The following is a 55,808-nucleotide window of genomic DNA, read 5'->3' as shown; positions in this document are numbered from 1 at the left end:
CTTCCTGCGGACGTCGGTGCGCGAGCTCGACCAGACGATCGTGATGGTCACCCACGACCCGGTGGCGGCCTCGTACGCCGACCGCGTGGTCTTCCTCCGCGACGGCCTGCTGGTGAGCGAGCTGACAGGGCCGACGCCGCAGTCGGTGCTGGACACGCTGATGAAGCTGGAGGCGTGAGGTGCTGAGGACGACGCTGGCCGGGTTGCTCGCGCACCGGCTGCGCCTGATGCTGACGTCCCTCGCGATCGCGCTGGGGGTCGGCTTCATCGCGGGGACGTTCGTGCTGACCGACACCATCGACGCGGGTTTCACCGAGAAGTTCTCCGCGGCGGCCGACAAAATCGACGTCGCCGTGCTCCCGGTGTCCGGCGGGAACGGCGACGAGCCTCCGGTCGTCTCCGAGGCCACCCTGGAGAAGGTGCGCGCCGTGGACGGGGTGGCCGACGCACAGGGGCTGGTACGGGGTACGTCCGCCCTGATCGGCAAGGACGGCAAGGCCGCCGGTGACTTCCCCACCGCGGGGATCTCCCTGCCCGAGGGCGACCTGAACCGGATGCCGATCGTGAGCGGCACGGCCCCCAAGACCGCGACGCAGGCCGTGCTCGACGAGGGCACCGCGAGGACCAGGGGCTTCAAGGTCGGCGACACCGTCGCGGTGCTCGACGCGAGCAACGCCAAGCACGAGTTCACCCTGGTGGGCCTGTTCGACGTCGGCCTGGACCAGGAGCTCGGATACTTCGGCGCGGTCGGCTACACCACGGACACGGCCAGGAAGATGACCGGGCAGCAGGGGTATCGGGAGATCGACGTCACCGCCGCCGAGGGGGTCACCCAGGAGGCGCTGCGCGGCTCGGTCGCCGCGGCCGTGGGCGCGGGCCACGAGGTCAAGACCGGTGAGCGCTACGCGGCGGACCTCGCCAGGAACAACGGCGCCAACGGCGACTTCCTGAAGGTGGGCCTGCTGCTGTTCGGCGTGGTGGCGATGTTCGTGGCCGCGCTGGTCATCTACAACACCTTCAACATCCTGGTGGCCCAGCGGACCCGCGAGATGGCGCTGCTGCGATGCGTCGGGGCGACGCGCGGGCAGGTCTTCACCTCGATCATGCTGGAGTCGGCGGTGGTCGGCCTGCTGTCGTCGGTGTTCGGCCTGCTGCTCGGCTACGGCCTGGGCGCGGGGGCGCTCTCCGTGCTGGCGGCGTTCGACGCGCCGCTGCCCACGGCCGCCGCCGCCACCCTGACGCCGAGCACCATCGTCCTTGGCCTGGTCATCGGCCTGACGGTCACGGTCGGCGCGGCGCTGCTGCCCGCGCGGGCCGCGACGCGGGTGGCGCCGATCGCGGCGCTGCGCTCGCAGACCGAGGAGCGGACCTTCAGGGCCGGCCTGGTACGAATGATCTTCGCTGGACTGTTCCTGGTCACGGGCGTGGGCACCGTGGTGGCGGGGATCGCCACGGATCCAGGCGAGACCGCCTTGATGGTGGTGATGGCCGGATGCTCGTGCGTCTTCCTCGCGGTGCTGATCCTCGGCCCGGTGATCGTCAGGCCGCTCTCCGCCTTCGCGGGGTGGGTGCCCGCCAAGCTCTTCGGCGTACCCGGCAGGCTGGCCGTGGACAACTCCCGGCGCAACCCGAAGCGGTCGGCGACCACCACCGTGGCACTCACCGTGGGCGTGACGCTGATGACGGTCATCTCCGTCGTCACCGGCACCGTCCGGGTGACGTTCACCCAGCAGCTCGACGAGCAGTTCCCCTTCGACTACATGGTGCAGACCCAGGGGCGCGACTCGGGCCTGCCCCGCGCGATCGCCGAGGACCTCCGGGGCCGGTCCGAGCTGGCCTCGGTCATCGCCTTCCGCGAGACCACCGCGAGGCTCGCGACCGGGACCACGCGGTACGACGTGGGAACCTTCACCCCGACCCCGGGCTTCAAGCCGCCGCTCGACGCGGGCTCGCTCGACCGGCTCGTCCCGGGGACCGCGCTCGTCACCGACCGCGTCGCCGAGCGGCTCACGCTCGGGGTCGGTGATCGGATCACCGTACGAACGGCGAAGGCGGGCACGGTCGACCTCTCGATCGTGGGCATCTCCAATGTCGACGCGAGCCTCTCCGACGTGACGGTGCCCGAGCGGGAGTTCGACCGCTACTTCGGCGAGGTCGGCGACAGCCGAGTGATGATCAAGCACCGTGACGGCGTCGACCCCGACCGGGCGCTCGCGGCGGTCGAGGCGGCGACGGAGGCGTACCCGACGGCGAAGGTCGCGAGCTCGACGGAGATGCGGGGCCAGTTCGACGAGGCGCTCGACATGATACTGATGATCATTACGGGGCTGCTCGGTCTGGCGGTGCTCATCTCCCTGCTGGGCATCGCCAACACGCTCTCCCTCTCGGTCCACGAGCGCACCCGCGAGTCCGCGCTGCTGCGTGCCCTCGGCCTGACCCGGCCCCAGCTGCGGCGGATGCTCTCGGTCGAGGCGCTGGTCCTGGGCCTCATCGGCGCGCTGGTCGGCGTGACGCTGGGAGTCGCGTTCGGCTGGGCGGCCGCGCAGACGATGACCGACAACGTGGTCTTCCAGCTGCCGGTGCCGCAGATCCTGTCGTTCGTCGCCCTGTCCGGCCTCGCCGGGGTGCTCGCGGCCGTCCTGCCCGCCCGGCGCGCGGCCCGCGCCTCGGTCGTGGGCTCACTCGCGAGCGGCTGAGCACCGGACGGTCCGAGCCGGGTGAGCTGAACGGTGCGCCTCCCGCTCCGGCCCGGCAGGACAGGACCGGCGAGGTCGGACCGGGACGGTCGGGACAGGTCAGGACAGGTCAGGCATGGTGGCCGGGACGCCTCGCTATCGGGGGCGGCGTCCCGGCCACTGCTCGGCCACGGTCTCGGGGTTGAGCAGTGGCCGGATGACGATCTCGCCGCTGGCCCTGTCGATCACCACGCATCCGGAGCCGACGGTGTCGGGCAGCACGCTGGGATCGTCGGGCTCGGGCTCGTTCGCCCAGGCGACATAGCCCTCTTGAAAGGCATAAATCCTGATCTCGACGGCGGCACCCGCGCCGCGGACCCCGTTGAAGTACTCCTCCGCTACTGCCCTCGCCTGGTCCGGGTTCACCCTGTCCCCCTCATCTCGCGGACACGGTCACGGAAACCCGCCTCCGAGCGGGAAACCGTCGGGAAAGCCGCCGGAGAAGTCACCGGAAAGGGAGTCCGTGAAACCGTCGGGAAAGCCGTCACAGCCGCCGCCCCTCCCTGTCGATCACGACGCAGAACACACCCGTCACCGACTCGTACGGCGGCTCCACCGCCATGTGCCCCCGCTGCGCGTCGATCCAGATCACCTCGCCGTCGAAGTTCACCGCGTTCCACGCGTGGCTGCCCCCGGCCGGCCAGCGGTTGATGATGAGCGCCGAGGAGCCGTGTCCCCCGGCCAGCAGCGCCTGCGCGATCGGCAGGTAGGCATGGCGCCCCTGCCCCACATAGTGGAAGCGCTGCCCCAGCCACCGCTCCGCCCTCGCCACTCCCCCGGCCTCCCCGGTGAGCAGCGGCCTGCCCACCCGGTCGTACTCGGGCCTGCGCGGCGCGGCCACCGCGGGAGTGCCGTACCAGGTGGAGAGCACCGACAGCGCGCAGTCGATCGCGTTGGTCGCCCGGAACGGATCGTCGGCCGGGCCGCTCCCGTTGATCAGCCTGATCCACATGCCGCGCGGGTCGGGGAAGCGGCGCGGGGTTCCCTGCTCGGTGAGGGGAACGGCCCGCAGCATGTCCTCCTCGGTCTGCGGATCGGGCCTGGCCAACCCGCCCGCCAGCCCGTACGGCCTGCACTGGTCCAGTCGCGCCGGCCCCCAGCGCATCCGCTCCCGCTCGCTCTCACGCGGCGCGGGTGCCACCGGCACCTGGACCTCCAGCTCGAAGTCCCGCCACCGCTGCCCGTCCATCGTCACCACGGGGTTGTAGACCCCCGACGCCAAGCTCCACTCGCTCACCGGCTCCCCCGTCCCCAACCCCTGGGAGCCAGATAGTAGGGCGGCCCACCCACCCGACACGGAGGAGTTGACCATTTAAAGGCTCAACCCCCGCCTGTCGTTCCAGTACCGGTCACATCGGCATCGAAGTCTGTGATCGCGAAGCGGTCTGGTCATCCTTTGGGCGGCACAGCCCGGGTCAGCCGACTCGTACCCGGATGGTGTGCCAGCCGGTGGCGCCGTCCGGGGCGACCGGGGCGCGCTCGGCGGTCTGGGTGTAGCCGGTGGTGTCGGTGGCGCGGACCTCGATGGTGTGCTCGCCCGGGGTGGCGTCCCAGTCGTCGAGGACCCACTGGCGCCAGGTGTCGGCGGTGGGGGCCTCGGCGAGGCGGGCCTGGCGCCACTCGCCCTGGTCGACACGGACCTCGACCGCGTCCACACCCTTGTGCTGTGCCCAGGCGACACCCGCGACGACGGTCTTGCCCGCGGGGACGCTCGCGCCGTCCCTGGGCAGGTCGATGCGCGACTGGGTCTTGATCGGCCCCTTCGCGGACCAGCCTCTGGGCGTCCAGTAGGCCTCGTCCTCGTCGAAGCGGGTGACCTTGATGTCGGTGACCCACTTGGTGGCCGAGACGTAGCCGTAGAGCCCGGGGACGACCTGGCGGACCGGGAAGCCGTGGTCGACGGGGAGCGCCTCGCCGTTCATGCCGAAGGCGAGCAGGGCGTCGCGGCCGTCCATCACGACGTCGACCGGGGTTCCCGCGGTCCAGCCGTCGGCGGAGGTGCTGAGCAGCATGTCCGCGTCCTTGCGGACGCCGGCGTCGCGCAGCACCGCGGCCAGGCTCACGCCCAGCCAGCGGGCGTTGCCGATGTAGGGGCCGCCGACCTCGTTGGAGACGCAGCAGAGCGTGACGTCGGCCTCTACCACGGCGCGTTTCATCAGGTCGGCGAAGGTGAGCTCCACGGGCCGATCGACCATGCCGTGGATCGTGAGGGTCCAGTCGCGCGGGTCGACCTGGGGGACCGACAAGGTGGTGTCGACCCGGTAGAAGTCGTTGTTGGGAGTGACGAACGACGACAGGCCCCTGATCTTCAGGTCGGTCCCGGCGGGCAGCGCGGGGAGGGGTTTCGCGGGCAGGGGCAGCGCGATGCCGCTGCGCGCCGCGTTCACCTCGGCCCGCCCCGAGAACGCGCGCCCGGCCAGACCCGCCACCCCCGCGAGGGCCACGCCGCCGACCGCGCCGGTCAGCAGGCCCCGACGATCGAAGGCGCGCAGGTCGTTCCCCGCCCGCATGACGGACGGCACCCGCGGATCGGGCCGCTCCCCGGCCTCCGATGAGGACCCGGGCGAGACCAGTCGCAGGCGCTCCGGCCCGGTGTCGGGCGAGACCTCTCCCTGGTCCCCCTGCCCGGTGTCGTGCACGGCCCCCGCCGCGCCCACGACATAGGTGTCGCCACCGGTGCCACCGGACACCCCCGCGTACGACCCGGCCGAGGCGTCGTCGGGTACGAGGGCGCGGCGGACGAGCCACCACAGGACGAGCATGGCGGTGCCCACCCCGACGAGCGTCGGGACGACGTCCACCGGCCCGGCCCCCGGCCGGGTCAGCACGGCGACGACGCCGATGAGACCGAACGCGGCCAGACCCGCCATCCCGTACCGGAGGTCGCGGACGGCGGCCCTTCCCAGCGCGACGGCGATCGCGGCCATGACCAGCAGGATCCCGGCGAGCAGCACGGTCTTGTCGTTCTCGCCGAAGGTGCGGATCGCCCATTCCTTGAGCGGCGCAGGGGTGAGGTCGACGACGGAGTTGCCGACCGCGACGACCGGGAAGGCGACGGGGTTCACCAGGCCCGCCACGAGCAGTGACACCGCCACCGCCGCCGCGCCGGACACCAGGCCGATCAGCGCCGAGGCCCAGGAGGGCATGCGCTCGTTGCTCTGCATACCCCCGACGCTACGCCCATAAGGAGCAGCGGGTTCTTACACGCTGATTACAGGCTCGACCTGGACGTCTCGGGCTCCTTGGCCGTCGTCCGCGCGGATCTCTCCGTCAGGCGATCATTTCGGCGATGACGGGGGCGAGGGCACGGAAGGCGCGGCCCCGGTGGCTGATCGCGTCCTTCTCCTGCGCGGACATCTCGGCGGTGGTCCGGGTCTCGCCCTCGGGGACGAGGATCGGGTCGTAGCCGAAGCCGCCGGTGCCGCGCGGGGCGTCGATGATCACGCCGCGCAGCGCCCCCTCGGTCACCCGCTCCTCCCCCGTGGGGAGTGCGAGCGCCGCGGCGCAGGCGAAGTGCGCGCCCCGGTGCTCGGCGGGCACGTCGGAGACCTGGGCGAGCAGCAGGTCGAGGTTGGCCTGGTCGTCGCCGTGCTTTCCCGACCAGCGGGCGGAGAAGATGCCCGGCATGCCGTTCAGGGCGTCGACGCAGAGGCCGGAGTCGTCGGCGATCGCCGGGAGGCCGGACTGCTGGGCGACCGCGTGCGCCTTGAGCAGCGCGTTCTCCGCGAAGGTCAGACCGGTCTCGGCGACGTCGCCGATCTCGGGGAACTCCTCAAGCCCGACGATCTCGACCGGGATCCGGGCGTCGGCGAGGATCCGGCGCAGCTCGGCGATCTTCCCTGCGTTCCTGGTGGCGAGGACGACACGGGCCGCGCCGGTCTCGGGCGTACCGGACTCGCTCATGCCGACCGCCTCGTTCCGGAACGACTCACGCTGAGAAAGCGGCTCATGCCAGGGCCTCCCGCTGGAGGCGGGTGAGCTCGGCGCAGCCGGCCGCGCCGAGGTCGAGCAGCTCGTCGAGGGCGGCGCGGTCGAACGGCTTGCCCTCGGCGGTGCCCTGGACCTCGACGAACTCGCCGGAGCCGGTCATCACCACGTTCATGTCCGTCTCGGCGGCGACGTCCTCGGTGTAGCAGAGGTCGAGCAGCGCCGTCGAGCCGACGACGCCGACGGAGACCGCCGCGACCGAGTCGACCAGCGGGTCTCCGCCGCACATCTTGCGCTTGCGCATCCACGCGACCGCGTCGACCAGCGCCACGTACGCGCCGGTGATGGCCGCGGTGCGGGTGCCGCCGTCGGCCTGGAGCACGTCGCAGTCGATGACGATCGAGTTCTCGCCCAGCGTCTTGTAGTCGACGCAGGCGCGCAGGGATCGGCCGATCAGGCGGGAGATCTCGTGCGTACGGCCGCCGATCTTGCCGCGTACCGACTCGCGGTCGTTGCGGGTGTTGGTGGCGCGCGGCAGCATGGCGTACTCGGCGGTGATCCAGCCCTGGCCGCTGCCCCGGCGCCAGCGCGGGACGCTGTCCTGCACGGAGGCGGCGCAGAGCACCTTGGTGCCGCCGAACTCGACGAGCACCGAGCCCTCGGCGTGCGCGAGCCAGCCCCGGGTGATGGTGACGGGGCGGAGTTGATCGGGAGTACGTCCATCTGCGCGAGCCATGACGTTCACCCTAGGTCATACCGGGCCCCGCTCCGTGCCAGTTCCATCCGTCCGGCGAACCCCCCGCGGGAGGCGTCCTCCATGACGCGGTCGCGGTCGTTCCAGGGCACCAGGTGGGTGAGGACGAGGGTGTCCACGCCCGCCCTGGCCGCGTGCTCGGCCGCCTGGCGGCCGTTCAGGTGCAGGCCGGCGGGGAGTCCGGGCTCGTCGAGGTACGACGCCTCGCACAGGAGCACGTCGGCCCCCGAGGCGAGCTTGACCAGTTCGGCGCTCTCGCCGGTGTCCCCGGAGTAGGCCACCGAGCGCCCGCCGTGGGAGACCCTGAACCCGTAGGTCTCCACGGGGTGGTTCACCGGGGCGGCCGTCACCTCGAAGGGGCCGACCTCGAACGTCCCGGGCATCAGGCCCACGAAGTCGAAAGCTGTGTCGAGCGGCGGCTCGTCGGGCATCGCGTAGGCGGAGTTCAGGCGCTCGCGGGCGTCGGAGGGCGCGTACACCGGCACCTTGGGCAGCGGGCCGCCGGGCGAGTAGGTGCGCACCACGTGGTACGGGCACATGTCGAGGCAGTGGTCGGCGTGCAGGTGCGACAGGCAGATCGCGTCCACGTCGTACAGGCCGATGTGCCTCTGGAGCGCGCCGAGCGCGCCGTTCCCGAAGTCGAGCAGCATGCGGAACCCGTCGGCCTCCAGCAGGTAGCAGGAGGAAGGGCTGTCGGGCCCGGGGAAACTCCCCGAGCATCCAATGATCGTCAACTTCACGGCGGCCTCCTACGGTTACTGTGCGGCGCCGCGTGTCACGGCGCGGGCGCCGGTGGCCGGTGTCCGTCCCCCTTCGTCCGCCGATCCCCGGCGCTCCCCCTACGGAGCGCCCGGGCACCGTCACACGCGATGCCCGTTGTTCGGAACATCCCCTACTACCGCCACCTCGACCGCCTGGATCTCCGGTCCGAGGAACCGTCGTCCGAGGTCGGCGAAGAGTCCCGCGTCGCCGGTGGCGCGGAAGCGGTGCCTGGGCGTGTCTCCCACGGCGGCCAGGCTCCGGTCGTGCAGGACGCGGTAGACGTCCTTGGCCGTCTCGTCGGCGCTGGACACCAGCGTCACGCCGTCTCCCACCACGTAGGAGATCGGCCCGGTGAGGAGCGGATAGTGCGTGCACCCCAGAATCAGCGTGTCGCACCCGTCGGCGAGCACCGGCTCCAGGTATTCGCGGATGACGTCGATGAGCTCGTCGCTCATCGTCTCCCCCCGCTCGACGAACTCCACCAGGCGCGGCGCCGCTACCCCGGTGAGCCGGACGTCGGGAGCGGCGGTGAACGCGTCGTGGTAGGCCATCGACTCGATCGTGGCCCTGGTCCCGATCACCCCGACCCTGCCGTTGCGGGTGGCCCGCACGGCACGGCGGGTGGCCGGCTGGATCACCTCGACGACCGGGACGGCGTAGCGTTCCCGCGCGTCGCGGAGCACCGCCGCGCTCGCGCTGTTGCACGCGATCACCAACATCTTGACGTCGCGCTCGACGAGGTGGTCCATCACCTCCAGCGCGTAGGCGCGGACCTGCGCGATGCTCTTGGGGCCGTACGGCTGCCTCGCCGTGTCGGCCACATAGAAGATCGACTCGTTGGGCAGCTGGTCGATGATCGCCCGAGCCACCGTGAGGCCACCGACACCGCTGTCAAAGATTCCAATGCTCGCTTGCGACACAGTTCCCCAGGCTAGGCGACCCGGGGCGGCCGATCACGGTAAGAATCCTCACAACGCCGAATACCAGCTCAGCCATGTATTTTTCATGACATTCAGTCGTACGGTGTCTGTAGTACGTCCCGTGGTGCGGACGTCAGCCCCGCCCGACGCGGGCCAGCTGACGGGACTGGGCGACCAGGCGACCCGCGGAGTCCCAGACCTCGACCTCCTCGTCGAACCAGCCGTCGCTGATCAGACGCCCCCCGCCCAGGAGGGTGAGCCATCCCGGGGCGGGCAGGGCGCGCAGGTGCCAGGTGAGGTCGACGGTGGGTGCCCAGCCGCGCGCCCCCGCGGAGAACACCACCGGCGGGAGGGCGTCCACGGCGAGCGCCAGCACGTACGGGTCGGGGTCCTGCGGCTCGGCCAGCCGGAAGTAGGCGCGGGCCTCGGGCCTGCCGGTGGGACGGCCGTCGAGCCAGCCGACGGTCGGAGGGTCGAAGGCGAGCTCCACCTGGGCGCTGAACGTCAGGTTCGACGCGTCCTTGGGAGCGGGCAGCGAGACGCACCGCTCGATCGGCGGCATCACCGTCGAGGGCTCGTCCGCCCAGTCGGGGGCGGCACCGCTGAGCGTCGCGGTCGTGACGAGTCCCTCGATGAAGGAGGTCCCTTCCTGGACGAGGGTCACCCTGGTCATCGTGGCGGTGCGACCGGTCTTGATCTGCTCAAGGCGCACCCGTGCGGGGCCGGGCCTCGCCGCACGCAGGAACTGGACACTCGTGCTCACCGGGTGCTCGTGGGGGGAGGCGTCCACGACCGCGCGCAGCAGCACAGCCATCAGATAGCCGCCGTTCAAAGGGCCGCCGATGGAGTATCCGGGGTCGAGGCACACGTCGTAGGTGGTCTCATCCACCTTGGTCACCGCTGTCGCCTCGTCGAACTTCGCCATCCGCGCCCCCGAATCTTGTTCTAGAGGGGTTACTTTACCCATTCCATGCGACCGTCGCCTCCCCGGGTCCTCAGTGCCCTCTTCCCGGGAGCCGCCAGGACGCCGCAGCCTTCCGGGAACCAAGATCTGCGGTAAGGAAGGGACGGCAGTGACCTGCGGGAACAGGGCGACAAAGGTCACGATGGGCGAAGAAGGCACGCTGAGCAGGGGCTGATCCGGCTTAGACGTGACAATCACGTAGTTAGTTCAATGCAAGCGGGTTGCTAGCAATGTGCACTAACTTCTCCCTGTCCGCGAAGTCCACATTGTGAGTGATCATGCCTGCCAACAATCCCCCAGACCAGTCGCCCGATCCGGGTCAGCAGCCCGACAGGACGATCGCCTACCGTTGGAACGAGGGCGCACAGCCGAACGACCAGCCGCACACGCAGGCCTACCCGCAGAACGGCCAGCCCGGATACTCGCAGCCTTCCGGCGGTTACCAGCAGGGGCAGCCCTACCCGCAGCAGGGCCAGCCTTACCAGCAGCAGCCCGGCCACCAGCAGCAGGGCTACGGCCAGCAACCGTACGGACAGCAGAACTACGGCCAGCAGGCCGGTCAGCCGTACGGGCAGCAGCAGCCCGGCTACCAGCAGCAGGGCTACGGCCAGCAGGCGTACGGCCAGCAGGCGGGAAACTGGCAGCAGGGACCCGACTTCCTGAGCGCCGGGCCTCCCCCGGGACCTCCCGCACGCAAGGGCGGCAAGGGCTGGCTGCTCGCGGTGGTCGCCGCGCTGGTCGTCGCCCTCGTGGGCGGTGGCGGCTTCTTCGCGATCAACCTGCTCAGCGGCGGCGGCGCGCAACCGCACGACGTACTGCCCGGCAACGCCGTCGGCTACATCCGCCTCGACCTCGACCCGGCCGCGAACCAGAAGGTGGCGCTGTTCAACATCGCCAGGAAGTTCACGACCACCAAGGACTCCTTCAGCGGCGAGGACCCGCGTAAGGCGATCTTCGACCTGATCAAGAAGGACGCCGGCGACCTCAGCAAGGTGGACTACGCCACCGACATCGAGCCCTGGCTCGGCGTCCGCGTCGGCGTGGCCGCGCTGGCCCCGGCCAAGGCCGGCGCCGAGCCCGGCGTCGTGGTGGCCGTCCAGGTCACCGACCAGGACAAGGCCACGGCGGGCATCGCGAAGCTGATGGGCAAGGAGAAGTACGGCATCGCGTTCCGCGACGACTACGCGCTGCTCACCCCGACCCAGGCCGAGGCCGACAAGGCCGCCACCGCCGAGCCGCTGTCGGGCAACGCCAACTTCTCCGACGACCTGAGCGCCCTCGGCGAGACCGGTGTGCTCTCCTTCTGGGCCGACGCGGGCAAGCTCGCGGGAATGGCCCCCGAACTGGCCGCCCAGGACCCCTCCGTCCTCGCCCAGGTCAAGAACGCCCGCGTGGCGGGCGCCCTCCGCTTCGACAGCGAGTACGTCGAGCTCGCGGGCATCAGCCGCGGCGTCGAGAACCTGGACATGGGCGATCCCGAGCCCTCCAGGATCAGCACGCTTCCCGCCTCCACCGCCGGCGCGATCTCGATCTCCGGTCTCGGCGAGGTGGTCGGCAAGCAGTGGGCGCAGCTCATGAAGTCGGCCGACCAGGCCGCGAACGGCGGCGTCCAGCAGTTCGCCGACCAGGCCAAGCAGAACTACGGCCTCGCGCTCCCCGACGACCTGGTGACGCTGCTCGGCAAGAACATCACCATCGCCATCGACTCCAACGGCCTCGACGGCAACCAGCCGAAGTTCGGCGCGAAGATCGTCACCGACCCGGCCAAGGCGCAGGAGGTCGTCGGCAAGATCGAGAGGTTCCTCGCGGACTCCGGGACGGCCGTCCCGCGGCTCGCCAAGGTTCCCGGCGACGGCGTCTTCGTCCTGGGCAGCGCGCAGGACTACGCCGCCGAGCTCAACAAGGACGGCGCCCTGGGCGACAGTGAGACCTTCCAGCTCGCGATCCCCAACGCCGGTGAGGCGACCTTCGCCCTCTACGCCGACCTGGACAAGGTGGAGAACCTCTACCTCGGCAACCTCCAGGGCGACGAGAAGGCCAACCTCCAGGTACTCCGCGCCGTGGGCGTGAGCGGCACCCAGTCGGGCAGCGATGGGACCTTCTCGATGAGGCTCCTGTTCAACTGATCCACCCGGGCTCCCCGATCCCGTTCGGATCAGGCCTCCCAGATCCCCGGCAGGGCTCCGGCCCCGCCGGGGATTCGCTTTTTCCTCAGGCGACGTTCAGGCCCAGAGCTGGCCTTCGAGCCGCTCCTCGGCCTCGTCGAGCGTCCCCTCGTAGGCGCCGGTGGACAGGTATTTCCAGCCGCCGTCCGCGACCACGAACACGACGTCGGCCCGATCCCCCGCCTTGACGGCCTTCGCCGCCACACCGAGCGCGGCGTGCAGGGCGGCACCGGTGGAGACCCCCGCGAAGATGCCCTCGCCGGACAGCAGCTCCCGGGTGCGCCGCAGCGCGTCGGCCGAGGAGACCGAGAACCGCGTGGTCAGGACGTCGGCGTCGTACAGCTCGGGGATGAAGCCCTCGTCCACGTTGCGCAGCCCGTACACCAGCTCGCCGTAACGCGGCTCGGCGGCGACGATCCTCACACCGGGAACGTGCTCGCGCAGGAACCTGCCGACGCCCATCAGGGTGCCCGTGGTGCCCAGACCGGCCACGAAGTGGGTGACGGACGGCAGATCCTCCAGGATCTCCGGCCCCGTCGACTCGTAGTGCGAGCGCCAGTTGGCCGGGTTGCCGTACTGGTAGAGCATCACCCAGTCGGGGTTCTCCTCCGCCAGGCCCTTGGCGACCCTCACCGCCTCGTTCGAGCCGCCCGCCGCGGGCGAGGAGATGATCTGCGCCCCCCACATGCGCAGCAGCTGGCGACGCTCCTCCGAGGTGTTCTCCGGCATCACGCAGATCAGCTTGTAGCCCTTGAGCCTGGCGGACATCGCGAGCGAGATGCCGGTGTTGCCGCTCGTGGGTTCGAGGATCGTGCAGCCCGGCTGGAGAAGCCCGTCCTTCTCCGCCTGCTCGATCATCCACAGCGCCGGACGGTCCTTGATCGAACCTGTCGGGTTGCGGTCTTCGAGTTTGGCCCAGATCCGTACGTCCTCCGAGGGCGAGAGTCTGGGCAGGCCGACCAGCGGGGTCCGGCCGACCGATTCGATCAGTGAGTCAAAACGCATGGTGTACGGCTTCCGCCTCGGGTTGACCTTGTGGTGACAGACCTGCTGCCTCGGGGTGACAGCCCAAAAACCGCGGCGCGCGCCGCCCGGCCCGGGAGAGCTCTCCGATCTCGCGAAGGATCACGGAACTCCCGCGGTGCGGGCGGCGCCACGCGGCTAGCGGGATCCGCCGGCCACGGCGGGCAGGACGGTGACCGTGTCGCCGTCGGCGACCGGGGTCTCCAGACCGCCCAGAAAGCGGACGTCCTCGTCATTCAGGTAAACGTTCACGAAGCGGCGCAGCGCGCCCTTGTCCACCAGGCGCTCCTTCAGCCCGGGGTGCCGGACCTCCAGATCGCCGATCAGCTCCTCAAGCGTGGCGCCCTTGGCGTCGACGGCCTTGGCGCCGTCGGTGTAGGTGCGCAGGATGGTCGGAATGCGAACCTCGATGGCCATCGCGGGTCAGTCTCCTTGTGTCGTCATGAGAGTGAGAGGCCCACCGGATCAGAACACCGGTGAGCACCGGAGGATTCCAGAAAAGCCGGTCAGCGACAGTCGTAGACGACGACGAAGGGCGTGTGCGCGAACAGGAAGTTCTGCACGGGCGCGACACCCGCGCGCCGTGCCCGAGGGCCGGGACGCGAGAGCACCACGTCCTCCTGGCTCGGGGCGGCGGTCAGCATGCCCACCAGCTTACCCAAAGGGTTCATTCGTCCCACGGCCGTACCGGACAACGGCACCGTACGAATCCCGGACACCACCCGAACACGGAGACGAGGGAGCCGGGACACCAGGGCATGGAGGTAAGATCCCCACCCCGGAGGCTTCGGCGTCAGGACCCGAAAAGGTGACGGTCACCCGGAGGTGATCGTCACCTCCTCCTCGCTCACGATGCCGTCGATGATCCGGTACGAGCGGAACTCGGCCTTCTCCCCCAGCTCCTCGCGGGTGGAGACCAGCACGTAGTGGGCGTTCGGCTCGGCGGCGTAGGAGATGTCGGTGCGGGAGGGGTAGGCCTCGGTGTCCGTGTGGGAGTGGTAGATGACCACCGGCTCCTCGTCGCGGTCGTCCATTTCTCGCCAGACGCGCAACTGCTCCAGCGAGTCGAACCGGTAGAACGTCGGCGACCGCTCGGCGTTCTCCATCGCGATGAACCGTTCGGGAGAGTCGGAACCGACGGGCCCGGCGATCACGCCGCAGGCCTCGTCGGGGTGGTCCGCCCGAGCATGCGCGATGATCCTGTCAACCAGTTCCCGAGAGATGGTGAGCATGACTGGAAGTTACCAAAGGGCGCGGACCAGGGTGTCCTGGAGGTAGGTGAGCCAGTCGTAGATGACGTACGCCGGATAGCGGGGGTCGCTCTCCGGCATGTCGGCGATCTCGTCGTGCACCTCCTCGGTCACCTCCAGCCGGGTGCCGAGCGCGAGGCGCACGTCGTTCAGCGCGCGCATCCACGCCTGTGCCTGCTCCCTGGTCAGCTCGACCCTGCCGGGCTCGGCGCTGTCGAGCATCGCCTTGGCGTCGGCCCGCTTGCCCTCGCGCAGCGTCGCCTCGGTGTATCTGCGGAACTCGGCGGCCGCCTCGCCGTCCTCGTACGCCGAGGGGAAGAGCCGGGCGAGTACCGGATCGTTGGACTGCTCGGAGGGGCCGATGCCGAGCGCCTTCTCCAGGGGGTCGTCGCCGGTCTCCCCCGGCTCGATCAGGCCCAGGATCTGCGTGACCAGCGAGCGCAGGATCGACACCTCGGCGGCGTCGAAAACCGTGATCACGCCGCCCTCGTGCCCCGGCTTGAACCCCGAACTCATCTCTCGCCCACCATTTCTCGCGGGCTCCGCCCGAGACCCGCCCGCCGTTTCGAGTCCTGCCGCTTCGGGCCCGGCTGGTCGCCGCGCGACGACAGGTGGCGCCCGGCCGCTCGCGCGCTCACGAATCCCGCTGGACGGTGGCCCACAGCCCGTACGAGTGCATGATCTGCGCGTCGCGCTCCATCTCCTCGCGGGTGCCGCTGGAAACCACGGCCTTCCCCTTGTGGTGCACGTCGAGCATTAACTTCTCCGCCTTCTCCTTGGAGTATCCGAAAACGGACTGGAAGACGTACGTCACGTAGGACATCAGGTTGACCGGGTCGTTCCAGACAATCGTCAACCATGGCAGATCGGGCCGTACGTCAACTGACGGACGCTCGACCTCCGTTGGAGCGGTGCTACCCACATTCACCAGTCTGCCCTACCCCGGGCTTAGTCTTCGACTCGTGACAAAGAGCATGAGCACCGCGTTGCTTACCGATCACTATGAGCTGACGATGCTGGAGGCGGCGCTGAGAAGCGGGGCCGCCTCCAGACGGGCGGTTTTCGAGGTGTTCGCGCGCCAGCTGCCCGGCGGGCGACGCTACGGGATCGTGGCGGGAACCGGCCGGGTGCTGGACGCGCTGGAGTCCTTCCGCTTCGAGGAGGAGGCGCTGGCGTTCCTGCGGGACAACGAGGTGGTCGACGAGCCCACCCTGGAGTTCCTCGCCGGATACCGGTTCTCCGGGAAGGTGGACGGCTACGGCGAGGGCGAGTGCTACTTCCCCGGTTCCCCGATCATGACGGTGGAGGGCACGTTCGCCGAGGCCGTGCTGATGGAGACCGTGATCCTGTCGATCCTCAACCACGACTGCGCGATCGCCAACGCCGCCACACGCATGATCCGCGCCGCCGGGACCAGGCCCCTCATCGAGATGGGCTCACGGCGCACCCACGAGGCGGCGGCGGTGGCCGCGGCGCGGGCCGCCTACCTGTGCGGGTTCTCCTCCACCTCCAACCTCATGGCGGGCCACGAGTACGGCATACCGACCGCCGGGACCGCCGCCCACGCCTTCACCCTGCTCCACGACTCGGAGGAGCAGGCCTTCCAGGCCCAGATCGCCTCCCTCGGCGCCGATACCACACTGCTCGTGGACACCTACGACGTGGCCGAGGCCGTGCGGATCGCGGTGGAACTCGCCGGCCCCTCCCTCGGGGCGGTCCGCCTCGACTCCGGCGACCTCGGCCAGGTCGCCCACGAGGTCCGCGAGCAGCTCGACGCGCTCGGCGCCCACAAGACCCGGATCATCGTGACCAGCGACCTCGACGAGTACGCCATCGCCGCGCTCGCCGCCGCACCCGTGGACGGCTACGGCGTCGGCACGTCGCTGGTCACCGGCTCCGGCTCGCCCACCGCCGCCCTGGTCTACAAGCTCGTCGCCCGCGAGGACGCCGAAGGGGTCATGCGGCCGGTGGCCAAGAAGTCGGTGGGCAAGCCCAGCCGGGGCGGACGCAAGGAGGCGTTCCGCGAGCTCGACGCCGAGGGCACGGCGATCGCCGAGGTGGTCACCGTCTCCGGCGAGCACCCCTCGAACGCCCGCCCGCTACAGGTTCCGCTGGTCAGGGAGGGGGAGATCGTCGGCCGCGAGAAGCTGGACGCGGGCCGCGCGCGGCACCGCGAGGCCGTCGCCGAGCTGCCCTCCAACGCCTATCAGCTGTCCCGGGGCTACGCCGCGATCCCAACCGTGTTTGACTGACCGCATGCCAACAGCACTCATCATCGTCGACGTCCAGAACGACTTCTGCGAGGGCGGGAGCCTCCCGGTCGGCGGCGGCGCGGAGGTGGCCGCCGCCATCTCCGCACACGCCGCCTCGCACGGCTACGACCATGTCGTGGCCACCCGTGATTATCACATCGACCCCGGCTCCCACTTCGCCGCCGAACCCGACTACGTGACCACCTGGCCCGCCCACTGCGTCGCCGGGACACCCGGCTCCGACTTCCACCCCGCCTTCGACACCTCACGCGTCGAGGAGGTCTTCAGCAAGGGTGCCCACAGCGCCGCCTACAGCGGCTTCGAGGGCGTCACCTCCGACGGGACTCCCCTGGCCGACTGGCTCGGCGAGCGCCACGTGGAGGCGGTGGACATCGTCGGCATCGCCACCGACCACTGCGTGCGGGCCACCGCCCTGGACGCGGTCGCGCACGGACTGTCCGTTCAGGTGCTGCTGGACCTCACCGCCGGGGTGTCCGCTCCGACCACCGAGACCACCCTCGCCGAACTCGGCTCCGCCGGAGCCCGCCTCACGGGAACCCCCGTGGTCCGACCGGCCTGACGATCTCTCAGCTCTTCGGCATCCCCAGAAAGAGGATCATCCGGTCGAGCTTCCCGTCCATGGTCCGGTAGTTCTCCTTGAGCTCGCCGATGTCGTACGCCATGGCCCTCATGTCCTGCTTGATCCCGACGACCTCCACCTTGAGCTCGGCCACATCCTCCTTGACCCCGGCCATCTCCACCTTGACCCCGGCCATCTCCACCTTGAGCTCGGCCACGTCCTCCTTGACCTCCGCGAGCCCCACCTTCAGCTCAGCCACATCCTCCTTGAGATCAGCGACATCCTGCTTGACCCCGGCCATCTCCACCTTGAGCTCAGCGACATCCTCCTTGACCTCCGCGAGCCCCACCTTCAGCTCGGCCACATCCTCCTTGACCTCCGCCACCTCGGCCCTGAGCTCGGCCACATCCTGCTTGACCTCGGCCCTGAGCTCGGCCACATCCTGCTTGACCTCCGCCCTGAGGTCAGCCACATCCTGCTTGACCTCCGCCCTGAGGTCAGCCACATCCTGCTTGACCTCGGCGAGCTCCTCCTTCGTGGCGCACTTCGCCACATCGAACCGAAGCTCGGTGACCTCCTGCCGGAGTCCGGCGACATCGTCCTTGGTGGCGAGGGTGTCCATCCTCGCCATGATCTGCTCGAACATCGGAGCCACGTACTCCATGATCTCGGTACGGATCATCTCGGCCAACACTCGTCCTCTTTGAAAGCATTGCGGGGGAACCCGGTGGCGGGCCCGGGGTGGTGACAGCGACACGTTACCAACGATGCCTACTCTGAGCATTCGAACGATTACCGGATCGGCATGGATGGGCAAACAGAACCATCACCGGTCGCGGCAGGAGTATCACGGAGAGTCGATACCTCTTACTACCGGTGGTGATCTCATATGTTCGTGCTCGGCGTCTCCTGGCTGATCCTGACCCCGCTGTGCCTGTGGAACCTGTTTCGCGGAGGGACGCTGGTACGGCTGACGAGCGTGCTTTCGCTGGTCGCGCTGGAGGCGGCCACGGTCTGGGCCACCACCGTCGTCCAGGTTCCCGCTCGAACTCCGATCACCGCACTCCCGCGCCCGGCGACCCTGGCCGACTCCCTGGCAGGTCCGCCGGCCGGACCTCGGATCGCCCCCCGAACCGAACCCTGGATCCGACCTCGGTCCCCGCTCGCGCCGTCCCGAGTGCCCGCACCGCTTCCGGATGCGGCGCGGCAGGGCGTGCGGGACACGCGGGGAGCACAGGCGGTGCGAGGGGAGCGGATGTCCGGAAACCGGCCAGGCATCTCCTCCGGCAGGCGAGGCTCCTCCTGCCGGGGGCGGATGCCCGCTCCGGAGCAGGTGCGGCTGGCTCGCCGCCAGGGTGCGCCACGGGGCGTGACGCTCTTCTGGAAGGCCAGAGCCGACGAGTGCGACACCGCGACCGTGGTCCTGCACCACGGAAACCGCACTATCAAGGTCTGGATGCGGGAGGACAGGGCGCGCAGACGCTCCTCCGGCGCCACCACGTGGCCCGTGAGCGTCGCCGGCGGCGTCGCCTCCCTGGAGGTGCCGCTCACGGTGCCGGTGCGCGACACGGGGGCGTTCAGGGCGATCGACGGGCGGACCGGCAGGCCGATCGCCCTCGCCAGGCCGGGTCGCGTACCCGAGGAGCCGTCCACGGCCCGGTGATCCAGGGTTCCGGCTCGCCCGAACCGCTCGGCCCGCCGTTCAGGGCGACCGGTACCGCCCGGAGCCGGACCGGGCGCATCCTCGTCCGGACAGGTCACCGAGCCGAGGGTGCGCCCGGCGACCGGATCCGGCTCGAACCCCCGACCGGACGGCCGAGCCGGGAAACCCCCGCTGGGCGACCAAGGTCGAGTCACCGGATCAGGTGAAAGGCGGCCCGGCCCGGTGACCGGGTCAGTGGGAGCGCTGGGTGGCCCAGTGGCGGATCTTGCCGATCCGCTCCTGGATCTGCTCGGCGGAGGCCTGCGCGATGGCCGGTCCGCCGCAGGCCCTGCGGAGCTCGGCGTGGATGACTCCGTGAGGCTGGCCGGTGCGGTGGTTCCAGGCGCCGACGAGACCGTTGAGCTCCCTGCGGAGGTTGGCGATCAGCTCGTGCGGGGCGAGCTCCGGCTCCTTGGGCTCGGGCTTTTTCCGCTTGGCCTTCAGCTGGTCGGACTGGCGCTTGCTCAGCAGGGTGCGGACCTGGTCGGGCTCCAGAAGGCCCGGCAGGCCGAGGAAGTCCTCCTCCTCGGGAGAGCCGGTCTCCGCGGCGCTGCCGAACTCGCCGCCGTCGAAGAGGACCCGGTCGAAGGTGGCGACCGCCTCCAGGGTCTCGAACGGCAGCTCGTCGCCCACGACGTCGGGGTTGTCCTTCTTGCGCTGGGCGTCCTCCAGCAGGAAGTCGTCCAGCCCCTCCTCGGCGGGCTTGCGGTCGAGCACGTGGTCGCGCTCGGCCTCCATCTCCCCCGCCAGGCCCATCAGGGTCGGTACGGAGGGCACGAAGACCGACGCGGTCTCGCCCCGCTTGCGGGCGCGGACGAAGCGTCCGACGGCCTGGGCGAAGAACAGCGGGGTCGAGATGCTCGTCGCGTAGACGCCGACGGCGAGGCGTGGGATGTCGACCCCTTCCGAGACCATCCGGACCGCGACCAGCCAGCGCTGCTCGGAGGCGGAGAACTCCTTGATCTTCTTGGATGCCGTGGGGTCGTCGGAGAGCACGACCGTGGCGCCCTCTCCGGTGATCGTCCGGATGTGGCGGGCGTAGGCGCGTGCGGTCTCGTGGTCGGTCGCGATGACCAGGGCACCGGCGTCGGGCACGCCCCTGCGCACCTCGGTCAGGCGCCGGTCCGCCGCCCGGAGGACCTGGCGGATCCACTCGCCCTTCGGGTCGAGTGCGGCCCGCCACGCCTGGCCGAGCTGGTCCTTGGTGAGCGGGGTGCCGAGGGTCGCGGCGATCTCGTCGCCCGCGCGGGTCCGCCAGCGCATCTCACCGGCGTAGGCGAGGAAGATGACCGGTCTGACGACGCCGTCGGCGAGTGCCGGGCCGTACCCGTAGGAGTAGTCGGAGACGCTGCGCCGGACCCCGTCGCCGTCCTCGGCGTAGGTGACGAAGGGGATCGGGTTGACGTCGGACCTGAAGGGGGTCCCGGTCAGGGCGAGGCGTCTGGCGGCCGGCTCGAACGCCTCCCGCACGCCGTCGCCCCAGGATTTCGCGTCGCCCGCGTGGTGGATCTCGTCGAAGATCACGAGCGTCTTGCGCGCCTCGGTGCGGGCGCGGTGCAGCGCCGGGTGCATGGATACCTGGGCGTAGGTGATGGCCACCCCGATGTAGTCACGGGAGGTCGCGCCCTGGCTGTTCTTGAACTCGGGGTCGATCGCGATGCCGACCCTGCTCGCGGCGTCCGCCCACTGCTGCTTGAGGTGCTCCGTGGGTGTGACGATCGTCACAGCCCGGATGATCCCTCGTGACAGGAGGTCGCTGGCGATGCGGAGCGCGAAGGTCGTCTTGCCCGCACCCGGCGTGGCGACCGCGAGGAAGTCGCGCGGCTCACGGCTGGAGTACAGGTCAAAGGCCTCCTGCTGCCACGCGCGAAGCTTCGGCGCGGTGCCCCAGGCGGCACGGTCCGGATATGAGGGCGAGAGGTGGGATGCGGCGAAAGTGCTCACAGTGTCCCCAGGGTAATCTGCGCCGCCGACAAGACGTGCCGATCGGCCGAGATCCTCGCCAAGGTCGTCCCTTCGTGCTATTGGTCCGCGGAGCGGAGATCGTCGAATCGCGGAGCCGGACTCGCGCGGCCCCGCTCAGCACAAGCCCGCTCAACCTAGGCCCGCTCAACGCAGGCCCGCGATCACCGTGTCGATCTCGGCCCTCGACACGGGGTCGTCCGGCTGGGTCATCGCGACCACGACCACCGGACGCTTTCCCGCCCCCGCGAGGAAGACCACACGCAGGTACGCCGGCCGGTTCACCACGTCCAGGTACTCCGCGCGCAGGGCACGGGTGTGGCCGGTACGCGCGCCCACGGTGATCTCCGTGTCGTCCACGACCTTCACCTCGTCACCGTGGAGCAGGAGCCGCGCGTACAGGTCGCTGAGTTCGGTGGTGGTGGCGCGCGCGTCGTTCGCGGGCTCGGCGGGCATGACCATCACGGTCGTGTTGACACCGTCGCCCGCGGCCGAGGTGAACTCCGTGACCGGCGGCACCGTACCCGTGAGCCAGCGCTCCGGCAGCGGGTAGCTCACCCCCGCGACCGGATCGTCCACCCGCTCCGGGGGCGGGGAGGGCAGTGCCCGCAGTGACAGTACGGCCACCACGGCGATGACGCCGGCACCGGCGGCCAGGGTGAGCAGTACGAGCAGCACGCGGCGCAGGCGCCCGGGGCGACGCTCGGGAGGGGCGATGGGCGTGCCGTACCAGCGGGCGGAGGGCGGCAGGTCGTCGCCGGGCTCAGGGATGCGGGGGGGCCAGGTCAGGCTGGAGCGGGCGTCGGACGGCTCGTCCTCCGGTGGCGGCCAGGGGCGATACTCGTCGTCCTCGGGCGCCGGCCAGGGGCGGCGCTCGTCGTCGAGGTCCGGGTCGGTGGGCGGCCACACCTGATCCTCGGCCGCCCGCGCGGCCCTGCGGGCCCGCCTGGACCGGCGTCCCCCGCCACGGCCGGGCTCGTCGGGCGGGTCCGACCGGCGAGGTCGTTCGTGCACGGGACCTCCTCCCCGGCGGCGACGGTCCTACCGTCCTACCACGCATCGGGGGGCGTGACCCGGCTATGGGTGATCGCTGTTACGGGAGTGACCAATGAGTCATGAGATGTCCCTCATACGCCGGGCGACGACGACCCCGAAGAGCCCGATGGAGGCCATGAGGGCGACGATCGTGGTGTAGCCGGTGGCGATGTCGTCGTGGCCGATCAGGTTGACCAGGACTCCGCCGAAGCCGATGGTGATCGCGCTGCCCAGGGTGTCGACGACCTGGAGGGCGGCGGAGTTGGCGCCCTGCTCGGCGTCGGGCGACTGACGCATCGCGGTGACGTTGACGCTGGTCACGCCGATGCCCATGCCGAATCCCGCGATGACCCAGGCGGGCACGGTGACCCAGCCGCTGACCCCGGGCACGAGCGCGAGCAGGGTCGTCAGGATGCCCACGGTGATCGCGACGGCGCCGATCCGCACCAGCAGCGGCCTGTCGTACGAGCGGCGGGTCTGCAGGTAGGAGCCGGTGGTCCAGCCTATGGCGCCGAGGGTGAGCGCGACCCCCGCCCCGGCGACGGAGAAGCCGTGCACCTCGGTAAGGAGCAGCGGGATGAAGGCGTTGACCCCGAAGAACGCCGAGGCGAGCACCCCGCGCATCATGACCGTGGTGGGCAGGCCGCGGCCGAACCTGAGGGCACGGGGAGGCAGCAATCTCGGCAGGCCCGTGGCGAGGAGGGCGAGCCCCGCGGCGGTGGCGATCCCGCCCGATATCGGGGCCTCGTGGAGACGGCCCACCCCGTACAGCAGGATCCCGCCGCCGCACGCGGTGGCGGTGGCGGCCAGGGTCATCGCCAAAGGCCTGGAGCGGGGTCCGAAGGAGGGCGCGGGCATCGGGCCGCCGACGCGCAGGGCGGGCAGGAGCATCACGAGAGCGGGGACGACCAGCGGCACGATGCCGTAGAAGACCCATCTCCATCCCGCGGTCTCGGCGATGATCCCGGTGAGACCCGGCCCGATCAGGGCGGGAAGTACCCAGGCCGCCGAGAGCGCGGCGAATATCCGGGGCCTGGTCGCCGGGACGTAGACCCGCGCGATCATCACGTAGATCGCGACGACGACGGCGCCGCCACCGAGGCCCTGTACGGCCCGCGCGACGATGAACAGTTCCTTGGACGCGGCGGCTCCGGCCATGACCATACCGGCGGTGAACAGCCCCACCCCGAGCAGGAACGGCCAGGCGTGCCCCCGCCGGTCGGACCAGAGCCCGGCGACGACGTTGGCGAGCAGACCGGCGATGAGGAAGGCCGAGAAGCTCACCCCGTACAGATCGAGGGCGTCGAGGTCCGCGGAGACGGCGGGCATGACCGTGCTCACGGACATGCCCTCGAAGGCGATCAGCGTGACGACGAGCAGAATGCCCAGGGAGGCGGTCCGGTACTCGGGACCGAAAATCCGGGGGGATTCGTATGGAGCGTCGGCTGTCTTCGGTGCTGTCACCCGTCAAGGGTAGTGTTCGCCCCTCGGCCTCGGTAGACGGCCCACATCTCCTGCATCCTGACGGCCTGGCCCACGGTGAACCCGGACATGCAGCGGTCGTCGGAGTAGTCCATGAAGTTGTGGATCGGGTCGGGCCCGCCGCCCTTGCAGGTGTCCTTGACCAGGGGGCAGCCCTCGGTGGGCTGTCCCTCGGGCTCGGTGTCGGCCACGCCGTCGCCCGGCGGCTCGCAGCCCTTCTCGAAGGTGTGCAGCAGCCCGAGCCAGTGCCCGATCTCGTGGACCCCGGTGTATCCCCGGTCGAAGCTGCGCATCGCTCCGCCGGGCAGGCTCCGCCAGTCGACGACCACCCCGTCGAGGGCGGGCTCCTTGGCGTACCCGTGGGGATAGGTGGAGTAGCCGAGCACCAGCTCGCCGAGCTGGGCGAGATAGAGGTTGAGGGTCTCGGGGCCGCCCCTGCGCATCCGCTTGATCACCCGCTCGTGGGTTACGGGCTCGCGGAACCAGGTCGCGCTGACGGTACGGGTGACGCCGTCCAGCCTGAACCGGATCCCGGTGTCCGCGCCGCCGAGCCCCCCGGAGTAGGCGGCGTTGAGCGTGGCGATCTGGGCGCGTACGGCGGCGTCGGGCGCGCCGAGCCTGCCGTCGGTGAGGACGTGCACCCAGGTGGGCACGGTGATGGGGAGCGCGGGCCTGAGCGGGTTCGGCCCACGCCGCCCGCCTGCGGGCTCGGGGGACGGCGCGGGCGCGTGTCGCGGCGCCACGGAGCGGGCGGCCCACCTGGAGGGAGCGGGGGCACACCCCGGTGGCCCGGAGGCGGCGGTTGCCCGGCCGGGAACGGCGGGAACGGGAGATGAGGCTCCCACCGTGAACAGGCATGCGGAAACAACGGCGATCGCACGCCGAAACATGGACTCCCCCGACAGATCCCAGGCGCTGGACGTTCGCCGCTCTCCGGCGGCATCCCGACCGTAACCTCATCTGTGGCGATCACCCATGAGCAACACTCACTCGTTGTTGCCGTCTTCGCCCTTCGGGAGTCCCGAGTAGATCTCCTTGCACTCCGGGCAGACCGGGAACTTCTGGGGGTCGCGGTTCGGCACCCAGACCTTCCCGCAGAGCGCGCGGACCGGGGCCCCGCTCAGCGCGCTCTCCATGATCTTGTTCTTCTCGACGTAGTGGGCGAAGCGCTCGTGGTCGCCGTCGCCGTGCGACAGGTCCGGGCGGACGTCGCTCTCAGGGAGAATCTTCGTACTCACCCTCGCGATTTTATGCCCGTACCGCCGCGCCCGGGGCACCGGCGGTCGGTCGGGCGCGAAACACGACCCATCGGCGCCGGAGCGACATCCCGGGATCGGCCGCCGGCTCCGACCGCCTGGGCGGTGATCCCGATGATCGTCCGGACATGACGGCGGGTGCGGAGAGGGGGGTTAGTTCATCGAGGGGTCGTCGGGGCAGGTGGCCACGTAGGCGAGTTCGCCCCTCTGACGGCGCAGCACCGCCCGCCACAGCGACTCGGGCTCGTGGTGGAAGGTGTCGCCGGGCTCGGAGTCCACGACGTACCAGGCGCCCTCGCCGATCTCGCTCTCCAGCTGCCCCGCCGACCATCCGGCGTACCCGGCGAAGATGCGCATCTGGGCGATCTCCCCGGCGAGGATCTCCGGCGGCGCGTCGAGGTCGACGGTGCCGAGCCTGGAGACGGCCGCGGTGCCCGCGTGCAGCCGCCGCCAGCCGAGCGGTTCCTGCCCGCTCGGGACGGCGGCCAGCGCGAGGGCGCTGTCCGTCTGAACGGGACCGCCCTGGAACAGCACGGACGGGCCGGTGACCATGGTGTCCCAGGTGGGAAGCACCTGGGTCACCGAGATGTCGCTCGGTCTGTTGAGCACTACGCCCAGGGTGCCGCCGTCGAGATCGTGTTCCAGCACCAGGACCACGCTGCGCCGGAAGTTGGGATCCTCCAGCTGCGGGGTCGCCACCAGAAGCCCACCGACGTAGATCGCCTCCGCCATGCCTCCATAATGAGGGGTGAACCCCCTTTCGCGCTGCTCCACCCGCTGTTCCGATGGTTCGGACCCCGCTCAGCGTCACGTGACGCGCATGTGAGGGCACCGCGCGAGACGAGAAGGACGGCCGGAGCGGAGAGGAGGGCCTTCAGGCCTCCTCGGTCGCCCCCGCCGTGCCCATGGACCGCGCGGTCACGCCTCCGTCATGCCCGTACGTGCCCGGCCGCCGGCCGACTCGCGCACGGCCGCCGCGACGGCGCCCGACACGTCCGGGTGGAAGACGCTGGGGACGATGTAGTTGGGGCCGAGCTCCTCGGGGGTCACCACGGCGGCGAGCGCCTTGGCCGCGGCCAGCAGCATCTCCTGGCTGACCACGGTGGCCTGGGCGTCGAGCAGACCACGGAAGACACCGGGAAAGGCCAGCACGTTGTTGATCTGGTTCGGGTAGTCGGAGCGGCCGGTGGCGACCACGGCGGCATACTCGCGGGCGTCGTCGGGCGAGATCTCCGGCTCGGGGTTGGCGAGCGCGAAGACCACGGCGTCCTTGGCCATCGAGGCGATGTCGTCGCCGTTGAGGATGCCGGGCGCGGACACGCCGATGAACACGTCGGCCCCCTTGATCGCGCCGCGCAGGTCACCGGAGTAGCCCTCGATGTTGGTGTGGTCGGCGATCCACTGGAGCGAGTCGTCCAGGTCCTGGCGGCCGCGGTGCACGGCGCCCAGGTAGTCGCAGACGACCACGTTGCGGGCACCGGCCGCGAGCAGCAGGCGCAGCACCGCCGTACCGGCCGCGCCCGCCCCCGCCAGGGCGATGCGGACCTCACCCAGGTCCTTGCCGACCACGCGCAGCGCGTTGGTGAGCGCGGCCAGCACGCAGATCGCGGTGCCGTGCTGGTCGTCGTGGAAGACCGGGATGTCCAGCAGGTCGCGCAGCCGCCGCTCCACCTCGAAGCAGCGCGGGGCCGAGATGTCCTCAAGGTTGATGCCGCCGAAGCCGGGGGCGATGATCTGCACCGTGCGCACGATCTCGTCGACGTCCTGGGTGTCCAGGCAGATCGGCCAGGCGTCGATGTCGGCGAACCGCTTGAACAGCGCGGCCTTGCCCTCCATCACGGGGAGCGCGGCGGCCGGGCCGATGTTGCCCAGGCCGAGCACCGCCGAGCCGTCGGTGACGACGGCGACGGTGTTGCGCTTGATGGTGAGGCGGCGGGCGTCCTCGGGGTTGCGGGCGATCGCCATGGAGACCCGGGCGACGCCGGGCGTGTAGGCCATGGAGAGCTCGTCACGGTTGCGCAGCGGCACCTTCGACCGCATCTCGATCTTGCCGCCGAGATGCATGAGGAAGGTCCGGTCAGAGACCTTGTGGATGACGACGCCCTCGACGCCCTCCAGCTTGTCGACGATCGCCTGCGCGTGGTCGGTGTCACGCGCGGCACAGGTGACGTCGATGCGCAGCGTTTCATGTCCGGCCGTGGTCACGTCGAGCGCGGTGACCACACCTCCGGCGGACTCTACGGCGTGGGTGAGCTGGCTGACGGCGTTGCCGCCCGCGGGCACCTCCAGACGCACGGTGATGGAGTACGACACACTCGGCACGGTGGCCACAGCCAATCCGCTCCTTTGCGACTGACTTTGGTTGGGATGCCTTCCATCGTGCCATCCCATCGCGGGTGAGCGCGCCTATGTCGGCCGACCTGCACATATAGATGCGGTTACGACATACTCCACGCCGCCCGGCCCCGCCGAGGAGACGTGAGCCGGGCTCTGAGAACCGCCGATCGCTCAGAACAGGGCGCTGGCCAGGTTTCTGCGGGCCCTGCCGATGGACGGGTCGTCGCCGGGGAGCGTGTCGAACAGCCCGAGCAGGTGCACCCTGGCCGTGTCACGGTCGGCGCCCGAGGTGCGGCGCACCACGTCGACGAGCCGGTCGAAGGCCTTGTCCACCTCGCCGGAGAGCATCTCGAAGTCGGCGGCGAGGAGCTGGGCCTCGACGTCGGCGGGGTCGGCCAGGCGGCGTTGCACATCGGCGGGGTCGACGTCCTGGGTACGGCGGATCAGGCCGAGCCCGGCCAGGCCCAGTTTGGCGTCCTGGTTGTTCGGCGAGCGGGCCAGCAGCCGCTCGTACGCGGCCACCGCGCCGTCGAGGTCGCCGGCGTCGATCGCCTGCTCGGCGGCGAGCACGTCCGGGTCGACCGGGGGCTCCTGCGGCTGCGGCTCCTCACCTGCCGCGGCCTCCTCACCGGGGGGCGGGAGGTACTGGGCAAGCGCCTCCATCAGCTGCGACAGCCAGTCGCGCAGCTGCGGCTCGGTGGCGATGCCCGGGACGACGGCCACCGGCTGCCCCTGGAAGATGGCGTACAGGGCGGGCACGTTCTGCACCCGGAGCGCCTGCGCGATCTGAGGACTGAGCTCGACGTCGACCCTCGCCAGGACCCACCGGCCGGCGTTCTCCGCGGCCAGTTTCTCCAGCAGCCCGCTGTACTGCTTGGCCTGCTCGGCACGGGTGACGGTGAGCTCCAGCAGCACGAGGCCGTTCATGGAGCGTTCGACGACCTCGGTCGCGAAGTTGGCGTCGTCGACGTCGATGACCGGCGCCGGAGCACCGCCGGTTTCCTGCGCGACGGTCTCCCGCCGCGCCTGTGCCTCAAGTGCCTGCTTGCGAGCGCCGAGATCGACGGCACCGTAGAGCGATCCGGGTCGAGTGAAGTCCGCTGGGCTCATGACTCCAATCCTGCCGTATCCCGGCCGGTGCCCCGACGCGCCACCGCTAGAAGCGGGCCGGTTCGGTGTATACGCCCCATTCGTCGCGCAGCGCGTCGCAGATCTCGCCCAGCGTCGCCTCGGCCCTGGCCGCGTCGAGCATGGCGGGGATCATGTTGCCCTCCCCCCTCGCGACCTGTGTCATCGCGGCGAGGGCGGCGTCCACGGCCGCCTGGTCACGGGTGGCCCGGCGCTCGGCCAGGACGCGGTTCTGCTCGCGTTCGACCTCGTGGCTGACCCGGAGGATTTCCAGCGGCTCGTCGATGGAGGCCGTGTGACAGTTCACCCCGACGATCCTCTTCTCGCCCTTCTCCAGCTTCCGCTGGTAGTCGAAGGCCGCCTCGGCGATCTCGGACATGAACCAGCCGTCCTCGATGCCGCGCAGGATGCCCGAGGTCATCGTGCCGTCCGAGCCCATGTCCCTGATCCTCGTGAAGATCGCCTCGGCCTCGGCCTCCAGCCGGTCGGTCAGCGCCTCCACGTACCAGGACCCGCCGAGCGGGTCGGCGACGTTGACGATCTCGGTCTCCTCCATGAGCACCTGCTGGGTGCGCAGCGCGATCTCGGCCGCCTTCTCCGAGGGCAGCGCGAGGACCTCGTCGAGCGCGTTGGTGTGCAGCGAGTTGGTGCCGCCGAGCACCGCCGCGAGCGCCTCGACCGCGGTGCGCACCACGTTGTTGTACGGCTGCTGCGCGGTCAGCGACACCCCGGCCGTCTGGGTGTGGAAGCGCAGCCACTGGGCCTTGTCGGTCTTCGCGCCGTAGACGTCGCGCAGCCACCGCGCCCAGATCCGCCGGGCGGCCCTGAACTTGGCGATCTCCTCGAAGAAGTCGATGTGGGCGTCGAAGAAGAAGGACAGGCCGGGGGCGAAGACGTCGACGTCCAAACCGCGCGACAGGCCCAGCTCCACGTAGCCGAACCCGTCGGCCAGCGTGAAGGCCAGCTCCTGGGCGGCCGTGGACCCGGCCTCGCGGATGTGGTAGCCGGAGACGCTGAGCGGCTTGTACGCGGGGATCTCCGTGGCGCAGAACTCCATCAGGTCGCCGATGAGCCGCAGGTGCGGCTCGGGGGCGAACAGCCACTCCTTCTGGGCGATGTACTCCTTGAAGATGTCGGTCTGCAGGGTCCCGTTGAGCTTCCCGACGGGCACTCCCTGCCGCTCGGCCGCGACGACGTACATGCAGAAGATCGGGACGGCGGGGCCGCTGATCGTCATCGAGGTGGTGGTCTCGCCGAGCGGGATGCCGTCGAAGAGCAGGTCCATGTCCAGCGCGGAGTCGATCGCCACACCGCAGTGGCCGACCTCGCCGAGCGAGCGCGGGTCGTCGGAGTCGCGGCCCATCAGCGTCGGCATGTCGAAGGCCACGCTCAGCCCGCCACCACCCGCGCCGAGGATCATCTTGTAGCGCTCGTTGGTCTGCTTGGCGTTCCCGAACCCGGCGAACTGCCGGATGGTCCACGCCTTGCCCCGGTAACCGGTGGGGTGCAGGCCGCGCGTGAACGGATACTCCCCCGGCCAGCCGATGCGCTCCATGCGCGGATCGCCGCCCTCGGGGCCGTAGACCGGGTCCACGTCGATCCCGGAGAGGGTGCGGAACTCCGCCTCGCGCTTGCGCGCCCCGTCGAAGCGCGCCTGCCAGCGCGCCCGCCCCGCCTCGACTCGCTCAGCGTCCATGGCCGACTCCCTTGTATGGCATGTGGCTTCTTATCCGGCTTGTGGCCTCATGCAGATACTAGGACGTCCTAGTAATTCTTGGCCAGGCGTGCGACCGCCCGCCGCCGGGAACCGCCGCCGGAGACACGCAGCGTCGCCGTCAGCCCGTGAGGCCGCGCCGGGGACTGGACCAAGGAGAGGAGCCGGACAAGAACAACCTCACCGCAACGCCCCAGCGTCCCCAATCGCGGGACCACCCGTGAGGCCGCGCCGGGGACTGGACTGAGGAGAGGGAGGTCGTGAGGAACGAGCGACCTCCCTCGACGAGGGAAGGAGCCGGATAAGAGCGGCCTCACCGCGACGCGTTAGCGTCGCATCAGTACTGAAAGTCGCCGGCCGCCACCCGGAGGGTCCTGAACAGGTCGAACATCTCCTCCAGCTTCGCCTCTTCGTACATCGGCATGGCGAAGTCGGCCTCCATCAGGTCGGCCGTCGCCCGGCCGACGGTCTCGCGGCCCTCATCGGTGATCTCGGCGAGCACGCCCCGGCCGTCACGGGGATTGGGCAGGCGCCGCACCAGACCGGCACGTTCCAGACGGCTCACGGTGTTGGTCACACTCGTGGGGTGGACCATGAGACGCTCACCGATCTTGGAGAGCGGCAGCGCCCCCGTCCTGCTGAAGGTGAGCAGCACCAGCGCCTCGTACCGGGCGAAGGTCAAGTCATGCGGTTTGAGCAGCGTGTCCAGTTGCGACAGCAGGATCTGGTGCGCTCTCATGATCGATGTGACGGCGGCCATGGCCGAGGAGGGCCCGAAGTGAACGCGCCACGTTTCCGCGGCACGTTCGATGGGGTCAAACGGGAGATTCAGCTGACCTGTAACCACAGGGCTACGGTAGCGCGGCCTCATCCCGATTCGCCCGTATACGTAGAGTCACCGCACTGATGGCTTCACCAAGAACCCGGACGCCAAACGTCACGCTCCGTTATGGTTCCCACATCGAATGGTGAGGCCGTGGCCAAGTGGCCACGATGACTCAGTCCGGCCTGCGGGGGACGCGAGCCGGACCGGTGCCGAGGGGACCGGCATCCGCACATTCACGGCACGGGGGGTGCTTCATGAACGACAACTCAACGGCGTTCGAACGCCGGACAGATTTTGACCACACCGACGCGGCGTGGGCTCTCACCACGCCCACCGGTGCGTGAGCACAGGGGCGTTTCACGCGAGGAACTCCAGCAGAGCGGGTTGATGGCCGTCGCCATCCTGCTCGTGCTCGGGGTGGTCGCGGCGTGGAGCGTCCTGATTCCCGGTGTCAGCGCGTGGGAGAACATCGTCGTCGCGGTGATCGGCTCGCTCCGGCTCACCGGCCCGGTGGCGGCCGCGTTCGCCGCCTGGGTGGCGGTGCGCAGACGGCGCGGAACGCGCGGGGGGGCGATGACCCCGTGGCAGGCGGTACGGGCACCACTCGCGATCCTGGTGGTGGCGGGAGGCGCGTTCACCGCCACCGTCATGGTCCTCGCGGTCAGAACCATGATCACAGAGCAGGCCGGTCGGCTGCTGCCCAGCGGCCTGGTGATGGGGGCGGCCGGGCTCGCGCTGTACGTCGTCATCGGCTGGGTGATCGGCTGGCTGATGCCCTGGACGATCACACCGGCCCTCGCCGGGCTCGGCTGCTACAGCCTGTTCACCTGGCTGTGCCAGGGGCCTGCCTGGGGTGACCGGCTCGCCCCCGCCACGCGGGAGCCGTACGACCCGTTCCAGGGGTTGAACGCGGCGGCGTTCACCGATCAGACGCTCTGGCTGGTGGGGATCAGCTCGGCGCTGCTGCTCGGCTGGGCCGCGGTCGTGACGCGCCAGGCCCTGGTGCTGGCCGCGGCGCTGATCGCGGTGCTCGCCGCCGGGACCGGCATGGCCAGGCTGTTCACCGAGCCGCAGCCGGTCTCCGCCCAGCAGGTCGTCTACAGCTGCCAGGAATGGCCGATCATGGTGTGCGTGCACCCGGGCATGCGCGCCGGTCTCCCCGAGCTGGGCTCGGAGTTCATCAAGATCGCGTCTCGGCTGGCGGGGACGCCCGGGGAGTTCTCCCGGGTGGAACAGCATCCCAGGCGCGACAGCCCTCCCGCCTCCGCGGGCGTGATCGCGATCCACGTCGACGACCTGGCGGCCGGTTTCGCGGAGAAGGCCGCCGACGAGTTCGTCGACGGCCTGGCCGCCCGGTGCGGCTCCGGCCCCGCGTCGGGTTACCGCGACATCGTCACCGCGTGGCTGCGTGGCGAGCCGCTTCCCGGCGGGCCGCTCCCCGAGCACCGGTACGCCGCGGCCTGGTTCTCCGGCCTCACGGACGTCCAGCGGCGCGACTGGCTCCGCCTCCACTACGCCGACTTCACCGACTGCCGGCTACAAAGCACTCACTTCGGGGGCCAGGCCGGACAGACCTCCCAGACAGGGCAGAGCGGGCAGGGCGCGGGGGGCGCCTCGACCGGCCCCGAACCGCGGCCGGGCACCGTCCACCAGGCACCCGGCGTTCCCCCCGCCCCCGGAGTGATCACCCCGACCGGCCCCTGGCGAGCCCCCTTCGCGGAACGGGGCGCGTTCCCCTCTCCCCGGGGGTAGGAAGATCGGCATAGGCTCCGCGTGAGAAGGTCACCGTGCGGGGAAGGAAAGCGCCGTGAAAGCCTCCCAAGAAGCTCCGCCCGCGGCGCCCCCTGCGGCGCGCCGCGGGCGTTTCTGGCGTTTTCTCGCCGGGCTGCTCGTCGTCGTGATCCTTCTCGTCGTCGGCGCCCGCCTCGCCTGGTCGTGGCTGAACCCGTTCGGTGAGGAGACGATCGACCGCAGTCAGCCCGTGCTGCTGGAGTCCATCCACAACCTCAGCCGCTTCGAGGCCGCCACCGGCAACTTCCAGGTCGTGGTGGACCTGGAGAAGGACGCGGCCTTCCTGCCCGACGCGATCAAGGGCAGCAGGACCCTCTTCGTCGGCGCCGGCGGTGTCGACGCCTACGTCGACTTCGGCGGCATCGCCGGCAACGCCCTCACGGTCTCCCCCGACCGCACCGAGGTCACGATGAAGCTGCCCCGCGCCCAGCTGGAGAAGCCGAACATCGACAACAAGCGCTCGTACGTCTACGCCCAGCAGCGCGGCCTCTTCGACCGGGTCGAGGATCTGCTGTCCTCCTCCCCCGCCGACCAGCGGGAGCTCTACATGCTCGCCGAGAAGAAGATCGCCGAGGCCGCCCAGGCCAGCGACCTGCGCAACCGGGCCGACCAGAACACCAAGATCATGCTTGAGGGCCTGCTGAAGGGCCTCGGCTTCGAGAAGGTCACCGTCAAGTTCGCCGACGAGACCTGAGCCCCGGAGCCGTGATCTCGATCCCCTGGATCGGGCATGTGCCACGGCCGCCGGATCACGGGGTCCGAAGTCCGGGCCGCGGTCCCGCGCGTCTCGGTGACCGGTTCGGTGCCCGAGGCGCGCGGGCCTCGCTCAGCCCGTGGCGGCCAGGAGCTCGTCCGCCGCGGTGTAGGGGTCGAGCTCTGAGTCCAGGACGCGGGTGGCGAGGGCGTCGAGGCGCCGGTCGCCGTGCAGGTGGGCGAAGCGGGAGCGCAGGGTGGTGAGGGCGATCGCCTCGATCTCGTCCCTCGCCCTGGCGTGGCGGCGCCGGACGAGCTCGCCCGACGCCTCCAGATAGGCCAGGTGGTCGCCGAGGGCGTCGACCACCTCCTCGCCTCCCTCACCTCTGGAGGCCACGGTCGGTACGATCGGCGGCCTCCAGGGCCGCTCGACCAGGGCGATCATGTTGCGGAGCTCGCGGACGGTGGCCTGGGTGCCCTCGCGGTCGGCCTTGTTCACCACGAACACGTCGGCGATCTCCAGGATGCCCGCCTTCGCCGCCTGGATGCCGTCGCCCATCCCCGGGGCGAGCAACACGACGGTGGTGTCGGCGAGCGAGGCGATGTCGACCTCCGCCTGCCCGACCCCGACGGTCTCGACGAGGATGACCTCGCAACCGGCCGCCTCCAGGACGCGCAGCGCCTGGGGCGTGGCCCACGACAGCCCTCCCAGGTGGCCCCGGCTCGCCATCGACCTGATGAACACGTCCGGGTCGGTGGCGTGGTCCTGCATCCTGACCCGGTCGCCCAGCAGCGCCCCGCCGGTGAACGGTGAGGACGGGTCGACGGCGAGCACACCGACCCGCATGCCCCGCTTACGGAACGCGTGGACCAGCATCCCGGTCGAGGTGGACTTGCCGACGCCGGGAGAGCCGGTGAGCCCGATGATCCGTGCCCGGTGCGGCCGGTCGGCGCAGAGCAACTCGGTGATCTCCCGCAGCCTCGGGGAGCCGTTCTCGACCATGGAGATCAGCCGGGCCACGGCCCGCGGCCTTCCCTGCCTCGCCATCGCGACCAGGTCGGAGACCTCCGCGATCATGCCGAGGGTACGCGGATGATCAGGGCGTCGCCCTGCCCGCCGCCACCGCAGAGGCCCGCCGCCCCGAGGCCGCCGCCCCTGCGCCTGAGCTCGTGGGCGAGGGTGAGGACGATGCGTGCGCCGGAGGCGCCGATCGGGTGGCCGACGGCGATGCCGCCGCCGTTGACGTTGATCCTGTCGAGGGGAACGCCGAGTTCCCTGGCCGACTGGAGGACGACCTGCGCGAAGGCCTCGTTGATCTCCAGCAGGTCGAGGTCTCCGACCTCCAGGCCCTGCTTCGCGAGAGCGTGCCTGATCGCGTTGGCCGGCTGGGACTGGAGCGAGTTGTCGGGTCCGGCGACGTTGCCGTGGGCGCCGATCTCGGCCAGCCAGTCGAGGCCGAGCTCCTCGGCCTTGGCCTTGGACATCACGACCACCGCGCAGGCGCCGTCGGAGATCTGCGAGGCCGATCCGGCGGTGATCGTGCCGTCCTTGGTGAACGCGGGCCGCAGCCGCGACAGGGCCTCGACGGTGGTGTCCCCGCGTACCCCCTCGTCGGCGGAGAAGACCACCGGCTCGCCCTTGCGCTGCGGGATGGACACCGGCACGATCTCGTCGTCGAGCGTCCCGTTCTTGATCGCGGCGGCGGCGAGCCCGTGGGAGCGCGCGGAGTATTCGTCCTGCTCCTCGCGGGTCAGGCCGAGGCGCGCGTTGTGCCGCTCGGTGGACTCGCCCATGGCCACCTGGTCGTAGGCGTCGGTGAGGCCGTCGTAGGCCATCGAGTCGACGATGTCCGCGGAGCCGTACTTGACGCCCCTGCGCAGGCCGGGCAACAGATGCGGGGCGTTCGACATGGACTCCATGCCGCCCGCGACCACGATGTCGAACTCGCCGGCGCGAATGAGCTGGTCGGCCAGGGCGATGGCGTCCAGGCCCGAGAGACAGACCTTGTTGATCGTCAGGGACGGCACGGTCATCGGGACGCCCGCCTTGACGGCGGCCTGGCGGGAGGGGACCTGACCGGCACCCGCCTGGAGCACCTGCCCCATGATCACGTACTGCACGGCGTCGGGGGCGACGCCGGAACGCTCCAGCGCGGCCTTGATGGCGATGCCGCCGAGTTCGGCGGCCGACAGGCCGGACAGCGAACCGAGCAGCCGTCCGACGGGGGTACGAGCTCCGGCGACGATGACGGAACCAGACATAAGTGGGGCCTCCCTGACGGGACTTGGAGCGACTTTGCCACCATACCCATGAGTACTTCGGCGAGCCCATGGAGGATGGACCCATGTTCATGCGCATCGATCATGTAGGAATCGCCTGCCACGACCTTGAGGAGAAGATCGCTTTTTTCGAGCAGACCTTCGAGCTCACGGTGGTGGCCCGCGAGGTGAACATCGAGCAGGGAGTGAAGGAGGCGATGCTGCGCATCGCCGACGGCGAAGGCGGTGGATCTTATATCCAGCTTCTCGAACCGCTCGGCCCCGACACGCCGGTCGGCAAATTTCTCGCGAAGCGCGGGGAAGGTGTTCATCATGTCGCCTTCGGCGTCCCGGACGTCGTGCAGGCGATGGACAAGATCGGCGGCAAGGGGGTCCGGCTGCTCGACGAGCGACCGCGCCACGGCTCCATGGACTCTTCCATCGCCTTTCTTCACCCCAAAGACGTCGGGGGAATGCTCACCGAACTCGTACAGGCCCCGGAAAGGCAAGCCAAGGCCACACCGAATGCAAGAAACGCTGATACGTAACAAGTCGCGCATAAAGTCGGACGAGACCGCCAACTCGGCAACGGCGGAGTACGCTGGCGTACCACCGGACGTGGATCCCGCCCCGGCTCCCGCTTCGGATGCCTGAAACCCCCGTCCGGCCCGTGTAGCCGTCTCGACAACCCAGGATCGAGCCTCCATGCAGTCCGACATCGATGCCCAGCTCAACAATTTCTTTGAAGACGCCCCCGCTCGGGAATTCGACGTGGTGCTTCGTGGCTATGACCGGCACCAGGTCCACGACCATCTGAAGCAGATCGACGGCGAGCTCCGGCAGTCCCGGGAACAGGTCCAGGGCCTGCAGCGGGAGCTGTCCGACTCACAGCGTCAGCTCCAGGAGCAGGAGCGGCCGACCTACTCCGGGCTCGGCGCCCGGATCGAGCAGCTCCTCCGCCTGGCGGAGGAGCAGGCGACCGAGCTGGTCCAGGCCGCGAGGTCCGAGGCGAACGAGATCAAGGCGGCGTCCAAGGTCGAGGCCGCCGACCTGCGCGCCGCCGCGGAGAACGAGGCGGCCGAGAAGCGCGCCCTCGCCACCCGCGAGGCCGACGAGATGCGCACCAGCGCGGAGCGCGAGGCCGAGGAGATCCGCTCGACCGCCCGCCGCGAGGCCGACGAGCTGACCGCCACCACCGAGCGCGAGGTCTCCAAGCTGCGCGCCACCGCCGACCACGAGGTGGCGGAGAAGCGCGCCGACTCCGAGCGCGAGATCGCCAAGCTGCGCACCACCACCGAGCGCGAGGTGGCCCAGCTGCGCGCCTCGACCAAGCGCGAGCGCGACGAGGTCCTCACCACCGCCAAGCGCCAGGCCGACGAGATGCGCGCCCAGGCCCAGAGGGTGCTTGAGGAGTCCGAGGCGAAGCGGGCACAGGACGAGGCGGAGTTCGAGATCCAGCTCGCCGCCCGTCGCGAGGAGGCCGAGCGCCAGGAGGCCGAGCGCCACGCCAACGCGCAGGCCGCGGCCCAGCAGCTGACCGCCACCGCCGAGCAGCGCGCGGCCACCGCCGAGCAGCGCGCCACCAAGGCCACGCAGCAGGCCGAGCAGACCCGTCGCGAGGCCGACACGCACGCCAAGCAGCTGCTGGCCAACGCGCGCAAGAACGCCGACCAGGTCGTCTCCGAGGCCAAGGCGAGCGCCGAGTCCATCGTCTCCGAGGCCAAGGCGGAGTCCGAGCGCAGCCGCTCGGTCGCCCAGCGCCAGGTCGACGAGCTGACCCGCCAGCGCGACAGCATCACCAGCCACCTCGCGCAGCTGCGCCAGCTGCTCGGTGGCGCACCGCTCCCGGCCGCCGACCCGGAGCCCGCGATCGCCGCGGCACCGCCGAAGCCGGCCATCCCCGCCGCCAACGGCGCCGAGAAGCCGGTTCCCGCACCCGCGAGGACCGAGACGAAGGACGACGACGCGGAGTGGTGGCAGGAATAGGCGGCCGCTGACTCCGGGGCGTTCGCGACGGCTACGGCGAGAGCCTGGCGACCTTCACGGTCGCCAGGCTCTCTTCCTGTCTCGCTCTCCTTCTCACCGCCCGGATCACGCGGGCATTCCGGCAGGCCCGGAGGGCAAGACCTCGTGGTGCCCCGACGTCGGCGAACGGGACTCACCGGCGATACGGCCACGAGGACCCCGTCGGAGGTCCGTCCGAACCGGCGGGGCTCCTACGATCCGGGAACCTCGGTGGGCAGGGGGTGGGCCGCCGGATTCACCCGCAGGACGATCTGGTCGAGGACGATGCGCACGTACGGCTCGCCGACCCACAGGTGCTTGGCGTCGTCCACCCCGACGACCTCGGCCTGGGGCACCCTGGCGAAGCGTTCACGAGCCTGCTCGGGGCGCAGGTAGTCGTCGAACTCCGGGATCAGCGCGGTCAGCGGGCGCCCGAACTCCGCCCACGCGTCGAGGTCGGCGTCGGTGGCCCGGTGCAGCGGCGGGGAGAGCAGGATCGCCCCCTCCACCAGCGGGTCGTGCCCCCACTTGAGCGCCAGTTCGGTGCCGAAGGACCAGCCGAGCAGCCAGACCCGGGGCAGGTCGTGGAAGTCGGCGTACTCCAGGGCCGCGGCGACGTCCATGCGCTCGTCCTCGCCGGCGCCGAAGGCTCCCTGGGAGGTGCCCCGCTCCGAGGTGGTGCCGCGCGTGTTGAAACGCAGCACGGCCAGGTCGGCGAGGGCGGGCAGCCGGTTGGCGGCCTTCTTGTAGACGTGGCTGTCCATCATGCCGCCATGGGTGGGCAGCGGATGCAGGCAGACCAGCGTGGCCACCGGGGGACGGTCGGCGGGAAGGGCGAGCTCACCGACGAGTGTCAGACCGTCGCCGGTGTGCAGCTCGATCGGCTCCCTGCGCGCGGGCAGCACCGTAGAGGCCCGAATCTCCATGTCTCTCCTCGAATTCGCCCTACCGGTCCGCGTCGGCGCCGGTCGTAGCCGATGGTGGTCAGTCGTGGCCGGTCGTTGTCAGTGGTGGCCGGTCCGCGTCGGCGCCGGTCATCGCCGGTCAGTATCTGCTCCTGCCGGGTCCGCGCCTGACCCGGTTGCGCCAGCACGCGGTGTGCCAGTGCCTGCGCTCATCCTCCCCGCCCTGCCAGGCGGGCCAGCTGACCAGGTGCGGCAGTCCTGGCCTGATCTCCTGGTCGCATCCGGGGCAACGGTAGACCTTGTCCGCCGTGCCACCGGTGACCCGGCGCACCTGCCAGTCACCGTCGGGCCACTCCTCGGTACGGTCGACGCCGGGCACGGAGCCCCCGACGGGACGGGCGAGGCCCCGCTTGCCGCCCCGGTCGAAGGGGTCGGCGCGGCGGGCCTTGCGGGGGCTCACGAGCCCGTCGCGCCGAGGCCGGCCGTCACGGTCCTTTCGACCGCCTGCGCCGCCCGACAAGTGCTCGTCATCGCTCTCCCACCCCGCCCACCGGGTCGCCCACCTGGCGAACCGCCACTCCGGCGTCACAACAGTCTCCCAGAGAGGTACCGGCTACCCCAAAAGCCGGGCAGGTAGCCAAAGAGCGGACAGAAAGTACTTGAACCAGAGTTGAGTAACAAGTACCGTTTGAGCGCATGAGCAGTGGAGGAGTCGTGAAGGATGAGCTGACACGGGCGGAGCGGTGAGCGAGCCCCACGTCCCGGGCGGCGCGAAGGAGGCGGGGCACACGAGCCCGGCGGGCGACGGCGCGGGCAGGGCGACGCGCGGCACGGGCTCACACCTCCGGCACGGCCTCGACGACGTCATCCACGCGCCCGTCCGGTTGTCGATCATGGCCGCCCTCTCGGTCACCGACAAGGCCGAGTTCCGCTTCCTGCGCGACACGATCGAGGTCAGCGACTCGTTGCTCTCCAAGCACGTCATCACCCTGGAGGAGGCCGGCTACGTGAAGGTGGAGAAGGCCTTCGTGGGTAAGCGCCCACGCACCTGGCTCGCCATCACCGATGAGGGCCGCCAGGCGTTTCATGACTACGTCTCCGTGTTGAGACGTCTCACCGAGGGATCCCCCTAATGATCGAGATAGACGACCTGCACAAACGGTACGGCGACAAGACCGCCCTGGACGGCGTGACGTTCTCCGTGAAACCCGGCGAGATGTTTGGCTTCGTCGGAGCCAACGGGGCGGGCAAGACCACCACGATGCGCATCCTGATGGGCGTGCTGACCGCCGACTCGGGCTCCGTGCGCCGCGACGGCAAGGCGCTGACGTTCGACGATCGGCGCCGGTTCGGCTACATGCCGGAGGAGCGCGGTCTGTACCAGAAGATGAAGGTCGCCGAGCAGGTCGAATACTTCGGCAGGCTCAGCGGCCTGACCGCGAGCGGGGCGAAGAAGGCCACCGGCGACCTGCTCGAACGTCTCTCGCTCACCGAGCGCGCGAACGACGCGGTGGACGCGCTCTCCCTGGGCAACCAGCAGCGCGTGCAGCTCGCGGTGGCGCTGGTGCACGATCCCGAGGCGCTCGTCCTCGACGAGCCCTTCTCCGGGCTCGACCCGCTCGCCGTCGACTCGCTCGCCGAGGTGCTCGCCGAGCGGCGCGCCGCGGGCGTTCCCGTGCTCTTCTCCAGTCACCAGCTGGACCTCGTCGAACGGCTCTGCGACTCGGTCGGCATCATCTCCTCCGGTCGCATGGTGGCGAGCGGAACGGTCGAGGAGCTGCGCGACCGTGAGGGACGCGGCCTGCTCAGGGTGGTCGTCAGGGACGCCTCTCCCGGCTGGGCCACGTCCCTGCCGGGAGAGGTCGTCGAGAAGGGCGACGAGGTCCTCGTCGCGGGCGTCGACGGCGACGACCAGGAGATCCTGCGCCTCGCGGTCAAGGCCGGAAGGGTCGAGCACTTCGGGTGGCAGCGCCCCACACTCACCGAGATCTTCAGGGAGGCCGTCGCGTGAACGGGTTGTGGCTGGTCGCGCGGCGGGAGATCGTCACGCGCGGCCGTACGAAGGCGTTCGTCATCGGGCTCGTGGTCAGCGCCGTGCTGGTCGCGGCACTGGCGTTCCTGCCCAGGCTCTTCTCCGGGCCCGACTCCTACACCGTGGGGCTCGCCGGGGCGCAGTCGCAGGCGCTGCGGCCGGCCCTGACCGGCGCGGCCAAGGACGTGGAGCTCACCGTCAGGGAGTTCTCCGACGAGGCCGCCGCGAGCGCCGCGGTCACCGCGGGCGACGTCGACGCCGCCGTGGTGGACGGCCGCAAGGTGCTCGCCGACGGCGAGGTGGACCGCGACCTCGGTCTGCTGCTGGAGAGCGCGAACCAGGCCGCCCAGACCGAGAGACGGCTGGGCGAGGCGGGCCTGGACCCGGCCAAGGTGGCGGAGGCGATGCGGGTCGCCCCTCTGGAGCAGGTCTCCATCGGAGCCGACACCCGCTACGCGGGCGTGCGGGTGGGCGTCGCGTCCCTGCTGGTCATGGTGCTGTTCTTCCTGCTCATCTACTCCTCCATGTACGTCGCCATGGGCGTGGTCGAGGAGAAGGGCAGCCGGATCGTGGAGATCCTGCTCACCTCGGTCCGTCCCTGGCAGCTGCTCGGCGGCAAGATCGTGGGGCTGGGCGCGCTCGCGCTCGCCAACATGGTCGTGATCATCGTGGCCGGTCTCGGCGCGGCGGCGGCGACCGGTCTCGCGGCCGACCTGCCCCCGGGGATGACGGGCATCGTGGTCAGCGCGCTGTTCTGGTTCGTCCTCGGATACGCCTTCTTCGCCGCGATGGCGGCGGCGCTCGGGTCCCTGGTGTCCAGGCAGGAGGACGCGAACAGCGTCCTCACCCCGATGACGATGCTCATGATGGTCACCTACCTGGTGGCCTACTTCGCGGCGGTCCAGCCGAGCAGCCCGGTGGCCAGGATCCTCTCGCTGGTGCCGCCGTTCTCCTCGATGGTCATGCCGGTCCGGATGGCCGGAGGCGAGGTGTCCGCCTGGGAGATCGCCCTGGCGGCGGTCCTGATGCTCCTCGCGACGGTGGGCACCCTCATGCTCGGCGCCCGCATCTACAGCCGCGCGGTCCTGCGCACGGGCGCCCGCGTCAAGCTCTCCGAGGCGGTGCGCTGACCCCTCGGTGTGACTCCCCGATCTCGTACGACTCTCGTACGACCGGGGAGTCACGCCCCAACCGCCAACGGACCGCCGCCGGGGCCGACGGGCGTCCGTGTGGATCACGGGGACCGAGGTCCCTTCGTGCCGATAGGGTTCGGTCATGCGTCTGGTCATAGCTCGGTGCAGCGTGGATTACGTCGGGAAACTCACCGCCCATCTTCCGATGGCACCCCGGCTCATCCTCATCAAGGCCGACAGCAGCGTCTCGATCCATGCCGACGACCGGGCCTTCAAGCCGCTGAACTGGATGAACCCGCCGTGCAAGCTCCGCGAGGAGGAGGGCACCTGGACGGTGACCCACGGCAAGACCGGCGAGAAGCTCGTCCTCACCATGGAAGAGATCATCCACGACACCAGCCACGAGCTGGGCGTGGACCCGGGCCTGATCAAGGACGGGGTCGAGGCCCACCTGCAGGAGCTGCTCGCCGAGCACATCACCACCCTGGGCGCGGGCTGGACGCTCGTCCGCCGCGAATACATGACGGCCATCGGCCCCGTCGACATTCTCTGCCGCGACAACACGGGCGCGTCCGTCGCCGTGGAGCTCAAGCGACGCGCGGGCATCGACGCCGTGGAACAGCTCACCCGCTATCTGGAGCTGATGAACCGCGACCCCCTGCTCGCCCCGGTCTCCGGAATCCTCGCCGCCCAGAGCATCGCGCCCCAGGCCAAGACCCTGGCCGAGGACCGCGGTATCCGCTGCGTCACCCTCGACTACGACGAGCTGCGCGGCATCGAGCGCGAGGACACCCTGTTCTGACAACCTGAGTGCCGCCGGGGCCCGCAGGAGACGTACGAAACGGAATCCGGCCCCCGTTACGGCGCGCCGAGTTCCTCGTCCGGCGCTCCGCCCGGGAACGCCGACCACTTTTCGGGTGCGAGGACCAGGGCGAGGTCGTTCGGATCCTCGCTGTCGCGCACGGCGATGACACCGGGCGGGTTTCCGCGCCATCTCGACGCAGGCGCCACCCTGGCCATTACCGCGCGCTCTCGCGCCACTCGGCACCCGACGGGGTCACCGGTCGATCATTGATCGACATTTCCGCCTCCCTTCTCCCACGCTCGCCACTCAAGCTCGGCCACCTTTTCGGATAGGCGTTATTGAAGTTTCGATGAGCAATGCAGCTGCCCGCAAACGGCCGAATATCAGCGGATATCCCGCGCATTCTGAATCGCTCTTCAAACACGGGATGCCGGTGGTGCGCTCGATGTGAACCACATCCGGATCATCCGTCCTGAAACCGAGCGCATGAAACGACCGTCCATCGCGGCATGCCGCCGATCGAGAGAAAAATGACGAGCCCCGTGTCCTCCGTTCGGTGGACACGGGGCTCCATCGAACGTCGGTACCGCGAGAACCGCGTGGACGCGACGCTTGGGACATGGACACAGCGGTAAGAGTGAGAGGTCTGACCAAGCGCTACGGCGACGTTCAGGCCGTCGGAGGGGTCGATCTCGACATCCGCGCGGGTGAGGTGTTCGCGATCCTCGGCCCGAACGGGGCGGGGAAGTCCACCATGGTGGAGATCATGGAAGGGCACCGCTCCAGGGACGCCGGGGAGGTGAGCGTCCTGGGGGTCGATCCCGGCAGGCCCACCCGCGCGTGGCGCTCGCGGATCGGCATCGTGCTGCAGACGGCCAACGACGTGGCCGAGGCGACCGTGCGGGAGACCGTGCGGCATTTTGCAAACTACTACCCCGGCGCCAAGGACCCGGACGAGGTGATCGAGCAGGTCGGGCTTACCGAGAAGGCCGACCAGCGCATCCGGAAGCTCTCGGGCGGGCAGCGGCGCCGGGTCGACGTCGCGCTGGGGGTGATCGGCGACCCGGAGCTGCTCTTCCTGGACGAGCCGACCACCGGGTTCGACCCGGAGGCGCGCAGGCGGTTCTGGGAGCTGATCGAGAGCCTGGCCCGCGACGGCACCACGATCGTGCTGACGACCCACTACCTGGACGAGGCCGAAGCGCTCGCCAACCGGGTGGCGGTGGTCGCCGGGGGACGGATCGTGGCCGAGGGCGAGCCGAAGACGCTGGGCGGCAGGGCCACCGCCAAGGCCCTGGTGAGCTGGTCCGACGCGGGTGAGCGTCACTTTCTGGAGACGGACACGCCGACCAGGACCGTGCTGGAGCTGACCCGCCGCTTCGACGGAGAGGTCCCCGAACTGGCCGTGACCCGTCCCAGCCTGGAGGACGTCTACCTCCGCCTCATCGAGCCCTCCGCCTGATCGCCTCCCGTACGAGTGTCAACCGATCCCCCGAGGTGACCAACCAGATGAGCCAGACCCTTGCCCGACCTTCCGCCCCGGCCTCGTCCGCCGGGCAACCTTCCGTGATGCGACTGGGGCTGTCACGGACGGTCGTCGAGAACAGGATGTTCTTCCGCGAACGGGACGCGGTGATCTTCACCTTCGCCTTCCCGATCATCATGCTGGTGCTCTTCGGCTCGATCTTCTCCAGCGAGATGGAGGGGATCGGCCTCACCGTCTCCCAGCTGTATGTGGCCGGGCTCATCGGGACCGCCGCGATGACGGGATTCCAGAACCTCGGGATCAACATCGCGATGGACCGCGACGACGGCACGCTCAAACGGCTGGCGGGCACCCCGCTGCCGCGCACCTCCTACTTCGTGGGCAAGGCCCTCAACACCCTGTTCGTCTCCTTCCTGCAGGTCGTCATCCTGCTCGCGATCGGGGTCGCGCTGTTCGGCCTGGAGCTGCCGTCGGAGGCGTTCCGGTGGGTGACCTTCACCTGGGTGTTCGTCCTCGGCGTGCTCGGCTCGTCCCTGCTCGGTGTCGCGATCAGCAGCCTGCCCCGGTCGGCCAAGAGCGCCGGCGCGGTGGTCGCGATGCCGTTCGTGGTGCTGCAGTTCATCTCCGGGGTGTTCATCCCCATCGGGCAGCTGCCGTCCTGGCTGGTGAACATCGCCTCGCTCTTCCCGCTCAAATGGATGTGCCAGGGCTTCCGGTCGGTCTTCCTGGGGGACGCCGGTGCCACACTTGAAGTCGCGAACTCGTACGAACTCGACCGGGTCGCTTTGGTCCTGGGAGCCTGGGCGGTCGGAGGACTGGTGCTGTGCCTGATGACGTTCCGCTGGAAGAGCCGCCGAGACGGGTGAGTCTCGCCGACCACACCGAGTCCCCCGCCCGAAGGGCCGATCCCCACGCGTGGGAGTCGCTGCGCGGCTGGGAGTTGCTTCTGACCCTCGGGCTCCTCCTGACCATCTGGACCGCGCTCACCGTCGACGTGCCCGTGCGCGAGAAGGTGATCGTGGCGAGCTGCCTGGGCGCGATCCTGCCGCTCTATGTCCTGCTGGGCCGTCCGGCGATCATCCGCGGCGACCGGCTGCGGGGGGCGATCTACATCGGTCTGCTGGTCGCGCTGTTCACTCCCCCGGGACTCACCGCGTCGTACGCGACATTCGCCCTGTTCGGGCTCTGCCCGCAGTGTTTCATGGTCTTCCCCGCCAGGCGGGCGATGATCGCCGTGACCGCGCTGAATCTCCCCCCGATGATCCGCTACCTGTTCCTGGTCGAGGAGGCGGAGCCGTTCAACTTCCTGGTGGTCGCCACGATCGTCGTCTTCTTCTCCGCCACGTTCGGCATCTGGATGGAGCGAATCACCCGGCAGAGCGAGGAGCGGGCCGCGCTCATCGAGGAGCTGGAGAGCAGCCGGGCGAAGGTGTCCAGGCTCTCGGCCGAGCGCGGGGCGCAGGCGGAACGCGAACGGCTCGCCGGGGAGATCCACGACACCCTGGCGCAGGGGTTCACCAGCATCATCATGCTGCTCCAGGCGGCCGAGGCACAGCCCGACCCGTCCCGCCACCTGGCGCTGGCCATGCGGACGGCACGGGAGAACCTCACCGAGGCCCGCCTGCTGGTCACCACGCTGAGCCCGGCGCCGCTGGACGGCTCGACCCTGGACGAGGCACTGCGGCGGCTGACGAACCGCTTCGGCGAGGAGACGAGCCTGTCCGTCGGGTTCGAGGTGTACGGAGGGTCCCGGCCGCTGAACGCTTCGGCCGAGGTGGTGCTCGTCCGCGCCGCCCAGGAAGGGCTGGCCAACGTGCGCAAGCACGCGGACGCGGAATCCGTCGCGGTCTCGATCGCCTACCGCGACGGCTCCGTACGGCTGGAGCTACGCGACGACGGACGCGGTTTCGAGCCGTCCGGCGGCGAGGGGTACGGCCTGCGGGGCATGCGCGCCCGCGTCGAGCAGGTCGGCGGGACCCTCACCGTGAGGGGACTCCCCGGCGAGGGGACGGTGCTCGAGGTGGTCGTCCCCACCGACCGGCCCGCGCTCACCGCCGACGACTCCCCGGAACGGCCCGCTCTCCCCGTCGGCCGAACCGGCCGAAGCGACGGCACCGGCCGTCCCGGCCAGGAGGGGTGACACATGCTTCGCGTGATGATCGTCGACGATCACCCGGTGGTCCGCGAGGGCCTTCGGGGGATGCTGGAGGCCGACCCCGGGATCACGGTGGTGGGCGAGGCGGCCTCCGGGGATGAGGCCGTCGTACGGGCAGGGGAGCTCACCCCGGATGTGATCCTGATGGACCTGCGTATGCCGGACGGGGACGGGGTGAGCGCCACCTCGCGCATCCTCACCGGGCGACCGGAGAGCCGGGTGATCGTGCTGACCACCTACGAGACCGACGCCGACATCGTCCGGGCGGTCGAGGCCGGCGCGGCGGGCTATCTGCTGAAGGACACCTCCAGGGCCGACCTGCTCGCCGCGATCCGCTCGGCGGCGCGCGGGGAGACCGTCCTGTCGCCGTCGGTGGCGACCAGGCTGGTCACCCGGATGCGGGCTCCGGTGACCGAGTCGCTGTCGCCGCGCGAGACGGAGGTGCTCTCCCTGGTGGCCAGGGGGCTGACCAACGCGGAGATCGGCAGGGCCCTGTTCATCGGCGAGACCACGGTCAAGACCCATCTGCTACGTGTCTTCGGTAAGCTCGGCGTCTCCGACCGCACCGCCGCCGTGACCACGGCTCTGGACCGGGGCCTGCTCACTCGCTAGACGGTCCCCATCGGAGCCGGCGCCATCCCGGCCGCTCTTGTGAGGTGGGCTTCGCTCTTGAGGCCGAGCGGCCTTCGAACAGAACGGCGCCCCGAGGTTCGCGACCCGGAGCCGGAGTTTCCCGCGCCGCCCGCGACGAACCCCACCATTCCGCCACAGCCGAAAACACCTTGACCGACTACTCAGACATGTCACCTTCTTACACGGATAATGCAAGAAATAACATAGTGACTCTTCCACAAAAAGGATCTTGCACCCATAATGGTTGATTCCGGGGGCCAGAGCCATGAGGTGGAAGTGATAAAGCGAGTATCTGTCAACCTCGCACTGATCTGTGGGAGCTTGACATGAATGGACGGTCCTACCGGGGAATGTCAGCGGAGGAGCGACTTGAGGAGCGCCGGGAGCGTTTGATCTCCGCGGCGTACACCCTCTTCTCCGAACCCGGATTCCCCGAAACGACGATCGAGAGGTTGTGTGCCGAGGCACGTATCTCCAACCGCGCATTCTACGAGTGCTTCTCAGGACGCGAGGAGCTGATGCAGACCGTGTACAACCGGTGCGTGCACGAGACGCTGGAGTCGATGTCGAAAGCGATCGAGCAGGCCCCCGACACCCTGGCCGACCGGGTCAGGACGGGAATCACCAGCTACATCGGCTTCGTCACCGAAGACAGGCGTCGCGCGCAGATCATGCATCTGGAGGTCCGCCGGGCGGGCGACTGCCTCCTCACCTCCAGGCAGTCGGCCGTCGCGGCCCTCACCAGAACGATCGAGTCGAACGTCGCCGACCTGCCGGAGGCGACGAAGGCCAACCAGCACCTCCTCGCGCTGGGGATGATCGGGGCGATCCAGGAACTGCTCATCGAGTGGGTCCTGGCCGACGACCCACCTCCGGTCGCCAGGCTCATCGACACCGCCACGCACATCTTCCAAAGGGCCTTCGTGACCTGATCGCGGCGTAAGACGAGGGCGGGCCCGCCGTGCCCGTCCTCCGACATCGTGCTCCGGTGCCGCCGGCTCCCCGAACTCCGGCGACCTTCCGGATCAGGCCACCGCGGCCACGGGAAGCTCGACGGTGAGGACCCGGTTGAGCCGGGTCACCGCCAGCACCCGCATGATCCGGGGCGGCACCCTCCGCAGGATGAGACGGCGTTCCGCGCTCACAGCGCGGCGATGCGTGCCCACCAGCACCCCGAGACCGGTGGCGTCGATCATTTCCAACCCGGAAAGATCTACGATCAGGTCGCCCCGCCCCGAGTCGACCGCCTCGTGCAGTCGCGGGCGCACCTGGGCCACGGTTCCCACGTCGAGACGACTCCCGACGCCGACCACCTGGGCCCGGGGGTTACCAGAGACGCGCATGCCTCCTCCTCACGCCCGGCCGCCACGGAGAAACCGGCCCGGCACCACGGCGACGCGTCACCTGCCGACCGGTCACGCGTCGCGTTCATCCGATGTCACCGCGCAGAAGAAGGTCGTCACCGCCTGCAAGAAGGCGCGAATCTCCCTCGTCCCTGACGTCGATCTTCCGGCGAACACGGGAGTCCCTTGCCCGATTCGAAGGAGAAAACGCGTTTAAAGCCAACCTTTTTGCTGAGCGGCCCGGATCGCGGTGATCCGATTGGTCGCCCCCAGCTTGGTGATGGCGCTGGACAGGTAGTTGCGTACGGTGCCCTGGGTGAGGTGGAGCGCGGCGGCGATCTCGGCGACCGAGGCGCCCTGCGCGGCCAGCTCCAAAGAGCCGCGCTCGCGCTCGGTGAGAGGGCTCTCCCCCGCCATCATCGCCGAGGCGGCCATCTCCGGGTCGAGATAGCGCCCACCCGCGTGGACCTTGCGGATCGCCGTCGCCAGCTCGTCGGCGGAGGCGTCCTTGGGGACGAAGCCGCGCACCCCTGCCGCGAGCGCCCGCCGCAGGTATCCGGGCCGCCCGAAGCTGGTCAGCATCAGCACCGCGTGGCCCCGCAGCGTCTCGGCGACGCTCAGCCCGTCCATCCCCGGCATCTCGATGTCCAGCACGACCACATCGGGCCGGTGCTCCAGCACTGCCGCCGCCACCAGGTCTCCCCTCGCCACCTCGGCCACCACCTCGATGTCCGGCTCCAGGCCGAGCAGAGTGGCGATCGCCTTCCTGACCAGGTGCTCGTCGTCGGCGAGCAGTATCCGGATCACCATGCCTCCTCGGCCCGACAGTCCGGCACGGCGAGACGCCCCACCTCGACCCGACCACTCACCCCACCGGGACGCCCCACCTCGACCGGACGGCCCGGCACGGCGAGACGGTACGAGACGGCGGGACAGCCAGGCACGGCGGCCATCGTCTGGATCATCGTTCTCCCTCCAGCGGGATCGTCGCCCGCAGCCTGAACGTCCCGGGACCGCCCGGGCCCGCCGTGACGGTCCCGCCGACGGCGGCGACCCGCTCCGACAGCCCGAGGAGGCCGGTACCGCCCCGGCCGTCCGCCCCGTCCTCGTTCACCCCGTCGTTGGTCATCTCCAGCACGGCATCTCCCTCGCGGAGGGTGATCGTGATACGGCACCGAGTGGCCGAGCTGTGCCGCAGCACATTGGTGGTGCCCTCCCTCACCACCCAGGCCAGCAGGGTGGCCGTCCCCTCGGGCACCTGTTCGCGCGGCGTCTCCAGGGTGCAGCGGATGTCGCCCGCCTCCAGCACCGCGGTCATCGCGCGCAGCTCGGCGGTGAGGTCGACCGTCCGGTAACCGCGCACCGCCGCGCGGATCTCCTTGAGCGTCTGCCGCGCGAGGGTCCTCACCTCGTCCATCTCCCTGGCCGCCCGCCCGGCGTCCACCCCCGACAGCTTGGAGGCCACCTCGCTCTTGACGGCGATCGCGGAGAGGCTGTGCCCGACCAGATCGTGCAGGTCGCGGGAGAAGCGCAGCCGCTCCTCGGTGACGGCGAGCCTGGCCCGCGCCTCCTTGCCCTCCTCCGCGGCCCTGAACAGCTGCCAGAACCAGAGCTGGAACCGGTTCGACCACGGCGCCGCCGCGGCCACCCCGAGGTAGGCGCCGAGGCCGGGCAGGTGACTCTCCGCGTTCGGTGCCGCGAACACCTCGGCGAATCCGTCTCCCGGCCACACGAGGAACAGTCCGGCGGCGGCCGCCGCGACGGTGACGGCGATCGTGGCGGACCTGCCGAGCAGCAGCGCGGCGCCCGACACCCACGCCGGGCCGAGCAGCCCCCAGGACCAGGGACCGCCGTCCTGGGTCAGCATGAGGACCACCGCGACCACGGCCGAGGCGATGATCTCGCCTCGCGCGCCGGTGCCGTCCACGGCCGCTTTGATGACCCTCAGATACAGGAAACTGAAGATCACCAGGCCCGGCACCCCGACGGTCAGCAGCGAGAGCCTGATTTCCTCACCCTCGTCCGCCAGCTCGGCGAGAGGGCTGATCCAGGCGAGGACGAGGCCCAGGGTGAGGGAGAAGATGGTCATCCGGCGGAGCCGCTGGACGGACGAGCGCCGCCTTCTCGCGGAAAGCGCGGAAGGGACGGCGGGGGCACGGTGTGTGGAGAACGCGAAGGGGACGAGGCGTACGAGGCGCCTCGTCCCTTGTCTCGCGAAGTCGGCCGGCATTTCGTTATGCACGTTAGCCGTGCCGGGGTTCCCAGCGAAACAGCCATCGTGCCAGCGGCCCGGCCACCGCGATCCAGGCCAGCAGGTTCGCGAAGGAGGGCAGCGCGGCCACCCACTGCCCGCCCATGCTCAGCGCCTCACCGCCCCCGGAGATGTGGTCACCGCCCAGGAAGGCGGTGCGCGCGATCTCCACGATCGGGGTCGCGGGAAGCAGGCCGGCGATATGGCCCAGCGCGCCGGGCAGCGTGTCCGCGGGGAACGCGATCGGGGCGCCGACCAGCACGAGCAGGAGCACCGGCAGCACCGTGACCTGGGCGAGCTCGGCGTTCGGCGTGAGGCCGGAGAAGGCGGCGGCGAGCAGGCAGAACAGCGCGACCCCCAGGACGGCGACGGTCACGAGCATCGGCACGTTCGCCACCGTGACCCCCTCGGCCCGCCGCATCCAGACGGCCAGAAGCGCTACCTGGGCGAGATAGAGCACGAGCGCCCCGAGGGCGCCGCCGCCGAGGATCGCCGGCCCCGACGGCTGGCTCGCGCGCAGCCGCTTGAGCACCAGTTCCTCGCGCCGGGCGGTGAAGGAGTTCACCAGGTTGACGAAGACCGCGAACACCAGCAGCACCCCCGGCAGCCCGGCCAGGACGAAAAGCCTTCCGTCCACGCCGCCGATCTTCTCGGCGCCGACCGCCTGGGTGTACAGCCAGGCCATCAGCAGCGGCAGCAGGAGCACGTTGAACAGGACCGTGGTGTTCCTGCTCACCAGGGTGAGATCGATCCTCGCGAGCCTGATCGCGTGCAGCACGTCGGTTCTCATGGTCACTCGCCCCTTCTCGCCGGTCCCGCCGCCACCGGCCCGCCGTCGGCCCGCCGATCCGTACCGTCATCTCCGGCATCCCCGGCCGGCGACGCCTCCCCTGCCACCCGCAGGAAGACGTCCTCCAGGGTTCCCCGACGTACGGCCAGCCGTTCCAGGGTCTCGCCCCGCGCGTCGGCCCAGTCCAGCAGCAGCCGGACCGCCGCGTGCGCGCGGGCCTCCGCCCGCGCGCCGGTCAGGGTGTAGGCGACCCCCGTATCGCCCGTGTCGCCGCCGTAGGTCAGTACGGGGGATACGCCGTCCAGCGGGGGCAGTTCGCCGAAGGTCCAGGAGATGCCGAGAAGGCGGAAGGAGATCCGGTCGCCGGAGCCGGCCACCACCTCCTCGACGGTGCCCTGGAGGTGGATCCGGCCCTCGTGCATGATGGCCAGCCGGTTGGCGAGGCGCTCGGCCTCCTCCAGGTAGTGGGTGGTGAGCAGCACCGTGGTGCCCCCCGCCCGCAGGTCCTCGATCACCTTCCAGGTGGCGCGACGCGCCTCGGGGTCCATGCCGGTGGTCGGCTCGTCCAGGAAGAGCACCTCCGGCCGGGAGATCACCGCCAGTGCGAGGTCAAGCCTGCGCCGCTGGCCGCCGGAGAGCTGCCGGACCCTGGTCCTCGCCTTCCTGGCCAGCCCGGCCGCCTCCAGCGCGTCCATGGTCCCCGGATCCGTGCCCCTGCGCCGGCCGGGAAGGGAGAACGTCCTCGCAGAGGCGGCGGTGCGGCCCGTGTCGCGGCTCAGTCCCTCCCACAGGCCGACGGTCTCCGCGACCGTGAGGTCACCGAGGAAGCCGCCCTCCTGCAGCATGATCCCCACACGGGGCCGCAGCGTCCGGCGCTGCCTGACCGGGTCGAGCCCGAGCACCCGGACGCTGCCGTCGGTGGGAGCCCTGAAACCCTCCAGGACCTCCACGGTGGTGGTCTTGCCCGCACCGTTCGTGCCGAGCAGGGCGAACAACTCGCCCCTCGGGACGTCGAAGGAGACGCCGCGCACCGCCTCGAAGTCGCCGTACGCCTGCCGGAGCCCGCCGACCTCGATCACACTGTCGAGGCCCGGCGGGTCCGTCACCTGTGGTGTTCTCATGACGACAATCGTCGTCGTCCGGCATTTGACCAGGTAGTCGTGGATATCACCGGAAAACGGTGATCTTTACGGTGTTCCGGGTGACAAATGTCAACTACTGGCGGGGTGGCAGCGCGGGACGCCGCCGGGAGGGCCGGGTGGAGCGATCGGGCGGGGTCGCCGCCGGACGCTCCTCCAGCGCGGCCAGCGCGAGCCGTACCGCCTCCTCGATCTGCGGGTCCCTGTCCTGCGCCCAGTCGTCGGGGGTGATGTCGACCTCGACGTCGGGATCGACACCGTAGTTCTCCACACCCCAGCCCAGCTCCTCGAACCAGAAGGAGTACTTGGGCACGGTGATGCGCGAGCCGTCGACCAGGCGGTGGTCGTCCTCGATGCCGATGACGCCTCCCCAGGTGCGGGTGCCCACCACCGGCCCGAGCTTGTGGATCTTGAAGGCCGCGGTGACGATGTCGCCGTCGGATCCGGCGTTCTGGTTGGTGATCGCGACGAGCGGGCCGCGCGGCGCGTCCTCGGGATAGGTGATCGGGGTCATGCCCCTGGGCAGGTCCCAGGCGATGACCCGGCGGATCAGCTTCTCGATGACCAGCTCGGAGGTGTGGCCGCCTCGGTTCCCCCGTACGTCCACCACGAGCCCTTCGAAGGTCATCTCCCTGCGCAGGTCTCGGTGGAACTGCGCCCAGCCCTCGGCCACCATGTCCGGAATGTGCAGGTAGCCGAGGCGTCCGCCGCCGAGCTCCCTGACCCGTGCCCGGCACCCGGCCACCCAGTGCTGGTAGCGCAGGCGCCGGTCGTCGCGGAGCGGTGTGACGACCACCCGCCGCCCGCCGCCCAGGGTCAGCTCGACCGGCTTGTCGGCGGCGCCGACCAGCAGCCGCGCGGGTCCCTCCGACGGCACCGGGCGCCCGTCGACCGCGAGCAGCGCCTCTCCCGGCTGGACCCCCGCCCCTGGACCGGCGAGCGGCGAACGGGCGTGCACGTCGGAGGACTCCGCGGGCAGCACCCGGTCCACCTGCCAGCGGCCGTCGTCGCCCCTGGAGAGGTCGGCGCCGAGCAGCCCGACCGGTTCGGAGGCCGGGTAGCCCCAGGGAGCGGCGTCGACGTAGGCGTGCGAGCTGCCCAGCTCCCCCAGGACCTCCCAGAGCAGGTCGGCGAAGTCGTCGGCGGTGGCGACCCGGTCCACCAGCGGCCGGTACTCCTCCAGCACGTTCTCCCAGTCGACGTCGGCCATGTCCTCGACCCAGAAGTCGGCGCGCATCCTGCGGCCCGCCTGGGCGTAGGCGTGCCGCCGCAGTATGCGCGGGTCGGCGGTGATCCGGATCCTGGACAGGTCGACGGTCGCGTCGTCACCGTTCTTGCCGCCCTGCTTGCCCCCGACGGGACGGACCGTGAGCGTACCCTTGTCACTGACGACGAGCTGCGTGCCGTCACCGCTCACCCGGTACCAGTCGAGCTTGTCGACCACTTCCTTCCACTCGCGCTTGACCAGGTCGTAGCGGTCCAGCGCCGGGCGGGGCGCCTCGCCGCCCACCTCGTCCCTGTCCTCGCCGAGTTCCCCCGCCAGCGGCTCCCTCAGCCAGACGAACCCGCCCTTGACCGCGCACAGGTCCGAGTAGCGGCCCTCTGGCACCGGAACCTGCACGACCCTGGCGGCGATGCCCTCCAGATCCACCGTGAGCGCGCCGTCCCTCTTGCCGTCGTCATCGGAGCCGGAACCCGAGTCCGAGTCGGGGTCGGCCGCCCTTCCCGCGGCGCTGGGCGCGAACGGGGACGGCGTGGACGCGGACAGCGGCACCAGGTAGGGCCGGTAGCCGAAAGGGAAGGACATGTCGAAGGAGTGCGCGTCGTAGACCGGGTCGAAGCCGCGTCGCGACAGGAACGCCAGATAGTCCCCCGCGAAAGCGGGTGAGATGTCCACGAACCGGCCGTCGGTGACATCGGTGACGACCCGGTCCGCCACCCTCGCCAGCCTGATCCTGCGCAGCTGAGGGCCGTCGGGGTGCGACCAGGCCAGCCAGGCCGAGTCGGGTGACCAGGTCGGGCCGTGGATCTCCCCTTCGGCGCTGGCCAGCTCCACGGCCTCGCCGGAGGCCACGTCGACCAGGAGCAGCCGTCCGTTCCTGGCGGTCACCGCGATCGTGTTCCCGTCGGGCGCGACGGCGAGGTCGCCGACCTCGCCCAGCGTCCCCACGGCGATCCTGCGACTTTCTCCGCCCCCCGCCGGGACGATCTCCAGCCCCTGCGTCTCTCCGTCGTCGAAGACCCACACCACGCGGTCGTCGCCGAGCATGCGGGGCCGTCCCGCCGACAGGCCGTCGCTGAGCTGCCGCGCCGGGCCGTCCCTGTGCGTCACCCAGTGCACCGTTCCCTGGACCTCCACCGCGCTGGCGCGCCCGGTCGCGTCCACGGCCAGGTCGTGCAACCGCCTGCCCGCGTTGACCTGGTACGGCTGCCGCCCGCGCAGCGGGGAGCCGAGGGTGACGTCGAGTTTGCGGGTCTCGGCGTCGAGGTCGTCCAGAAGGTAGAGGTCTCCGGCGTTCTGGTAGACGATCCGGGTCCCGTCGGTGGTGGCGTGCCGGGCGTAGAAGACCTCGTGGTCGGTGTGGCGGCGCAGGCCGCCGCCGTCCAGGTCGCAGGAGTAGAGGTTGCCGATGCCCTCGTGGTCGGAGAGGAAGACGAGCCGCCCCCCGACGAGCATCGGGCTCGCGAGGTGGCCGTTCAGGTCGGCCAGGATCCGGGTGAAGTCACCGTCGCCGCGCCGCACCCACAGGCGCCCCGCGGTGCCGCCCCGGTAGCGCTTCCAGACCGCGGGGTCGCGGGGAAGCCCTCCGGCGAGCAGCGCCACTGTGTCCCCTGCGGTGCCCCCCGCCATCGACAGGTCGTTGACCGGGCCGTACGGCAGCCGCTCGACGCGTCCCTCACCGAGCGCGTAGGCCCAGGTCTGCGAAGTGAACGGCTGGCCGGTCGCGCTGATCGCGAGGACCTCGCCGTCCGGCGTCCAGCCGCGCGTCCGCGTCCGCGCGTCTCCCCAGTAGGTCAGCCGCTCCGCGGAGCCGGACTCCAGATCCGCCAGGTAGACCTCGGGAGCGCCGTCGCGGACACCGGTCCAGGCGACCCTGGTGCCGCCTGGCGAGAGACGAGGGTGGCTCGCGGGGGCCCGGTCCAAGGAGAGACGCCACGCACGGCCGCCGTCCGCCGGGGCCGCCCACACGTCGTCGTCGGCGACGAAGGTGAGCGTCTCGTGGGAGATGTGGGGGAATCGCAGGTAGAAACCAGAAACCATCGACAAATCATATGGTCCTCTATCAGGTTAAACAGGATGGTTTTCCTGCCGATACGCTGAACCTCATGACGCGAGCTGACAGAGACAACCCGGTAGTGCTCTCGAAGATCTACACCCGTACCGGGGACGACGGCACGACCGCGCTCGGCGACATGAGCCGCACTCGCAAGACCGATCCGCGCCTGGCCGCCTACGCGGACGTCGAGGAGGCGAACGCCGCGATCGGCGTCGCCCTCGCCGCGGGGACCCTGGAGGCGGACATCACCGCCGTTCTCAGCCGGATCCAGAACGAACTGTTCGACGTCGGGGCCGACCTGTGCGCCCCGGTCGTGGAGAACCCCGAGTTCCCGCCG

General features: G+C 70.3%; 57 protein-coding genes (2 of these 57 cut by a window edge). 20 read left to right on the top strand and 37 right to left on the bottom strand.

Features of this window, described 5'->3' with window-relative positions; translation table 11 throughout:
* Window positions 1-178 carry the 3' end of an ABC transporter ATP-binding protein gene (locus ABZ664_RS08130; protein ID WP_362504809.1) on the top strand. The gene continues 593 nt to the left of window position 1, outside the view, so only the last 178 of its 771 coding nucleotides appear in the window; its start codon lies off the left edge, out of view; its stop codon occupies window positions 176-178.
* 1 nt (window position 179) lies between these two features.
* Window positions 180-2,696, top strand: a complete 2,517-nt coding sequence (locus ABZ664_RS08125) for an FtsX-like permease family protein (RefSeq protein WP_362504807.1) — start codon at window positions 180-182, stop codon at window positions 2,694-2,696.
* Between the two features lie 135 nt (window positions 2,697-2,831).
* On the opposite strand, the gene ABZ664_RS08120 is transcribed toward ABZ664_RS08125, so the two are convergent.
* The 8 genes from ABZ664_RS08120 to ABZ664_RS08085 form a co-directional block, all read right to left on the bottom strand.
* Window positions 2,832-3,101, bottom strand: coding sequence for a hypothetical protein (locus tag ABZ664_RS08120; RefSeq protein WP_362504804.1), 270 nt, complete (start codon window positions 3,099-3,101; stop codon window positions 2,832-2,834).
* A gap of 118 nt (window positions 3,102-3,219) precedes the next feature.
* On the bottom strand, window positions 3,220-3,972 hold the full coding sequence (locus ABZ664_RS08115) for a toxin glutamine deamidase domain-containing protein (protein ID WP_362504801.1): 753 nt from the start codon (window positions 3,970-3,972) through the stop codon (window positions 3,220-3,222).
* A gap of 178 nt (window positions 3,973-4,150) precedes the next feature.
* Window positions 4,151-5,899, bottom strand: a complete 1,749-nt coding sequence (locus tag ABZ664_RS08110) for a molybdopterin-dependent oxidoreductase (RefSeq protein ID WP_362504798.1) — start codon at window positions 5,897-5,899, stop codon at window positions 4,151-4,153.
* Window positions 5,900-6,005: 106 nt separating this feature from the next.
* A complete protein-coding gene (locus tag ABZ664_RS08105) occupies window positions 6,006-6,638 on the bottom strand; it encodes an XTP/dITP diphosphatase (protein ID WP_362504795.1) in 633 nt (210 codons plus the stop codon).
* 43 nt (window positions 6,639-6,681) lie between these two features.
* On the bottom strand, window positions 6,682-7,398 hold the full coding sequence (gene rph, locus ABZ664_RS08100; protein WP_350949838.1) for a ribonuclease PH: 717 nt from the start codon (window positions 7,396-7,398) through the stop codon (window positions 6,682-6,684).
* A 5-nt stretch (window positions 7,399-7,403) separates the two neighbouring features.
* A complete protein-coding gene (locus tag ABZ664_RS08095) occupies window positions 7,404-8,156 on the bottom strand; it encodes an MBL fold metallo-hydrolase (protein ID WP_362504791.1) in 753 nt (250 codons plus the stop codon).
* A gap of 120 nt (window positions 8,157-8,276) precedes the next feature.
* Window positions 8,277-9,098, bottom strand: coding sequence for a glutamate racemase (gene murI / locus ABZ664_RS08090; RefSeq protein WP_362504788.1), 822 nt, complete (start codon window positions 9,096-9,098; stop codon window positions 8,277-8,279).
* Between the two features lie 133 nt (window positions 9,099-9,231).
* Window positions 9,232-10,023, bottom strand: coding sequence for a thioesterase family protein (locus ABZ664_RS08085; protein ID WP_362504785.1), 792 nt, complete (start codon window positions 10,021-10,023; stop codon window positions 9,232-9,234).
* A gap of 317 nt (window positions 10,024-10,340) precedes the next feature.
* On the opposite strand from ABZ664_RS08085, the gene ABZ664_RS08080 reads away from it, so the two are divergent.
* Window positions 10,341-12,188 (top strand): DUF3352 domain-containing protein, encoded by a 1,848-nt coding sequence (locus ABZ664_RS08080; RefSeq protein ID WP_362504782.1) that lies wholly within the window; start codon window positions 10,341-10,343, stop codon window positions 12,186-12,188.
* Between the two features lie 96 nt (window positions 12,189-12,284).
* On the opposite strand, the gene ABZ664_RS08075 is transcribed toward ABZ664_RS08080, so the two are convergent.
* From ABZ664_RS08075 to clpS, 6 genes are all read right to left on the bottom strand, one after another.
* Window positions 12,285-13,232, bottom strand: coding sequence for a cysteine synthase (locus ABZ664_RS08075; RefSeq protein ID WP_362504779.1), 948 nt, complete (start codon window positions 13,230-13,232; stop codon window positions 12,285-12,287).
* A gap of 156 nt (window positions 13,233-13,388) precedes the next feature.
* Complete coding sequence (locus tag ABZ664_RS08070) at window positions 13,389-13,667, bottom strand: MoaD/ThiS family protein (RefSeq protein ID WP_350949844.1); 279 nt, start codon at window positions 13,665-13,667, stop codon at window positions 13,389-13,391.
* Window positions 13,668-13,756: 89 nt separating this feature from the next.
* Window positions 13,757-13,921, bottom strand: coding sequence for a hypothetical protein (locus ABZ664_RS08065; RefSeq protein WP_350949845.1), 165 nt, complete (start codon window positions 13,919-13,921; stop codon window positions 13,757-13,759).
* A 144-nt stretch (window positions 13,922-14,065) separates the two neighbouring features.
* Window positions 14,066-14,482, bottom strand: a complete 417-nt coding sequence (locus ABZ664_RS08060; protein ID WP_362504776.1) for a M67 family metallopeptidase — start codon at window positions 14,480-14,482, stop codon at window positions 14,066-14,068.
* A gap of 9 nt (window positions 14,483-14,491) precedes the next feature.
* Window positions 14,492-15,016 carry a DUF2017 domain-containing protein gene (locus tag ABZ664_RS08055; protein WP_362504773.1) on the bottom strand — a complete coding sequence of 175 codons (525 nt, stop codon included), beginning with the start codon at window positions 15,014-15,016 and terminating at the stop codon, window positions 14,492-14,494.
* Between the two features lie 118 nt (window positions 15,017-15,134).
* The gene (gene clpS, locus ABZ664_RS08050) at window positions 15,135-15,422 is read right to left on the bottom strand and encodes an ATP-dependent Clp protease adapter ClpS (RefSeq protein WP_362504770.1); all 288 of its coding nucleotides are present in this window, start codon (window positions 15,420-15,422) and stop codon (window positions 15,135-15,137) included.
* Between the two features lie 40 nt (window positions 15,423-15,462).
* Between clpS and ABZ664_RS08045 the strand changes: the two genes are divergently transcribed.
* Both ABZ664_RS08045 and ABZ664_RS08040 read left to right on the top strand, forming a co-directional pair.
* Window positions 15,463-16,752: a nicotinate phosphoribosyltransferase gene (locus ABZ664_RS08045; RefSeq protein WP_362504767.1), complete on the top strand. Its 1,290-nt coding sequence runs from the start codon at window positions 15,463-15,465 to the stop codon at window positions 16,750-16,752.
* Between the two features lie 4 nt (window positions 16,753-16,756).
* A complete protein-coding gene (locus ABZ664_RS08040; protein WP_362504764.1) occupies window positions 16,757-17,332 on the top strand; it encodes an isochorismatase family protein in 576 nt (191 codons plus the stop codon).
* A 7-nt stretch (window positions 17,333-17,339) separates the two neighbouring features.
* Here the strand turns inward: ABZ664_RS08040 and ABZ664_RS08035 are convergent, their stop codons facing one another.
* Window positions 17,340-17,954 (bottom strand): hypothetical protein, encoded by a 615-nt coding sequence (locus ABZ664_RS08035; protein WP_362504761.1) that lies wholly within the window; start codon window positions 17,952-17,954, stop codon window positions 17,340-17,342.
* A 267-nt stretch (window positions 17,955-18,221) separates the two neighbouring features.
* On the opposite strand from ABZ664_RS08035, the gene ABZ664_RS08030 reads away from it, so the two are divergent.
* Window positions 18,222-18,995: a hypothetical protein gene (locus tag ABZ664_RS08030; protein ID WP_362504758.1), complete on the top strand. Its 774-nt coding sequence runs from the start codon at window positions 18,222-18,224 to the stop codon at window positions 18,993-18,995.
* A 231-nt stretch (window positions 18,996-19,226) separates the two neighbouring features.
* On the opposite strand, the gene ABZ664_RS08025 is transcribed toward ABZ664_RS08030, so the two are convergent.
* From ABZ664_RS08025 to ABZ664_RS07980, 10 genes are all read right to left on the bottom strand, one after another.
* Window positions 19,227-20,978 (bottom strand): DEAD/DEAH box helicase, encoded by a 1,752-nt coding sequence (locus ABZ664_RS08025; RefSeq protein WP_362504755.1) that lies wholly within the window; start codon window positions 20,976-20,978, stop codon window positions 19,227-19,229.
* 165 nt (window positions 20,979-21,143) lie between these two features.
* Window positions 21,144-22,010: a hypothetical protein gene (locus tag ABZ664_RS08020; RefSeq protein WP_362504752.1), complete on the bottom strand. Its 867-nt coding sequence runs from the start codon at window positions 22,008-22,010 to the stop codon at window positions 21,144-21,146.
* 99 nt (window positions 22,011-22,109) lie between these two features.
* On the bottom strand, window positions 22,110-23,495 hold the full coding sequence (locus ABZ664_RS08015) for an MFS transporter (protein ID WP_362504749.1): 1,386 nt from the start codon (window positions 23,493-23,495) through the stop codon (window positions 22,110-22,112).
* Complete coding sequence (locus tag ABZ664_RS08010; RefSeq protein WP_362504746.1) at window positions 23,492-24,256, bottom strand: zinc metalloprotease; 765 nt, start codon at window positions 24,254-24,256, stop codon at window positions 23,492-23,494. The genes ABZ664_RS08015 and ABZ664_RS08010 overlap by 4 nt, the downstream gene beginning before the upstream one ends.
* A 243-nt stretch (window positions 24,257-24,499) precedes the next feature.
* Window positions 24,500-24,751, bottom strand: a complete 252-nt coding sequence (locus ABZ664_RS08005; RefSeq protein ID WP_362504743.1) for a DUF3039 domain-containing protein — start codon at window positions 24,749-24,751, stop codon at window positions 24,500-24,502.
* A gap of 171 nt (window positions 24,752-24,922) precedes the next feature.
* Window positions 24,923-25,501: a YqgE/AlgH family protein gene (locus ABZ664_RS08000; protein ID WP_329091052.1), complete on the bottom strand. Its 579-nt coding sequence runs from the start codon at window positions 25,499-25,501 to the stop codon at window positions 24,923-24,925.
* 186 nt (window positions 25,502-25,687) lie between these two features.
* Window positions 25,688-27,100: an NAD-dependent malic enzyme gene (locus ABZ664_RS07995; RefSeq protein ID WP_362505123.1), complete on the bottom strand. Its 1,413-nt coding sequence runs from the start codon at window positions 27,098-27,100 to the stop codon at window positions 25,688-25,690.
* A gap of 177 nt (window positions 27,101-27,277) precedes the next feature.
* Window positions 27,278-28,216 (bottom strand): tetratricopeptide repeat protein, encoded by a 939-nt coding sequence (locus tag ABZ664_RS07990; protein WP_362504740.1) that lies wholly within the window; start codon window positions 28,214-28,216, stop codon window positions 27,278-27,280.
* Window positions 28,217-28,262: 46 nt separating this feature from the next.
* A complete protein-coding gene (locus ABZ664_RS07985; protein WP_362504737.1) occupies window positions 28,263-29,930 on the bottom strand; it encodes a methylmalonyl-CoA mutase family protein in 1,668 nt (555 codons plus the stop codon).
* A gap of 355 nt (window positions 29,931-30,285) precedes the next feature.
* Complete coding sequence (locus ABZ664_RS07980) at window positions 30,286-30,819, bottom strand: MarR family transcriptional regulator (protein WP_362504734.1); 534 nt, start codon at window positions 30,817-30,819, stop codon at window positions 30,286-30,288.
* A gap of 291 nt (window positions 30,820-31,110) precedes the next feature.
* Here ABZ664_RS07980 and ABZ664_RS07975 point away from each other — a divergent pair, with 291 nt between their 5' ends.
* Together ABZ664_RS07975 and ABZ664_RS07970 are read left to right on the top strand one after the other, a co-directional pair.
* Window positions 31,111-32,526 (top strand): hypothetical protein, encoded by a 1,416-nt coding sequence (locus ABZ664_RS07975; RefSeq protein ID WP_362504731.1) that lies wholly within the window; start codon window positions 31,111-31,113, stop codon window positions 32,524-32,526.
* A gap of 55 nt (window positions 32,527-32,581) precedes the next feature.
* Window positions 32,582-33,259, top strand: coding sequence for a DUF4230 domain-containing protein (locus ABZ664_RS07970; protein ID WP_362504728.1), 678 nt, complete (start codon window positions 32,582-32,584; stop codon window positions 33,257-33,259).
* Window positions 33,260-33,391: 132 nt separating this feature from the next.
* Here ABZ664_RS07970 and meaB read toward each other — a convergent pair whose 3' ends face one another.
* Both meaB and ABZ664_RS07960 read right to left on the bottom strand, forming a co-directional pair.
* Complete coding sequence (gene meaB / locus ABZ664_RS07965) at window positions 33,392-34,336, bottom strand: methylmalonyl Co-A mutase-associated GTPase MeaB (protein WP_362504726.1); 945 nt, start codon at window positions 34,334-34,336, stop codon at window positions 33,392-33,394.
* Window positions 34,333-35,520 (bottom strand): acetyl-CoA C-acetyltransferase, encoded by a 1,188-nt coding sequence (locus ABZ664_RS07960; RefSeq protein WP_362504723.1) that lies wholly within the window; start codon window positions 35,518-35,520, stop codon window positions 34,333-34,335. The genes meaB and ABZ664_RS07960 overlap by 4 nt, the downstream gene beginning before the upstream one ends.
* 83 nt (window positions 35,521-35,603) lie before the next feature.
* Here ABZ664_RS07960 and mce point away from each other — a divergent pair, with 83 nt between their 5' ends.
* Both mce and ABZ664_RS07950 read left to right on the top strand, forming a co-directional pair.
* Window positions 35,604-36,065 (top strand): methylmalonyl-CoA epimerase, encoded by a 462-nt coding sequence (mce, locus tag ABZ664_RS07955; RefSeq protein ID WP_362504720.1) that lies wholly within the window; start codon window positions 35,604-35,606, stop codon window positions 36,063-36,065.
* 157 nt (window positions 36,066-36,222) lie between these two features.
* Complete coding sequence (locus tag ABZ664_RS07950; RefSeq protein WP_362504717.1) at window positions 36,223-37,503, top strand: DivIVA domain-containing protein; 1,281 nt, start codon at window positions 36,223-36,225, stop codon at window positions 37,501-37,503.
* A 230-nt stretch (window positions 37,504-37,733) separates the two neighbouring features.
* Here the strand turns inward: ABZ664_RS07950 and ABZ664_RS07945 are convergent, their stop codons facing one another.
* A complete protein-coding gene (locus tag ABZ664_RS07945) occupies window positions 37,734-38,447 on the bottom strand; it encodes an alpha/beta hydrolase (protein ID WP_362504714.1) in 714 nt (237 codons plus the stop codon).
* A gap of 118 nt (window positions 38,448-38,565) precedes the next feature.
* The gene (locus tag ABZ664_RS07940) at window positions 38,566-38,886 is read right to left on the bottom strand and encodes an ATP/GTP-binding protein (RefSeq protein ID WP_362504711.1); all 321 of its coding nucleotides are present in this window, start codon (window positions 38,884-38,886) and stop codon (window positions 38,566-38,568) included.
* Between the two features lie 283 nt (window positions 38,887-39,169).
* On the opposite strand from ABZ664_RS07940, the gene ABZ664_RS07935 reads away from it, so the two are divergent.
* From ABZ664_RS07935 to nucS, 4 genes are all read left to right on the top strand, one after another.
* The gene (locus tag ABZ664_RS07935; RefSeq protein WP_362504708.1) at window positions 39,170-39,559 is read left to right on the top strand and encodes a transcriptional regulator; all 390 of its coding nucleotides are present in this window, start codon (window positions 39,170-39,172) and stop codon (window positions 39,557-39,559) included.
* Window positions 39,559-40,437 (top strand): ATP-binding cassette domain-containing protein, encoded by an 879-nt coding sequence (locus tag ABZ664_RS07930; RefSeq protein WP_362504706.1) that lies wholly within the window; start codon window positions 39,559-39,561, stop codon window positions 40,435-40,437. Before ABZ664_RS07935 ends, ABZ664_RS07930 begins: the two co-directional genes overlap by 1 nt.
* Window positions 40,434-41,588, top strand: coding sequence for an ABC transporter permease (locus ABZ664_RS07925; protein ID WP_362504703.1), 1,155 nt, complete (start codon window positions 40,434-40,436; stop codon window positions 41,586-41,588). Before ABZ664_RS07930 ends, ABZ664_RS07925 begins: the two co-directional genes overlap by 4 nt.
* 145 nt (window positions 41,589-41,733) lie before the next feature.
* The gene (gene nucS, locus ABZ664_RS07920; RefSeq protein WP_362504700.1) at window positions 41,734-42,393 is read left to right on the top strand and encodes an endonuclease NucS; all 660 of its coding nucleotides are present in this window, start codon (window positions 41,734-41,736) and stop codon (window positions 42,391-42,393) included.
* 56 nt (window positions 42,394-42,449) lie between these two features.
* On the opposite strand, the gene ABZ664_RS07915 is transcribed toward nucS, so the two are convergent.
* Complete coding sequence (locus ABZ664_RS07915) at window positions 42,450-42,611, bottom strand: DUF397 domain-containing protein (protein ID WP_362505120.1); 162 nt, start codon at window positions 42,609-42,611, stop codon at window positions 42,450-42,452.
* Window positions 42,612-43,015: 404 nt separating this feature from the next.
* On the opposite strand from ABZ664_RS07915, the gene ABZ664_RS07910 reads away from it, so the two are divergent.
* From ABZ664_RS07910 to ABZ664_RS07890, 5 genes are all read left to right on the top strand, one after another.
* Complete coding sequence (locus ABZ664_RS07910; RefSeq protein ID WP_362504697.1) at window positions 43,016-43,858, top strand: ABC transporter ATP-binding protein; 843 nt, start codon at window positions 43,016-43,018, stop codon at window positions 43,856-43,858.
* Between the two features lie 107 nt (window positions 43,859-43,965).
* Window positions 43,966-44,748 carry an ABC transporter permease gene (locus ABZ664_RS07905; protein WP_362504694.1) on the top strand — a complete coding sequence of 261 codons (783 nt, stop codon included), beginning with the start codon at window positions 43,966-43,968 and terminating at the stop codon, window positions 44,746-44,748.
* Window positions 44,706-46,022, top strand: coding sequence for a sensor histidine kinase (locus ABZ664_RS07900; RefSeq protein WP_362504691.1), 1,317 nt, complete (start codon window positions 44,706-44,708; stop codon window positions 46,020-46,022). The genes ABZ664_RS07905 and ABZ664_RS07900 overlap by 43 nt, the downstream gene beginning before the upstream one ends.
* Window positions 46,023-46,025: 3 nt before the next feature.
* Window positions 46,026-46,649, top strand: coding sequence for a response regulator transcription factor (locus ABZ664_RS07895; protein WP_362504688.1), 624 nt, complete (start codon window positions 46,026-46,028; stop codon window positions 46,647-46,649).
* Between the two features lie 347 nt (window positions 46,650-46,996).
* Window positions 46,997-47,602 carry a TetR/AcrR family transcriptional regulator gene (locus ABZ664_RS07890; protein WP_362504684.1) on the top strand — a complete coding sequence of 202 codons (606 nt, stop codon included), beginning with the start codon at window positions 46,997-46,999 and terminating at the stop codon, window positions 47,600-47,602.
* Between the two features lie 93 nt (window positions 47,603-47,695).
* Here the strand turns inward: ABZ664_RS07890 and ABZ664_RS07885 are convergent, their stop codons facing one another.
* The 7 genes from ABZ664_RS07885 to ABZ664_RS07855 all read right to left on the bottom strand — a co-directional run bounded on the left by ABZ664_RS07885 (window position 47,696) and on the right by ABZ664_RS07855 (window position 55,455).
* Window positions 47,696-48,013, bottom strand: a complete 318-nt coding sequence (locus ABZ664_RS07885; protein ID WP_362504681.1) for an STAS domain-containing protein — start codon at window positions 48,011-48,013, stop codon at window positions 47,696-47,698.
* A gap of 213 nt (window positions 48,014-48,226) precedes the next feature.
* Window positions 48,227-48,820, bottom strand: a complete 594-nt coding sequence (locus tag ABZ664_RS07880) for a response regulator transcription factor (RefSeq protein ID WP_362505117.1) — start codon at window positions 48,818-48,820, stop codon at window positions 48,227-48,229.
* Complete coding sequence (locus ABZ664_RS07875; RefSeq protein ID WP_362504678.1) at window positions 48,817-48,978, bottom strand: hypothetical protein; 162 nt, start codon at window positions 48,976-48,978, stop codon at window positions 48,817-48,819. Before ABZ664_RS07875 ends, ABZ664_RS07880 begins: the two co-directional genes overlap by 4 nt.
* The gene (locus ABZ664_RS07870) at window positions 48,975-50,102 is read right to left on the bottom strand and encodes a histidine kinase (RefSeq protein WP_362504675.1); all 1,128 of its coding nucleotides are present in this window, start codon (window positions 50,100-50,102) and stop codon (window positions 48,975-48,977) included. Before ABZ664_RS07870 ends, ABZ664_RS07875 begins: the two co-directional genes overlap by 4 nt.
* Before the next feature lie 154 nt (window positions 50,103-50,256).
* Window positions 50,257-51,054 (bottom strand): ABC transporter permease, encoded by a 798-nt coding sequence (locus ABZ664_RS07865; RefSeq protein ID WP_362505114.1) that lies wholly within the window; start codon window positions 51,052-51,054, stop codon window positions 50,257-50,259.
* A gap of 2 nt (window positions 51,055-51,056) precedes the next feature.
* Window positions 51,057-52,175, bottom strand: a complete 1,119-nt coding sequence (locus ABZ664_RS07860; RefSeq protein WP_362504672.1) for an ABC transporter ATP-binding protein — start codon at window positions 52,173-52,175, stop codon at window positions 51,057-51,059.
* Window positions 52,176-52,269: 94 nt separating this feature from the next.
* On the bottom strand, window positions 52,270-55,455 hold the full coding sequence (locus ABZ664_RS07855; protein ID WP_362504670.1) for a S41 family peptidase: 3,186 nt from the start codon (window positions 55,453-55,455) through the stop codon (window positions 52,270-52,272).
* Window positions 55,456-55,520: 65 nt separating this feature from the next.
* Here ABZ664_RS07855 and ABZ664_RS07850 point away from each other — a divergent pair, with 65 nt between their 5' ends.
* A protein-coding gene (locus tag ABZ664_RS07850) for a cob(I)yrinic acid a,c-diamide adenosyltransferase (protein ID WP_362504667.1) crosses the window boundary here: on the top strand, window positions 55,521-55,808 show its 5' end (the start). 303 nt of this gene lie beyond the right edge of the window; 288 of the gene's 591 nt are visible here — the first part of the coding sequence; it begins with the start codon at window positions 55,521-55,523; its stop codon lies off the right edge, out of view.

Source organism: Streptosporangium sp. NPDC006930 (genome assembly GCF_040635605.1).
GTDB lineage: Bacteria > Actinomycetota > Actinomycetes > Streptosporangiales > Streptosporangiaceae > Streptosporangium.
The sequence above is the reverse complement of the archived record's forward strand: the minus strand, read 5'-3'. Positions and strand labels throughout refer to the sequence as shown.

Bases quoted from the DNA above. Each gene is read 5' to 3' on its own strand.
- ABZ664_RS08110 (WP_362504798.1), bottom strand. From the start codon at position 5,899: ATGCAGAGCAACGAGCGCATGCCCTCCTGGGCCTCGGCGCTGATCGGC.
- rph (WP_350949838.1), bottom strand. From the start codon at position 7,398: ATGGCTCGCGCAGATGGACGTACTCCCGATCAACTCCGCCCCGTCACC.
- ABZ664_RS08055 (WP_362504773.1), bottom strand. From the start codon at position 15,016: ATGAGTTCGGGGTTCAAGCCGGGGCACGAGGGCGGCGTGATCACGGTT.
- ABZ664_RS08070 (WP_350949844.1), bottom strand. From the start codon at position 13,667: ATGGCCATCGAGGTTCGCATTCCGACCATCCTGCGCACCTACACCGAC.
- ABZ664_RS08075 (WP_362504779.1), bottom strand. From the start codon at position 13,232: ATGCGTTTTGACTCACTGATCGAATCGGTCGGCCGGACCCCGCTGGTC.
- ABZ664_RS08060 (WP_362504776.1), bottom strand. From the start codon at position 14,482: ATGCTCACCATCTCTCGGGAACTGGTTGACAGGATCATCGCGCATGCT.
- ABZ664_RS07865 (WP_362505114.1), bottom strand. From the start codon at position 51,054: ATGAGAACCGACGTGCTGCACGCGATCAGGCTCGCGAGGATCGATCTC.
- ABZ664_RS07985 (WP_362504737.1), bottom strand. From the start codon at position 29,930: ATGGACGCTGAGCGAGTCGAGGCGGGGCGGGCGCGCTGGCAGGCGCGC.
- ABZ664_RS07890 (WP_362504684.1), top strand. From the start codon at position 46,997: ATGAATGGACGGTCCTACCGGGGAATGTCAGCGGAGGAGCGACTTGAG.
- ABZ664_RS07915 (WP_362505120.1), bottom strand. From the start codon at position 42,611: ATGGCCAGGGTGGCGCCTGCGTCGAGATGGCGCGGAAACCCGCCCGGT.
- ABZ664_RS07860 (WP_362504672.1), bottom strand. From the start codon at position 52,175: ATGAGAACACCACAGGTGACGGACCCGCCGGGCCTCGACAGTGTGATC.
- ABZ664_RS07930 (WP_362504706.1), top strand. From the start codon at position 39,559: ATGATCGAGATAGACGACCTGCACAAACGGTACGGCGACAAGACCGCC.
- ABZ664_RS08105 (WP_362504795.1), bottom strand. From the start codon at position 6,638: ATGAGCGAGTCCGGTACGCCCGAGACCGGCGCGGCCCGTGTCGTCCTC.
- ABZ664_RS07905 (WP_362504694.1), top strand. From the start codon at position 43,966: ATGCGACTGGGGCTGTCACGGACGGTCGTCGAGAACAGGATGTTCTTC.
- ABZ664_RS08085 (WP_362504785.1), bottom strand. From the start codon at position 10,023: ATGGCGAAGTTCGACGAGGCGACAGCGGTGACCAAGGTGGATGAGACC.
- meaB (WP_362504726.1), bottom strand. From the start codon at position 34,336: ATGATCGCGGAGGTCTCCGACCTGGTCGCGATGGCGAGGCAGGGAAGG.
- ABZ664_RS07855 (WP_362504670.1), bottom strand. From the start codon at position 55,455: ATGGTTTCTGGTTTCTACCTGCGATTCCCCCACATCTCCCACGAGACG.
- ABZ664_RS07875 (WP_362504678.1), bottom strand. From the start codon at position 48,978: ATGATCCAGACGATGGCCGCCGTGCCTGGCTGTCCCGCCGTCTCGTAC.
- ABZ664_RS08040 (WP_362504764.1), top strand. From the start codon at position 16,757: ATGCCAACAGCACTCATCATCGTCGACGTCCAGAACGACTTCTGCGAG.
- ABZ664_RS07870 (WP_362504675.1), bottom strand. From the start codon at position 50,102: ATGACCATCTTCTCCCTCACCCTGGGCCTCGTCCTCGCCTGGATCAGC.
- ABZ664_RS07910 (WP_362504697.1), top strand. From the start codon at position 43,016: ATGGACACAGCGGTAAGAGTGAGAGGTCTGACCAAGCGCTACGGCGAC.
- nucS (WP_362504700.1), top strand. From the start codon at position 41,734: ATGCGTCTGGTCATAGCTCGGTGCAGCGTGGATTACGTCGGGAAACTC.
- ABZ664_RS08030 (WP_362504758.1), top strand. From the start codon at position 18,222: ATGTTCGTGCTCGGCGTCTCCTGGCTGATCCTGACCCCGCTGTGCCTG.
- ABZ664_RS07990 (WP_362504740.1), bottom strand. From the start codon at position 28,216: ATGAGCCCAGCGGACTTCACTCGACCCGGATCGCTCTACGGTGCCGTC.
- ABZ664_RS07895 (WP_362504688.1), top strand. From the start codon at position 46,026: ATGCTTCGCGTGATGATCGTCGACGATCACCCGGTGGTCCGCGAGGGC.
- ABZ664_RS08065 (WP_350949845.1), bottom strand. From the start codon at position 13,921: ATGAACCCTTTGGGTAAGCTGGTGGGCATGCTGACCGCCGCCCCGAGC.
- ABZ664_RS07945 (WP_362504714.1), bottom strand. From the start codon at position 38,447: ATGGAGATTCGGGCCTCTACGGTGCTGCCCGCGCGCAGGGAGCCGATC.
- ABZ664_RS07980 (WP_362504734.1), bottom strand. From the start codon at position 30,819: ATGAGGCCGCGCTACCGTAGCCCTGTGGTTACAGGTCAGCTGAATCTC.
- ABZ664_RS08035 (WP_362504761.1), bottom strand. From the start codon at position 17,954: ATGGACACCCTCGCCACCAAGGACGATGTCGCCGGACTCCGGCAGGAG.
- ABZ664_RS07885 (WP_362504681.1), bottom strand. From the start codon at position 48,013: ATGCGCGTCTCTGGTAACCCCCGGGCCCAGGTGGTCGGCGTCGGGAGT.
- mce (WP_362504720.1), top strand. From the start codon at position 35,604: ATGTTCATGCGCATCGATCATGTAGGAATCGCCTGCCACGACCTTGAG.
- ABZ664_RS08080 (WP_362504782.1), top strand. From the start codon at position 10,341: ATGCCTGCCAACAATCCCCCAGACCAGTCGCCCGATCCGGGTCAGCAG.
- ABZ664_RS08000 (WP_329091052.1), bottom strand. From the start codon at position 25,501: ATGGCGGAGGCGATCTACGTCGGTGGGCTTCTGGTGGCGACCCCGCAG.
- ABZ664_RS07960 (WP_362504723.1), bottom strand. From the start codon at position 35,520: ATGTCTGGTTCCGTCATCGTCGCCGGAGCTCGTACCCCCGTCGGACGG.
- ABZ664_RS07950 (WP_362504717.1), top strand. From the start codon at position 36,223: ATGCAGTCCGACATCGATGCCCAGCTCAACAATTTCTTTGAAGACGCC.